At 70.7% G+C, this 47,848-nt stretch carries 47 protein-coding genes, 2 tRNA genes, 1 pseudogene and 1 riboswitch (1 of these 51 only partly in view); of the genes and pseudogenes, 25 read left to right on the top strand and 25 right to left on the bottom strand.

Features of this window, described 5'->3' with window-relative positions:
• Window positions 1-320: 320 nt before the first annotated feature.
• The 6 genes from ACQEUU_RS35175 to ACQEUU_RS35150 all read right to left on the bottom strand — a co-directional run bounded on the left by ACQEUU_RS35175 (window position 321) and on the right by ACQEUU_RS35150 (window position 8,278).
• A complete protein-coding gene (locus tag ACQEUU_RS35175) occupies window positions 321-2,894 on the bottom strand; it encodes a valine--tRNA ligase (RefSeq protein ID WP_433074389.1) in 2,574 nt (857 codons plus the stop codon).
• Window positions 2,895-2,964: 70 nt separating this feature from the next.
• Entirely contained in the window at window positions 2,965-4,248 is a 1,284-nt protein-coding gene (clpX, locus tag ACQEUU_RS35170; RefSeq protein WP_270156608.1) for an ATP-dependent Clp protease ATP-binding subunit ClpX, read from the bottom strand.
• A 176-nt stretch (window positions 4,249-4,424) separates the two neighbouring features.
• A complete protein-coding gene (locus tag ACQEUU_RS35165) occupies window positions 4,425-5,048 on the bottom strand; it encodes an ATP-dependent Clp protease proteolytic subunit (protein WP_270156607.1) in 624 nt (207 codons plus the stop codon).
• Window positions 5,049-5,060: 12 nt separating this feature from the next.
• Complete coding sequence (locus tag ACQEUU_RS35160; RefSeq protein WP_433074384.1) at window positions 5,061-5,693, bottom strand: ClpP family protease; 633 nt, start codon at window positions 5,691-5,693, stop codon at window positions 5,061-5,063.
• Between the two features lie 185 nt (window positions 5,694-5,878).
• On the bottom strand, window positions 5,879-7,261 hold the full coding sequence (tig, locus tag ACQEUU_RS35155; RefSeq protein WP_433074381.1) for a trigger factor: 1,383 nt from the start codon (window positions 7,259-7,261) through the stop codon (window positions 5,879-5,881).
• 150 nt (window positions 7,262-7,411) lie between these two features.
• Window positions 7,412-8,278, bottom strand: coding sequence for a helix-turn-helix domain-containing protein (locus ACQEUU_RS35150; RefSeq protein ID WP_433074378.1), 867 nt, complete (start codon window positions 8,276-8,278; stop codon window positions 7,412-7,414).
• A 234-nt stretch (window positions 8,279-8,512) separates the two neighbouring features.
• Here ACQEUU_RS35150 and ACQEUU_RS35145 point away from each other — a divergent pair, with 234 nt between their 5' ends.
• Window positions 8,513-8,989 (top strand): ATP-binding protein, encoded by a 477-nt coding sequence (locus tag ACQEUU_RS35145; RefSeq protein ID WP_433074375.1) that lies wholly within the window; start codon window positions 8,513-8,515, stop codon window positions 8,987-8,989.
• Between the two features lie 14 nt (window positions 8,990-9,003).
• Here the strand turns inward: ACQEUU_RS35145 and ACQEUU_RS35140 are convergent, their stop codons facing one another.
• The gene (locus ACQEUU_RS35140) at window positions 9,004-9,156 is read right to left on the bottom strand and encodes a hypothetical protein (protein ID WP_270156602.1); all 153 of its coding nucleotides are present in this window, start codon (window positions 9,154-9,156) and stop codon (window positions 9,004-9,006) included.
• Window positions 9,157-9,290: 134 nt separating this feature from the next.
• Here ACQEUU_RS35140 and ACQEUU_RS35135 point away from each other — a divergent pair, with 134 nt between their 5' ends.
• Window positions 9,291-10,079, top strand: coding sequence for a hypothetical protein (locus tag ACQEUU_RS35135; RefSeq protein ID WP_433074372.1), 789 nt, complete (start codon window positions 9,291-9,293; stop codon window positions 10,077-10,079).
• Here ACQEUU_RS35135 and ACQEUU_RS35130 read toward each other — a convergent pair.
• A tRNA-Pro gene (locus ACQEUU_RS35130) sits at window positions 10,061-10,134 on the bottom strand. The two genes, ACQEUU_RS35135 and ACQEUU_RS35130, sit on opposite strands and share 19 nt — an antisense overlap.
• An 89-nt stretch (window positions 10,135-10,223) precedes the next feature.
• Between ACQEUU_RS35130 and ACQEUU_RS35125 the strand changes: the two genes are divergently transcribed.
• From ACQEUU_RS35125 to ACQEUU_RS35080, 10 genes are all read left to right on the top strand, one after another.
• Window positions 10,224-10,297: transfer RNA gene (locus ACQEUU_RS35125), tRNA-Gly, on the top strand.
• Between the two features lie 140 nt (window positions 10,298-10,437).
• Window positions 10,438-11,067, top strand: coding sequence for a uridine kinase (locus tag ACQEUU_RS35120; protein ID WP_433074369.1), 630 nt, complete (start codon window positions 10,438-10,440; stop codon window positions 11,065-11,067).
• A 25-nt stretch (window positions 11,068-11,092) separates the two neighbouring features.
• Window positions 11,093-11,983 (top strand): LLM class flavin-dependent oxidoreductase, encoded by an 891-nt coding sequence (locus ACQEUU_RS35115; protein ID WP_433074366.1) that lies wholly within the window; start codon window positions 11,093-11,095, stop codon window positions 11,981-11,983.
• A gap of 42 nt (window positions 11,984-12,025) precedes the next feature.
• A complete protein-coding gene (locus tag ACQEUU_RS35110; protein WP_433074363.1) occupies window positions 12,026-13,336 on the top strand; it encodes a TrpB-like pyridoxal phosphate-dependent enzyme in 1,311 nt (436 codons plus the stop codon).
• Between the two features lie 112 nt (window positions 13,337-13,448).
• A complete protein-coding gene (locus ACQEUU_RS35105) occupies window positions 13,449-14,228 on the top strand; it encodes a DeoR/GlpR family DNA-binding transcription regulator (RefSeq protein WP_433074360.1) in 780 nt (259 codons plus the stop codon).
• On the top strand, window positions 14,225-15,307 hold the full coding sequence (gene galT, locus ACQEUU_RS35100; protein ID WP_433074358.1) for a galactose-1-phosphate uridylyltransferase: 1,083 nt from the start codon (window positions 14,225-14,227) through the stop codon (window positions 15,305-15,307). Before ACQEUU_RS35105 ends, galT begins: the two co-directional genes overlap by 4 nt.
• 66 nt (window positions 15,308-15,373) lie before the next feature.
• A riboswitch (cyclic di-AMP (ydaO/yuaA leader) is annotated at window positions 15,374-15,513 on the top strand.
• Between the two features lie 5 nt (window positions 15,514-15,518).
• Window positions 15,519-16,508 (top strand): coiled-coil domain-containing protein, encoded by a 990-nt coding sequence (locus ACQEUU_RS35095; protein ID WP_433074355.1) that lies wholly within the window; start codon window positions 15,519-15,521, stop codon window positions 16,506-16,508.
• 171 nt (window positions 16,509-16,679) lie between these two features.
• Window positions 16,680-17,657, top strand: a complete 978-nt coding sequence (locus tag ACQEUU_RS35090) for a hypothetical protein (RefSeq protein ID WP_433074352.1) — start codon at window positions 16,680-16,682, stop codon at window positions 17,655-17,657.
• A 255-nt stretch (window positions 17,658-17,912) separates the two neighbouring features.
• Complete coding sequence (locus tag ACQEUU_RS35085; protein ID WP_433074349.1) at window positions 17,913-18,212, top strand: hypothetical protein; 300 nt, start codon at window positions 17,913-17,915, stop codon at window positions 18,210-18,212.
• Window positions 18,213-18,339: 127 nt separating this feature from the next.
• Complete coding sequence (locus ACQEUU_RS35080; protein ID WP_433074346.1) at window positions 18,340-19,656, top strand: DUF2716 domain-containing protein; 1,317 nt, start codon at window positions 18,340-18,342, stop codon at window positions 19,654-19,656.
• Window positions 19,657-19,758: 102 nt separating this feature from the next.
• On the opposite strand, the pseudogene ACQEUU_RS35075 reads toward ACQEUU_RS35080, so the two are convergent.
• From ACQEUU_RS35075 to ACQEUU_RS35045, 7 genes and pseudogenes are all read right to left on the bottom strand, one after another.
• Window positions 19,759-20,411, bottom strand: a pseudogene (locus ACQEUU_RS35075) (response regulator).
• Window positions 20,408-21,688 (bottom strand): sensor histidine kinase, encoded by a 1,281-nt coding sequence (locus ACQEUU_RS35070; protein WP_433074343.1) that lies wholly within the window; start codon window positions 21,686-21,688, stop codon window positions 20,408-20,410. Before ACQEUU_RS35070 ends, ACQEUU_RS35075 begins: the two are co-directional and overlap by 4 nt.
• 68 nt (window positions 21,689-21,756) lie before the next feature.
• Window positions 21,757-22,527 carry an ABC transporter permease gene (locus tag ACQEUU_RS35065; RefSeq protein ID WP_433074340.1) on the bottom strand — a complete coding sequence of 257 codons (771 nt, stop codon included), beginning with the start codon at window positions 22,525-22,527 and terminating at the stop codon, window positions 21,757-21,759.
• Between the two features lie 28 nt (window positions 22,528-22,555).
• Window positions 22,556-23,476, bottom strand: a complete 921-nt coding sequence (locus ACQEUU_RS35060) for an ABC transporter ATP-binding protein (RefSeq protein ID WP_433074337.1) — start codon at window positions 23,474-23,476, stop codon at window positions 22,556-22,558.
• A 120-nt stretch (window positions 23,477-23,596) separates the two neighbouring features.
• Window positions 23,597-23,950 carry an MmcQ/YjbR family DNA-binding protein gene (locus ACQEUU_RS35055; RefSeq protein ID WP_433074334.1) on the bottom strand — a complete coding sequence of 118 codons (354 nt, stop codon included), beginning with the start codon at window positions 23,948-23,950 and terminating at the stop codon, window positions 23,597-23,599.
• A 13-nt stretch (window positions 23,951-23,963) separates the two neighbouring features.
• Complete coding sequence (locus ACQEUU_RS35050) at window positions 23,964-25,268, bottom strand: M50 family metallopeptidase (protein WP_433074331.1); 1,305 nt, start codon at window positions 25,266-25,268, stop codon at window positions 23,964-23,966.
• A 105-nt stretch (window positions 25,269-25,373) separates the two neighbouring features.
• On the bottom strand, window positions 25,374-26,489 hold the full coding sequence (locus ACQEUU_RS35045) for a PP2C family protein-serine/threonine phosphatase (protein WP_433074327.1): 1,116 nt from the start codon (window positions 26,487-26,489) through the stop codon (window positions 25,374-25,376).
• A gap of 118 nt (window positions 26,490-26,607) precedes the next feature.
• Here ACQEUU_RS35045 and ACQEUU_RS35040 point away from each other — a divergent pair, with 118 nt between their 5' ends.
• Together ACQEUU_RS35040 and ACQEUU_RS35035 are read left to right on the top strand one after the other, a co-directional pair.
• On the top strand, window positions 26,608-27,837 hold the full coding sequence (locus ACQEUU_RS35040; RefSeq protein ID WP_433074324.1) for a GNAT family N-acetyltransferase: 1,230 nt from the start codon (window positions 26,608-26,610) through the stop codon (window positions 27,835-27,837).
• A gap of 15 nt (window positions 27,838-27,852) precedes the next feature.
• Entirely contained in the window at window positions 27,853-27,999 is a 147-nt protein-coding gene (locus ACQEUU_RS35035; RefSeq protein WP_270156586.1) for a hypothetical protein, read from the top strand.
• 6 nt (window positions 28,000-28,005) lie between these two features.
• Here the strand turns inward: ACQEUU_RS35035 and ACQEUU_RS35030 are convergent, their stop codons facing one another.
• Window positions 28,006-28,476 (bottom strand): ribose-5-phosphate isomerase, encoded by a 471-nt coding sequence (locus ACQEUU_RS35030; protein WP_433074320.1) that lies wholly within the window; start codon window positions 28,474-28,476, stop codon window positions 28,006-28,008.
• 104 nt (window positions 28,477-28,580) lie between these two features.
• Between ACQEUU_RS35030 and def the strand changes: the two genes are divergently transcribed.
• Together def and ACQEUU_RS35020 are read left to right on the top strand one after the other, a co-directional pair.
• On the top strand, window positions 28,581-29,066 hold the full coding sequence (gene def / locus ACQEUU_RS35025) for a peptide deformylase (RefSeq protein WP_433074317.1): 486 nt from the start codon (window positions 28,581-28,583) through the stop codon (window positions 29,064-29,066).
• Window positions 29,067-29,076: 10 nt separating this feature from the next.
• The gene (locus tag ACQEUU_RS35020; RefSeq protein WP_433074314.1) at window positions 29,077-29,805 is read left to right on the top strand and encodes an SDR family oxidoreductase; all 729 of its coding nucleotides are present in this window, start codon (window positions 29,077-29,079) and stop codon (window positions 29,803-29,805) included.
• A 3-nt stretch (window positions 29,806-29,808) separates the two neighbouring features.
• On the opposite strand, the gene ACQEUU_RS35015 is transcribed toward ACQEUU_RS35020, so the two are convergent.
• A complete protein-coding gene (locus ACQEUU_RS35015) occupies window positions 29,809-31,212 on the bottom strand; it encodes an aldehyde dehydrogenase family protein (RefSeq protein ID WP_433074311.1) in 1,404 nt (467 codons plus the stop codon).
• Between the two features lie 86 nt (window positions 31,213-31,298).
• Window positions 31,299-31,919: a mycothiol-dependent nitroreductase Rv2466c family protein gene (locus ACQEUU_RS35010; RefSeq protein ID WP_433074309.1), complete on the bottom strand. Its 621-nt coding sequence runs from the start codon at window positions 31,917-31,919 to the stop codon at window positions 31,299-31,301.
• Between the two features lie 80 nt (window positions 31,920-31,999).
• Here ACQEUU_RS35010 and pepN point away from each other — a divergent pair, with 80 nt between their 5' ends.
• The 3 genes from pepN to ACQEUU_RS34995 all read left to right on the top strand — a co-directional run bounded on the left by pepN (window position 32,000) and on the right by ACQEUU_RS34995 (window position 37,185).
• On the top strand, window positions 32,000-34,528 hold the full coding sequence (gene pepN / locus ACQEUU_RS35005; protein ID WP_433074306.1) for an aminopeptidase N: 2,529 nt from the start codon (window positions 32,000-32,002) through the stop codon (window positions 34,526-34,528).
• Between the two features lie 145 nt (window positions 34,529-34,673).
• Window positions 34,674-36,167, top strand: coding sequence for a protein kinase domain-containing protein (locus tag ACQEUU_RS35000; RefSeq protein ID WP_433074303.1), 1,494 nt, complete (start codon window positions 34,674-34,676; stop codon window positions 36,165-36,167).
• Window positions 36,168-36,237: 70 nt separating this feature from the next.
• Complete coding sequence (locus ACQEUU_RS34995; RefSeq protein WP_433074300.1) at window positions 36,238-37,185, top strand: hypothetical protein; 948 nt, start codon at window positions 36,238-36,240, stop codon at window positions 37,183-37,185.
• A gap of 13 nt (window positions 37,186-37,198) precedes the next feature.
• Here ACQEUU_RS34995 and ACQEUU_RS34990 read toward each other — a convergent pair whose 3' ends face one another.
• Both ACQEUU_RS34990 and ACQEUU_RS34985 read right to left on the bottom strand, forming a co-directional pair.
• Window positions 37,199-37,561: a TPM domain-containing protein gene (locus tag ACQEUU_RS34990; RefSeq protein ID WP_433074297.1), complete on the bottom strand. Its 363-nt coding sequence runs from the start codon at window positions 37,559-37,561 to the stop codon at window positions 37,199-37,201.
• A gap of 6 nt (window positions 37,562-37,567) precedes the next feature.
• Window positions 37,568-37,858, bottom strand: coding sequence for a hypothetical protein (locus ACQEUU_RS34985; protein WP_270155396.1), 291 nt, complete (start codon window positions 37,856-37,858; stop codon window positions 37,568-37,570).
• A gap of 260 nt (window positions 37,859-38,118) precedes the next feature.
• Here ACQEUU_RS34985 and ACQEUU_RS34980 point away from each other — a divergent pair, with 260 nt between their 5' ends.
• On the top strand, window positions 38,119-38,940 hold the full coding sequence (locus ACQEUU_RS34980) for a nuclease-related domain-containing protein (protein WP_433074294.1): 822 nt from the start codon (window positions 38,119-38,121) through the stop codon (window positions 38,938-38,940).
• A gap of 164 nt (window positions 38,941-39,104) precedes the next feature.
• Window positions 39,105-40,073: a TIGR03885 family FMN-dependent LLM class oxidoreductase gene (locus ACQEUU_RS34975; RefSeq protein ID WP_433074291.1), complete on the top strand. Its 969-nt coding sequence runs from the start codon at window positions 39,105-39,107 to the stop codon at window positions 40,071-40,073.
• A 28-nt stretch (window positions 40,074-40,101) separates the two neighbouring features.
• On the opposite strand, the gene ACQEUU_RS34970 is transcribed toward ACQEUU_RS34975, so the two are convergent.
• Window positions 40,102-40,362, bottom strand: coding sequence for a TetR-like C-terminal domain-containing protein (locus tag ACQEUU_RS34970; protein WP_433074288.1), 261 nt, complete (start codon window positions 40,360-40,362; stop codon window positions 40,102-40,104).
• 164 nt (window positions 40,363-40,526) lie between these two features.
• Here ACQEUU_RS34970 and ilvD point away from each other — a divergent pair, with 164 nt between their 5' ends.
• Window positions 40,527-42,605 carry a dihydroxy-acid dehydratase gene (ilvD, locus tag ACQEUU_RS34965; RefSeq protein WP_433074285.1) on the top strand — a complete coding sequence of 693 codons (2,079 nt, stop codon included), beginning with the start codon at window positions 40,527-40,529 and terminating at the stop codon, window positions 42,603-42,605.
• Between the two features lie 78 nt (window positions 42,606-42,683).
• On the top strand, window positions 42,684-43,178 hold the full coding sequence (locus tag ACQEUU_RS34960; protein ID WP_270155400.1) for a WYL domain-containing protein: 495 nt from the start codon (window positions 42,684-42,686) through the stop codon (window positions 43,176-43,178).
• A 100-nt stretch (window positions 43,179-43,278) separates the two neighbouring features.
• Here the strand turns inward: ACQEUU_RS34960 and ACQEUU_RS34955 are convergent, their stop codons facing one another.
• Together ACQEUU_RS34955 and ACQEUU_RS34950 are read right to left on the bottom strand one after the other, a co-directional pair.
• Entirely contained in the window at window positions 43,279-43,485 is a 207-nt protein-coding gene (locus ACQEUU_RS34955) for an FmdB family zinc ribbon protein (protein ID WP_433074281.1), read from the bottom strand.
• A 112-nt stretch (window positions 43,486-43,597) separates the two neighbouring features.
• Complete coding sequence (locus ACQEUU_RS34950) at window positions 43,598-44,104, bottom strand: HNH endonuclease (RefSeq protein ID WP_270155434.1); 507 nt, start codon at window positions 44,102-44,104, stop codon at window positions 43,598-43,600.
• A 293-nt stretch (window positions 44,105-44,397) separates the two neighbouring features.
• Between ACQEUU_RS34950 and ACQEUU_RS34945 the strand changes: the two genes are divergently transcribed.
• Both ACQEUU_RS34945 and ACQEUU_RS34940 read left to right on the top strand, forming a co-directional pair.
• Entirely contained in the window at window positions 44,398-46,452 is a 2,055-nt protein-coding gene (locus ACQEUU_RS34945; RefSeq protein WP_433074278.1) for a prolyl oligopeptidase family serine peptidase, read from the top strand.
• Window positions 46,453-46,460: 8 nt separating this feature from the next.
• The gene (locus ACQEUU_RS34940; protein WP_433074275.1) at window positions 46,461-46,700 is read left to right on the top strand and encodes a VOC family protein; all 240 of its coding nucleotides are present in this window, start codon (window positions 46,461-46,463) and stop codon (window positions 46,698-46,700) included.
• Between the two features lie 70 nt (window positions 46,701-46,770).
• On the opposite strand, the gene ACQEUU_RS34935 is transcribed toward ACQEUU_RS34940, so the two are convergent.
• Both ACQEUU_RS34935 and purU read right to left on the bottom strand, forming a co-directional pair.
• Window positions 46,771-47,634, bottom strand: coding sequence for an SDR family oxidoreductase (locus ACQEUU_RS34935; protein WP_433074272.1), 864 nt, complete (start codon window positions 47,632-47,634; stop codon window positions 46,771-46,773).
• Between the two features lie 42 nt (window positions 47,635-47,676).
• Window positions 47,677-47,848: the 3' portion of a formyltetrahydrofolate deformylase gene (gene purU, locus ACQEUU_RS34930; protein ID WP_433074269.1), read on the bottom strand. The gene runs 680 nt beyond the window's last position; 172 of the gene's 852 nt are visible here — the last part of the coding sequence; the start codon falls outside the window, past its right edge; it ends in the stop codon at window positions 47,677-47,679.

Genomic DNA, 47,848 nt, shown 5'->3' with positions numbered 1-47,848 from the left:
TACATCCCGGCAAGATCCACAGCGGGCCCCTGCCGAAGAGGCGTTCATTCGTTTCGTACCCTTATTTTACCAGATCCGGATGATTCTTGTCAAACCACCCGATTCCGGTAGAATCCGGACGCCCCTTCCGGGGCAACCCTGCTAACTTACCCGAACTTTTCGCCTGTGTCCAATGACGCGCATGGACCCAGACCGGAAGCTCGGACTTGTCGCCAGGGGTGTCGGGGCGAGAACCGCCCCGCGCAGGAAACTGTAGCAGCCTGCGAACGGTCGGAAGGCCCGTTCCCGGTAACGAATGAGCCTTCCCTCGTCCGTACGGCTCAAACCTTCAGGGCGGCGAGCTGTGCTTCGAGGCGCGTGATGTCGGCCGCGGCCTGGTCGGCGCGTGCCCGCACCTTGGTCACGACCTCGGCGGGGGCCTTGGCCATGAACTGCTCGTTGCCGAGCTTGCCTGCGGCCTGGGCGGCCTCCTTGCGGGCGGCGGCGAGGTCCTTCTCCAGGCGCTTACGCTCGGCCTCGACGTCGATGGCGCCGGCCGTGTCGATCTCCACGGTCACGCCGCCGACGGTGAGGCGGGCCGTCGCCGAGAAGGTTTCCGCCGGCTCGGTGAGGCGCAGCAGCGCGCGGATGGCCCGCTCCTGACTCTCCACCGGGCTGCCCGCCAGGCCCAGCCTGGCCGCCACCTTCTGGCCCGGCTTGAGCCCCTGGTCGGAGCGGAACCTGCGGACCTCCGTGACGACCTCCTGCAGGGCGGCGATCTCGGCCTCCGCCGCCGCGTCACGGTAGCGGGGGTCGGCCTCGGGCCAGGGGGCGACGACGATGGACTCGGCGCCGGTCAGGGCGCGCCACAACTCCTCACTGACGAACGGCACCAGCGGGTGGAGCAGGCGCAGCAGGGCGTCGAGCACCTGACCCAGCACCAGCCGGGTGTGGTCGAGACCCTCACCCAGCTGGATCTTGGCCAGCTCCAGGTACCAGTCGCAGACCTCGTCCCAGGCGAAGTGGTAGAGCAGCTCGGAGGCCTTGGCGAACTCGTAGCCGTCCAGGGCCGCGTCGGCCGCCGTGATGACGCTCTGCAGCCGGGAGAGGATCCACCGGTCGGCGGCCGTGAGGTCGGCGCCGTCGAGCGAGCCCACGGCGGCGCCGTTCATCAGCGCGAACCGGGTCGCGTTCCAGATCTTGTTGCAGAAGTTGCGCGAGCCGGCCGCCCACTCCTCGCTGATGGCCACGTCGGCGCCGGGGTTGGCGCCGCGCAGCAGCGTGAAGCGGGTGGCGTCGGCGCCGAAGCGCTCGATCCAGTCGAGCGGGTCGACGACGTTGCCGAACGACTTCGACATCTTCTTGCCGTACTGGTCGCGGACCATGCCGTGCAGGGCCACGACGCGGAACGGCGGCTCGCCGTCCATCGCGTACAGACCGAACATCATCATCCGGGCGACCCAGAAGAACAGGATGTCGTAGCCCGTCACCAGGACGGAGGTCGGGTAGAAGCGCTCCAGCTCGGGCGTGCGCTCGGGCCAGCCCAGGGTGGAGAACGGCCACAGCCCGGAGGAGAACCACGTGTCGAGCACGTCGGGGTCCTGGACGTAGCCCTCCGGCGGCGTCTCGTCGGGACCGACGCAGACGACCTCGCCGTTGGGGCCGTACCAGACCGGGATGCGGTGGCCCCACCAGAGCTGGCGGGAAATGCACCAGTCGTGCATGTCGTCCACCCAGTCGAAGTAGCGCTTGGCCATCTCCGGCGGGTGGATGCTGGTGCGGCCGTCGCGGACCGCGTCGCCGGCCTCCTTGGCGAGCGGGCCCACGTTCACGAACCACTGCAGGGACAGCCGCGGCTCGACGACGGTCTTGCAGCGCGAGCAGTGGCCGACCGAGTGGAGGTACGGGCGCTTCTCCTCGACGATGAGACCCTCGGCGCGCAGCGCGGCCACCACGGCCGGGCGCGCCTCGAACCGGTCGAGCCCCTCGAACGGCCCGTGAGCGGTGATGACGCCGCGCTCGTCCATGACCGTCATGGACGGCAGCGAGTGGCGCCGGCCGATCTCGAAGTCGTTGGGGTCGTGGGCCGGGGTCACCTTGACCGCGCCGGTGCCGAACGCCGGGTCGACGTGCTCGTCGGCCACGACCGGGATGCGGCGGCCGGTCAGCGGCAGCTCGACGGTGGTGCCGATGAGGTGCGCGTAGCGCTCGTCGGAGGGGTGGACGGCCACGGCCGTGTCGCCGAGCATGGTCTCGGCCCGGGTGGTGGCCACCACGATCTCGTCGGAGTAGCGGATCGAGACGAGCTCGCCCTCGTCCTCGCTGTGCTCGACCTCGATGTCGGACAGCGCGGTGAGGCAGCGCGGGCACCAGTTGATGATGCGCTCCGCGCGGTAGACGAGCCCGTCGTCGTAGAGCTTCTTGAACATGGTGAGGACGGCCCGCGACAGGCCCTCGTCCATGGTGAAACGCTCGCGCGCCCAGTCGACGCCGTCGCCGAGCTTGCGCATCTGGCCGAGGATCTTGCCGCCGGACTCTTCCTTCCACTCCCAGACTCGCTCGACGAACGCCTCGCGGCCCAGGTCATGACGGGATCTGCCCTGCTTGGCGAGCTCCCGTTCGACCACGTTCTGAGTGGCGATGCCGGCGTGGTCCATGCCTGGCAGCCAGAGCGTCTCGTGGCCGAGCATCCGGGCGCGTCGGGTCAGCGCGTCCTGGATCGAGTGGTCGAGCGCGTGGCCGATGTGGAGCGAGCCGGTCACGTTGGGCGGCGGCAGGACGATGGTGTAAGGCGTGCGCGGGCTGCCCGGGTCGGCGTGGAAATAGCCCTCGGCTACCCACCGCTCGTAGCTGCGGGTCTCGACGTCGGCCGGGGTGTACTGGGTGGGCAGCTCTGGCGTTGTCACGGTGACCAATTCTAGGGAGACGGGAAAGGGAAACGCCCCATGGAGGGTGTCCACGGGGCGCTGGCCTTGCCGGAGAGGCTCAGGCCGACTTCTCTCGTGGAGTCCGCTGCTGCTTGGCGGCGAGCTGGTCTCGGGGTACGAGAGTCGGGATCGCGTGTTCCAGCACCGACTCGCGGGTGATGACGACGCGGGCCACGTCCTGCCGGGAGGGCACCTCGTACATCACGGACAGGAGCACCTCCTCCAGGATCGCGCGCAGGCCGCGGGCGCCGGTGCCGCGCAGGATGGCCTGGTCGGCGATGGCCTCCAGGGCGTCGTCGGTGAACTCCAGCTCCACGCCGTCGAGCTCGAACAGCTTGCGGTACTGCTTGACGAGCGCGTTGCGCGGCTCGGTGAGGATCTGGATGAGGGCCTCACGGTCGAGGTTGTGCACCGAGGTGATGACCGGCAACCGGCCGACGAACTCGGGGATCATGCCGAACTTCAGCAGGTCCTCTGGCATCACGTCGGCGAAGATGTCGGCCGTGTCGACCTCTTCCTTGGACCGGATGATGGCGTTGAAGCCGATGCCCTTCTTGCCGATCCGCGACTCGATGATCTTTTCGAGGCCGGCGAACGCACCACCGCAGATGAACAGCACGTTGGTGGTGTCGATCTGGATGAACTCCTGATGCGGATGCTTGCGGCCGCCCTGCGGCGGCACCGAGGCCGTGGTGCCTTCGAGGATCTTCAGCAGCGCCTGCTGGACGCCCTCGCCGGAGACGTCGCGCGTGATCGACGGGTTCTCGCTCTTGCGGGCGATCTTGTCGACCTCGTCGATGTAGATGATGCCGGTCTCGGCCTTCTTGACGTCGTAGTCGGCGGCCTGGATGAGCTTGAGCAGGATGTTCTCGACATCCTCGCCGACGTAGCCGGCCTCGGTGAGGGCCGTCGCGTCCGCGATGGCGAAGGGCACGTTGAGCATCTTCGCCAGGGTCTGCGCGAGCAACGTCTTGCCCGAGCCCGTCGGGCCGAGCAGCAGGATGTTGCTCTTGGACAGCTCAAGACCGTCGTCTCTGCCCCGGTCACCGGACTGCACCCGCTTGTAGTGGTTGTAGACCGCCACCGAGAGCGCCTTCTTCGCCTTGTCCTGACCGATGACGTAGGCGTCGAGGAACTCGAAGATCTCCCTCGGCTTGGGCAGGTTGTCCCACTTGAGCTCGGAGGACTCGGAGAGCTCCTCCTCGATGATCTCGTTGCAGAGATCGATGCACTCATCGCAGATGTAGACGCCTGGACCGGCGATGAGCTTCTTGACTTGCTTCTGGCTCTTTCCACAGAACGAGCACTTCAGCAGGTCTCCCCCGTCGCCGATGCGTGCCACCCCAGATACTCCTTTGCGTGGGACCGCCCTGCTCTCCGCGATCCGTATCCTCCGGACCCGGTCCGAACCGCTCAGGTTTCGACGTTACCGTCTTCTGGGCCCTCAGTGAGCCCCCTAGCGGCGAGTCGCACCGGAACGTGCCCTCTTGGGCAGCGCTCCGGTGCCTCACGTCTCGTCTAGGAAGCGACGGGCTGAGCTCGCTTCTTCCTGGACGGGATAATGTCATCGATCAGACCATACGCCTTCGCCTCGTCGGCGTTGAGAATTTTGTCGCGTTCGATGTCCTTCCGGACCTCGGCGGCGGACCGTCCGGCATGCCGCGCCACGATCTCCTCGAGGAGCGAGCGCATGCGGAGGATCTCTCTGGCCTGGATCTCGATGTCGCTGCCCTGGCCGCCGCCCTCGGTGGACGGCTGGTGGATCAGCATCCGCGCGTTGGGCAGCGCGAACCGCTTGCCCGGGGTGCCGCCGGCCAGCAGCACGGCCGCGGCCGAGGCGGCCTGGCCGAGGCAGACGGTCTGGATCTCGGGCCGGACGAACTGCATCGTGTCGTAGATCGCCGTCATGGCCGTGAACGACCCGCCGGGCGAGTTGATGTAGATGCTGATGTCACGGTCGGGATCGAGCGACTCCAGCGTCAGCAGCTGGGCCATCACGTCGTTGGCCGAGGCGTCGTCGATCTGCACCCCGAGGAAGATGATGCGGTCCTCGAAGAGCTTGTTGTACGGGTTCATCTCCTTCACGCCGTAGGACGTGCGTTCGACGAAGGAGGGGAGAACGTAGCGGCTTTCGATGTTCAACTTTCAGCTCCCCTAGGAGACCGGGCCCTGCGAGGGCACCTGCCGAGCGCTGCGCACGACGTGGTCGATGAAGCCGTAGTCCTTGGCCTCGTCGGCCGTGAACCAGCGGTCGCGATCGGAGTCGCGCTCGATGACCTCCAGCGGCTGCCCCGTGTGGGCGGCGATACGCTCGGCCAGCGTCTTCTTCACGTAGAGCATCTGCTCGGCCTGGATGGCGATGTCCGCCGCGGTGCCGCCGATGCCGCCGGAGGGCTGGTGCATCATGACGCGGGCGTGCGGCAGCGCGTAGCGCTTGCCTCTGGCGCCCGCCGACAGCAGGAACTGCCCCATCGAGGCGGCCATGCCCATGACGACCGTGGAGACGTCGTTGGGCACGTATTCCATCATGTCGTAGATCGCCATGCCGGCGCTGACGGAGCCGCCCGGCGAGTTGATGTAGAGAGTGATGTCGCGATCCGGGTCGTCGGCGGCCAGGAGCAGCAGCTCGGCGCAGATCCGGTTGGCGATCTCGTCGTTGACCTCCTGGCCGAGCACGATGATCCGCTCACGCAGCAGGCGCTGGTAAAGCTGGTCCTCAAGCCGGAAGGCCGAGCCGTTTTCACGGCCTCGCGACTCAGGCTGGAAGAAGGTCGGCGGGCTGCTCACAGCTTCACCTTCCGATGCGTCGTAATCGATGGGCTTTGCTTGTGACCCTAACGCGCGCCGCACACAGGTCATGCCCGGTCCACGGGCTGTTCGCTGACGGCGCATGCCTTCAGGCATGGTCGAAGCCCCCGGCAGGCCCGCTGCATTCGGGCCGGACGGGGGCTTCGGACGGTGACGGGGCGTGGTTACGCCTCGGCCTTCCGCTCTTCGGCCTCCTCGGCCGGCTCCTCGGTGACCTCTTCACCGTTGATCTCGGTGTAGATGGCCTTGAGGTCGACCTCGGCGCCCTCGGTGTCGACGACCTTGGCGGCGTCGCCCAGAACGGCCTTGGCCTTGTCGCGGACGATCTCGACCATGGCCAGCGTCAGCTGGTCGTTGTCGGCGAGGTGCTGGGCCAGCTGGTTGGGCTGGACGCCCATCTCCATGGCCCGGCGGACCACGAAGTTGGTCAGCTCCTGCTCGCTGACGCCGAGCTCCTCGGCCTTGACGATCTTGTCGAGCACGAAGCCGACCTTGATGGCGCGGGCCGAGGCGGTCTCGAACTCGGCGAAGCGCTCCTCCTCCGTCGTCTGGTAGAGACGGAAGTAGGCGTCGCGGCTCAGGCCGCTCTCGGCGATCTGGTGCTCGAGGTTGTGCTTGCGGGCGTCGATCTCGGCCTTGAGCGCGCTCTCCGGGATCGGGATGTCGATCTTCTCCAGGAGGGCTTCGAGCGCCTTGTCGCGGGCCTGCACGACCTGGTCGATGAGCTTGGTGCGGCGGACCTGCTCGCGGATGCTCTCCTTGAGCTCGTCGAGCGTGTCGAACTCGCTGGCGAGCTGCGCGAACTCGTCGTCGAGCTCCGGCAGCACCTTCTCCTTGACCGACTTGACGGTGATGATGACGTCGGCCTCGTCGCCGGCGTTCTCGCCGCCGACGAGCTCGGTGCGGAAGCTCTTCTCCTCGTCCGCGGACATGCCCACGAGCGCGTCGTCGAGGCCCTGGAGCACGGAGCCGGCGCCGACCTCGTAGGAGACCTCGCTGGCCTGCTGCTCCTCGATGTTCTCGCCGTCGATCTCGGCCCGCAGGTCCATCACGACGTAGTCGCCGGTGGCGGCCGGGCGCTCGACGCCGGTCAGCGTCGCGAACCGCTGGCGCAGCGCGTCGAGCTGGGCCTCGATGTCGGCGTCGGCGACCTCGGCGGAGTCGACGGTGATCTCGGCGCCCTGGTAGTCGGGCACGTCGAAGCTGGGACGGACGTCGACCTCGGCGGTGAACTCGATCTGCTCACCGTCGTCGATCTTCGTGACCTCGATGTCCGGCTGGCTGACCGGGAACACGTCGACCTCGTCGACGGCCTGGCCGTAGAGCTTGGGCACCGCGTCGTTGAGGGTCTCCTCCAGCACGACCGCCCGGCCGAAGCGCTGCTCGATGATGCGCGCAGGGACCTTGCCAGGGCGGAACCCGGGGACCCGCACCTGCTGCGCGACCTTCTTGTACGCCGCATCCATGCTCGGGCGCAGCTCTTCGAACGGCACCTCGACAGTGAGCTTCACCCGGGTCGGGCTGAGCTCCTCGACAGCGGTCTTCACGGGGTGGTCTCCTTGATCAAGCTTCGAGTGATCGCGGGCGCGTCCATTCGGTACGGCTCGCGCGCCGCGCCCACATAATCGGCGTTGGGGCACGCTCCGCAACGGCGGCATCCAAGCGCCACGGTCAGTCTAGGGCAGACCTGGCGACTCTCAGAACTCATCCGCGATGGCGCGCAGCAGCTCCACCGTCTCGTCCGGCGTGGTACTGACGGCGCACAGCCGCTCCATGACCTCGCTGTAGCGGTCGACGTCCTCGCGCTTGTCCAGGTAGAGGGCGCTGGCGAGCTGCTCGACGTAGACGACGTCGGGCAGGTCGTTGTCCGGGAAGCGCAGGATGGCGAACGCGCCGCCCTCGGCGCTGTGACCGCCGAAGCTGAACGGCATGACCTGGATCGTGATGCTCGGCTGCCGCATCAGGTCGATCAGGTGCTCGATCTGCGCGCGCATGACCTCGGCGCCGCCGATGGGCCGGCGCAGGGCGGCCTCGTCGATGACCGCCCAGAAGATCGGGCCGTCGGGCTTGTCGAACAGCCGCTGGCGTTCGAGCCGCAGGTCGACGCGCCGGGAGATCTCGTCGGGGCTGAGCCCCGCCGATCCGGCGGTGACGACCGCGCGCGCGTACTCCTTGGTCTGCAGCAGGCCCGGGACGAACTGGACCTCGTACGTCCTGATCCGGGTGGCGGCCTCCTCGAGGCCCACGTACGCCTGGAACCAGGTGGGCAGGATGTCGTTGAACCGGTGCCACCAGCCGGGTTCGTTGGCGGTGGCCACCAGATCGAGCACGGCGTCGCGCGCCTTGTCGTCGGTCACCCCGTACAGGGTCAGCAGGTCGGCGACGTCACGCTCCTTGAAGCCGACCCGGCCGAGCTCCATCCGGCTGATCTTGGATTCGGAGCCTCTGATGAGGTGCCCCGCCTCCTCGCGGGTGACGCCCTTGCTCTCCCTGAGCTTGCGGAGTTGAGATCCCAGAAGGATGCGCAGCGCCGTAGGGCCGGAACCCGGCTGGTTCTGCGTCACTCTGCCTCCTATCAAGGTCCGCACCACACAGTGACACCACATCGCCGGGTATGACAAGGTCTCAGCCTGGTGTCCGATTCGGATCCGGCATCGAATGACCGCAGCCCCTCGTACCTTGCACATGCACGTGCATTCGGGTCTTGCAGCGACACCCCGTCGTGACCCATGATGGCTTAGTGCATTCTGGGCTAAACATGCACTAACCATGGCGGGAAACCGGGAGGTAGTGGCGGGATGGTGGAGGACCCTCTGGCCACTGCCGGCTGCCTCCAGATCACCCGTGAGGTGGGCTTCGACCAGTTGCTCACCTCGGCCAAGCCCTACACCACGGCGTGCCCCCTGCCCTTCCAGGCCGACTCGGTCAAGACGGCAAGAGACGTCACCCGCTCCACCCTCGCCCGCTGGGGCCTGTCCGAGCTGGGCGACGACGCCGCCCTCGTGGTCTCCGAACTCGTCACGAACGCCGTGCGGTACGGCATGTACGCGCGAGGCCGACGCGAGATCACCCTGCTGCTGATGCGGGTGGCACCGCACGTGCTGCTGGCGGTCGCCGACCCCAGCGACGACGTGCCGCGCCCCAAGGAGCCCGACTTCATCTCCGAGAACGGCCGCGGGCTCTACATCGTGGAGACGTACAGCCAGTGCTGGGGCTGGGACCCGCTGGCGCGCGGCGGCAAGGCCGTCTGGGCGCTCTTCCGCGCCGACTCCTGACCCTCCCGCGCGTCTCAGGACCCGCGGCGGTCCAGGAAGAACCAGGCGCCCAGGCAGAGCAGCGCCATCACGCAGAAGAACGCCACCAGCCCCCGCCCGTCGAAGACGAAGGCGGCCAGCACGAACACCGCGGCTGCGCCGGCGGCCAAGGAGGAAGTGCGTATCACACGGGCATTCTGCCGCACGCGGCGAACCGCACGCGTCCGGCCTGTGACCCGGACGACGGCCGGAGGTGACGCCACCGGCCGGAGGCAGGGCACGCGATGCGAACCTTTCGGGAAGGCCGCACATCTAATGACTCATGATCAAACGGACGATGACCGTGGCGTTGGCGATCGGCTCGGTTCTGGCAGGAGCGAGCGTGGTCGCCCATGCCGCCACCGCCCCCAGGATTCCCAAGAACTTCCTGCTGACCGAGCGCGCGGCCGTCAAGGGACCCGTCGCCGGGGACGAGGAGTGGTGGACGATCAGCGACAGCCTGTCTCAGCAGCTCCACGTCAACCCCTGCCGCTCAAAAGGGAAGCCCCGCGACGGCCGGGTGGCGATGCGCACCATCACCTACCTGAGCAGCGCGCCCTCGAGCGCCGGCGAACAACTGGTCCTGTACAGCAACGCCGGATCCGCCCAGGCCGCCTTCCGTAAGCTCCGTGCCGACCTGGCCACGTGCTCGAAGCCGGCCGTGGTGAAGCGCGACCGGTTCGGCTACGTGAGCAAGCCGTTGCGCGTCGGGGACGAGGCTCTGTCGGTGGAGGGTCACGACTACGACGCGGCCGGCAGGCGTCTGTCCCAGTTCGACGACCTGGCGGTGGTCGGCCGTCGAGGCGCCGCCCTGTTCCTCTACTCCAGCAACGGCAGAGACCCGGAAGCGAAGAAAGAGATCACCGGTCAGGCCGGAAAGATGGCGAAGAAGGTCTGCGGCCTTCCCGGCGTGTGCGACGAGAAGACCGGCCCAGGCTGGCCGGGCGAGAGCGAAGGCCGCGTGCTGATCGGGCCCGCGTCTCCGAGCGGCCCAGACCTCGACCAGAAGGCCACTCCCCATCCGGGTGAGTGGCTTCCTGCTGGTCGACCAAGTCGGGGCGACAGGATTTGAACCTGCGACTTCTTGCTCCCAAAGCAAGCGCGCTGCCAAGCTGCGCCACGCCCCGCCGCGCCGGGTACGCGCGCGCTCCGGGACTCCGGTACGCTTACGCCCTGACGACCGGATGCAGTCTAGACCAGACTTCGACCGGTTCGCGCGGACGTAGCTCAATGGTAGAGCCCTAGTCTTCCAAACTAGCTACGCGGGTTCGATTCCCGTCGTCCGCTCCACCAGCGAAGGCCCAGGCCGGGGAGACTCTCCCGAACCCGGGCCTTCCTCGTACCTGTTCCGCCGCTGCGGCGGACCCCGTCCGGATGGTCAACACCGGTTCGCCGCCGCCCGGTCGCGGTGCGGCTCGTAGGCTCGGGGGATGCGGGTACGACCGATCTCCGTCGAGGCGCTGGCCGAGGAGCTCGCCGACAGGATCGCCGGCCGGCCGCGCGAGGCGTGGGTGCGGGTGGCGGTCGACGGGGCGGCGGCGGCCCTGCCGGGTGAGCTGGCCGATCGGCTGGTGGCGCCGCTGCGGGTGCGCGGCCGGGAGGTGCTGCGGGTGTCCGCCGGCGACTTCCTGCGTCCCGCGTCGCTGCGGCTGGAGTTCGGGCGGACGGATCCGGACGTGTTCTACGACGAGTGGCTCGACACCGGGGCGCTGCTGCGCGAGGTGCTGGAGCCGCTGGGTCCTGGGCGGTCGGGGAAGGTGCTGCCCGCGCTGTGGGACAGCGGGGCCGACCGGGCCTACCGGGTGCCGTACCGGACGCTGCCTGCGGGCGGGGTGCTGCTGCTCGACGGCACGCTGCTGCTGGGCCGGGGACTGCCGGTCGAGCTGGCCGTGCACGTGTGGCTCTCGCCGGGCGCGCTGGAGCGCCGCACGCCCGTGGAGGAGCGCTGGCGGTTGCCGGCGTACGAGCGGTACGAGCGCGAGGCCCGGCCGCAGGAGGTCGCCGACGTGGTGGTGAGGGCGGATCACCCGGCCCGGCTCGCGGTGAAGGTCGCGTACTGAGCGGATCGCGGGTAGATGTCCGGTCATGAGGGATTACGGGCGCCCGCTGGAGTTCGGCTACTTCCTGGTGCCGAACGCCGACGATCCGCTGGTCGAGTACGCGCGACTGGCCGACCGGCTGGGGCTGGAGCTGATCGGCGTGCAGGATCACCCCTATCAGCGGCGTTACGTCGAGACGTGGACGCTGCTGAGTGTGATCGCCACCGCGACCGAGCGGGTGCGGGTGTTCCCCGACGTGGCGAGCCTGCCGATGCGCCGGCCGGCGGTGCTCGCCAAGGCGGCGGCCAGCCTCGACCTGCTCAGCGGCGGCCGGGTGGAGCTGGGGCTGGGCGCCGGGACGTTCTGGGACGCGATCGAGGCGTACGGGGAGACGCGGCGCACGCCGGGGCAGGCGATCGGCGCGCTGGAGGAGGCCGTCTCGGTCGTCAGGGAGATCTGGAGCGGCGAGCGCAACCGGCGCTTCGACGGCGAGCACTACCGGCTGGCGGGCGCGCAGGCCGGGCCCAGGCCGGCGCACCCGATGGAGATCTGGCTCGGCGTCGGCGGGCCGCGGGCGCTGGCGCTCACCGGCAGGGTGGCCGACGGCTGGCTGCCGTCCTCGTCGTGGGCACCGCCAGAGCGGCTGCCGGAGCTGCAGGCGCGGGTCGACGAGGGCGCGGAGAAGGCCGGGCGGCGGCCGCGGGACGTGCGCAGGCTCTACAACGTCAACGGCACCATCACCGACGGCCCGAGCGAGGGCTTCCTCAAGGGGCCGGCCGGGCAGTGGGTGGACGAGCTGACGGACCTGGCGGTGGGGTACGGGATGGACACGTTCATCCTGTGGCCTGAGGGCGATCAGCGGGAGCAGCTGGCCAGGTTCGCCGAGGAGATCGTGCCGGAGGTGCGCCGCCAGGTGGCGGCCGAGCGCGGCGCCTGACGGTGCTGGATTCCTGACCGGCGGCGGGAGCAGACTGGAGCAATGATCCCGAGCAACTGGTACAACATCGTTCCCGATCTGCCCGTCCCGCCGCCTCCGCCGCTGCACCCGGCGACGAGGGAGCCGATCGGTCCCGATGACCTGGCGCCGCTGTTCCCGATGGAGCTCATCCGTCAGGAGGTCAGCCAGGAGCGGTTCGTCCCCATCCCGCAGGAGGTGCTGGACGTCTACCGGCTGTGGCGTCCGACCCCGCTGATGCGCGCCCGCAACCTGGAGAGGTCGCTGGGCACCCCGGCGCGCATCTACTACAAGTACGAGGGCGTCTCCCCGGCCGGCTCCCACAAGCCGAACACCGCCGTCCCGCAGGCGTACTACAACGCCCGGGAGGGCGTGCGCAGGCTCACCACCGAGACGGGCGCCGGGCAGTGGGGCAGCTCGCTGGCCTTCGCCTGCGCCCAGTTCGGCCTGGAGTGCGAGATCTGGATGGTCCGCGCCTCCTACGACCAGAAGCCGTACCGTTCGGCGCTGATGCGCGTCTACGGGGCGAGCGTGCACGCGAGCCCGTCCACCGTTACGCAGTCGGGCAGCAAGGTGCTGGCCGAGCACCCCGACTCCCCCGGCAGCCTGGGCATCGCGATCAGCGAGGCGGTGGAGGCCGCCGCGTCGGCAGGCGACACCCGGTACGCGCTCGGGTCCGTGCTCAACCACGTGCTCATGCACCAGACGGTGATCGGCGAGGAGGCGCTGGCGCAGCTGGAGGAGATGCCGGACGTCATCGTCGGCTGCACCGGCGGCGGCTCGAACTTCGCGGGCCTGGTCTTCCCGTTCCTGCGCCTGAAGCTGGCCGGGGAGATCGACCCGGTCATCAGGGCCGTCGAGCCGGCCGCGTGCCCGTCCTTCACCCGGGGCCGCTACGCCTACGACTTCGGCGACACGGCGGGCCTGACGCCGCTGATGAAGATGCACACCCTGGGCCACGACTTCGTGCCGGACCCGATCCACGCGGGCGGGCTGCGCTATCACGGCATGTCGCCGCTGCTGTCGCACATGTACGAGCTGGGCATGTTCGAGGCGGTCACCCGCTCGCAGACGGAGTGCTTCGAGGCGGGGGTGCGTTTCGCCAGGACCGAGGGCATTCTGCCCGCCCCCGAGCCGACGCACGCGCTGGCCGAGACGATCGCGGAGGCGCTGCGCTGCAAGGAGAGCGGGGAGGAGAAGGTGATCCTGACCGCGCTGTGCGGGCACGGCCACTTCGACCTGGCGGCCTACGAGCGCTACCTGTCGGGTGAGATGGAGGACTTCACGCTGCCGCAGGAGCGCATCGACGAGGCGCTGAGCGGCCTGCCGGCGTGACGGGTGGCCCGCCGCGGCGGGTCGTCAGCGTGCGGCGGGTCATCCACCAATCTCACAATCCCCAACATATTCGTGTCATAATTTGGTGGAATCTGTTGGAAGGAGCGGGGGCGTGCTCGCACAGCAGCGCCAGCAGGCGATCCTCGAACGCGTGCGCAGCAAGGGCGGGGTCCGGGTGGCCGACCTCGTGCGCGAGCTCGGCGTCTCCGACATGACCATCCGCCGGGACCTGGAGGTGCTCGCCGAGCGCGGGCTGCTGGAGAAGGTCCACGGCGGCGCGACCGCCATCGGCCCCGGTTCCACCGAGGAGCCGGGCTTCACCGCCAAGTCGGCCCGCCAGCAGCAGGAGAAGGAGGCCATCGCGCGCCGCGCCGCCCGGCTCGTGCGCCCCGGCACCGCGGTGGCCCTGTCCGCCGGCACCACCACGTGGGCGCTGGCCCATCATCTCATCGGCGTGCCCGAGCTGACCGTGATCACCAATTCGGTCCCCGTCGCCGACGTCTTCCACCGCAACGCCCGCGCCGACCGCACGGTCGTGCTCACCGGCGGCGTGCGGACCCCCTCCGACGCGCTCGTCGGCCCCGTCGCGGTGGCGGCGATCCGGCACCTGCACGTCGACACGCTCTTCCTGGGCGTGCACGGCATGAGCGTGCGCGCCGGGTTCACCACGCCCAACCTGCTGGAGTCCGAGACGGACCGCGAGCTCATCGGCGCCGCGCACCGGCTCGTGGTGCCGGCCGACCACACCAAGTGGAACACCGTCGGCATCAGCACCATCGCCGAGCTGTCGGAGGCCGACGTGGTCATCAGCGACGCGGGGCTGCCGGAGGAGGCGCGCAGGGAACTGGCCGACAGGGCCGGGGAGTTGATCATCGCGGAGGGGGCGGCGTGAAGCGCACCATCACCCATCTGGCCGACGGCCGGGAGCTCATCTACTTCGACCGGGGCGACGGGGCCGACCGCGGCGCCGTCGACCGGCGGCCGCTCGACCCGCGGCCGGTGGCGTCGGAGCTGCGCTACGACCCGCTGACCGAGGAGTGGATCGCGATGGCGGGCCACCGGCAGACCCGGACGTTCCTGCCGCCTGCCCACGAGTGCCCGCTCTGCCCGTCGTCCGAGACGCGGGCGTCGGAGATCCCGGCGTACGACTACGACGTGGTCGTGTTCGAGAACCGCTTCCCCTCCTTCTCCGGAAATTTTGGGACATATCAGGATGCCGGAGGGCTGAGCGAGGTCCGGCCCGGCGTGGGGCGGTGCGAGGTGATGTGTTTCACCTCCCAGCACGACTCCTCGTTCTCCCAGCTCTCCGACGACCGGGTGGAGCTGGTGATGGAGGCCTGGGCCGACCGTACGGCCGAGCTGTCCGCCCTGGAGGGCGTGGAGCAGGTCTTCTGCTTCGAGAACCGGGGCGAGGAGATCGGCATCACGCTGTTCCACCCCCATGGGCAGATCTACGCGTACCCGTACGTGACGCCCCGCACCAGGCTGCAGCTCGGCGCGGCCCGGCGCTACGCGGAGCGGCGGCCCGGACGCAACCTCTTCGCCGACGTGCTGGCGGCCGAGCGGGAGGCCGGGGTCCGGGTGGTCGCGGCCAACGAGCTGTGGACGGCGTTCGTGCCGGCGGCCGCGCGCTGGCCCTTCGAGGTGCACCTCTACCCGCACCGGCAGGCGGCCGACCTGGCCGCGCTCACCGGGGACGAGCGGGCGGCCTTCGCGCCGCTCTACACCTCGGTGCTGCGGGCCCTGGACGGGCTGTTCGGGGTGCCGATGCCGTACATCTCGGCCTGGCACCAGGCGCCGGTCCGGCAGGACCGCGAGCTGGCCTACCTGCATCTGGAGCTGTTCAGCATCCGGCGGGCGCCCGGGAAGCTGAAGTATCTGGCGGGGTCGGAGTCCGCCATGGGCGCGTTCGTCAACGACGTGCTCCCCGAGGAGGCGGCACTCATGCTTCGATCACAAGTAGATCACTAAGAGATTTCCGTTTGGCTCGCATTACTCGTGATCTACCATTAATATGCCTTCGAGCACGGCCGTAACGCCGTGTGAACGCCTAATCCCGGGCGAGCGCCCGGGAGCCGGGGACCCAACGCACCTGGGGTGAATCCACTTCGGTGGTAGGGCAACGCTCCCGTGCCCGAACCCGTCAGCTAACCCGGTAGGCAAGAGGGAGAGGACCCAGTACGTGGCGGCAGCGTCCCCCGCGCACCAAGCCATCGGTTTCGTCACCGCCGCGGCGGTGGCCTTCGCTCCTGTCCTGACCACGGTGACGCTGGCCTCGCTCACGGCCGCGCCCGCGGCGGCGGACCCCAAGCCGACGGAGCAGGAGCTGCGCAAGGAGTTGAAGCAGCTCAACGCGAAGGTCGACGGCCTGATCGAGCGCTACAACCTCAAGCGCGTCGAGCTGGCCGACGCCCGCAAGGCGGCCAAGGCCGCCGAGAAGCGGCTGGCCACGGCCGAGGCGGAGCTGTCGGAGGCCGAGCAGCGGGTCGCCGAGCTGGCTCTGCTGCAGTACCAGAATGGCGGCATGCAGCTGCCCACCCTGCTGACGCTGCCCGACGGCCGCGGCGCGGCCCTGCTGGAGCAGCTCACGGCCGAGCAGCAGGCGCTGGTCGACAAGGTGGCCGGAGCCCGCGACGAGAAGAAGAAGGCGGTCGACGACGCCGCCAAGCTGGCCGCGAAGATCGAGGCCGACGCCGCCGACGTGGTGGACCAGCGCGAGGAGGCCGAGGGCGTCATCGAGGACATCCAGAAGAGACTGGAAGATCTGGTGCCGTTCGCCACCGGCCGCCGTTCCGACGGCAGCTGGGCGCCGCAGCTCCCGTCGGGCTCCGACAACATCACGCCGCGCACCCGCCTGATGAAGACGGAGATCGCGAAGAACTTCGCGCTGCCGTTCAGCGTGGGCTGCTTCCGCGCCGGATCGAGCGGCGAGCATCCGCTGGGGCGGGCCTGCGACTTCATGATGAGCACGGGCGGCTCGATGCCGACGGCCACCCATGCGACGCTGGGCGACCGCATCGCCGAGTGGGCCATCACCAACCGGGCCAAGCTGGGCGTGAAGTACGTCATCTGGAAACAGCGCATCAACCACGGCTCGGGCTGGAGCGGCATGTCCAACCGCGGCAGCATCACCGAGAACCACTTCGACCACGTCCACATCTCGATGCACTGATAGGGGGACGAATAGCATCTGATGAGCTATTCGCCCCCTTGAAGAAGGCGTTTGAGCTGGTCGTCGCCCTGTGAAGGTGGCGTCCGTCGAGGTCGTCCTGTGTTTTGGTGCGTGGCCACCTGCCTGCCACTTTCTCGGTTCGCCGGACGGGATCTCGCATCAGATGCGAGCATGTCGCATCTGATGTATCAGGCACCCGGGGTGTCCTGCGCGATCTGTGGTCGGCGCGACCGTGGTCGGCACACCGGCATCGGTGATGCTCCGGCGTGCTTCGGTTGCATGCTCGCCGATCACGTGGACGCCCTGCTCACGGGGCCTGACGGGAGCATCGCAGGGACACTGATGCCGCTGCGAGAGGCCATTCTCGCGACGAACAACGCCCAGGCTGCCCTCTCCAACTTAGGCCGCAGCCGAGCCCATGACGTCCTAGCGGAGATCGCCGCCGGACGCGCCTCGCTCACCCATGCCACCCTGGACCAGCACGGCTCCAGCCGATCGATCGATCACCTGCGCGCGCTGCTCGTCGCCGCCCATGCCCTCCCCGCCCGCGACGAGCACCTAGTCCGGCTGGAAGCCTTCGCCCGCACTATTGCGGCCTCTGCTCACCCTGACGACAGGACGATCGTTGCTCTGTTCGCGCGCACCCATCTGCTGCGACGCCTCCGCAGACACCTCAGCGGCTCCGCACTCCAGCCTGGAGCGGCCTACCGGGCACGCGCCGAACTCGCCGCCAGCAGTCGCCTCCTCGCCCACTTGCGCCGCCGAGGCCGCACCCTGGCCACCTGTCGACAGATCGACCTGGACGCCTGGCTTGCCAGTCCTCGGCTCGCGAACAGCACTCGCAGTTTCTGGTCTTGGGCCATCAAGACCAGAAACCTGCCGCCCCTGGACATCCCCATCAGGATCAACACCGAGCCGTCCCAGTTCACCCCGGACGACCACCGATGGGCGCAAGCACGACGCCTGCTGACCGAAGACACTCTCCCGACCGCCGACCGGGTCGCCGGCCTCTGGTCCTGCTGCTCGCTCAGCAGGTTAGCCGGATCGCCCGACTCACCCGCAGCCATATCCACCATCGCGACGACGGACGGACCGAGCTCAGCCTCGGTGCCACGAACGTCGTTCTTCCCGGTCCGCTCGCCGACCTGATCAACCAACTTCCCACACCGCGCAGCGATGGCACCGCTCGCCACCTCCACGACGGAACCTGGCTATTCCCCGGCCGTCGCCCCGGCCAGCCCCTCCACCCCACCAACTTGTCCCGCCGCCTAACCCAGCTCGGCCGGCTCCTGTCGTGAACAGCCAGGCCGTCGAGAGCCCAGGATCTGAATTACCCCAGCTCGTGGACATGGGTGCCTTGACTCCTGCAGGATTCAAACCCGATCACTCGAGGAGGTAACCCTCATGCGTGAAGAGATCATCAAGACAGGCGACCTCGATGGCGCCCTGTCGATGCTGGCTGACGAAGCTCCTCACGCCGAGTTCTTGGAGGCGATGACGCAGGTCCTAGGCGATGACTATGAGGTTCAGCTGGATGAGAAGGCCGCCTTGGCCTATATCGCAGGCCCTGCCTGGTGGGAGTCCTACACCCAGCCAGATGAGGGAGAGTGTGACACCTACACAGTCGAGCGCATGCTTCCCAAGCGATCTGCTGGCCACAAAACTCATCGCCGACGCGATCAGTCACGCGTCCATGCGGCTTGATCTGCACGGCGCTCTGCTTCAAGAGGTAGCCCGAGTCCAGACGGCCGCCGCACGAGAAGGGTCATAGGGCCATCATCAGTTGAGGCGTGCCGGCTGCGGCATATGGGCTGATCAGGACTGAGTAGGGGTGGATGACGTGGCCGAAGTGCCTGAGATGCTGCTGTCTGTCTTTGAAAGCCAGTTACGAGGCCTAGTTCCGCAGGACGTGCCATGGGGAGCCGTCGTCGAGCGGGACGGGTCGCTGGTTCGCACTCACTATGGCACCCACGGAACCGTCGACCACACCGATCCGGCCGGCGACGACCTGGCGGAGGTGATCCGTCGGCAGCAGGACCTCTTCGCGGCGCGCCACGAGCCGATCGAGTGGAAGGTTTACGCTCACGATTCCCCGCTGCTCGGCGAGTCGCTGCGGGCCGCGGGTTTCATCCCGGGGCCGGAGCGCTCCCTTCTCGTGGCTGACATCGCGGACGTCCCGTCGCCCGAAGTCCTCCGGCCGGGCATGCGGGTACGGCACCGTCTCTCCGGAGAACGTGAGCGACTGCTCAGTAGGGCCGCGGACGCACCTGAACAACGACGGCCGCTCTCCGAGATGGAGGCCGACGGAATGGCCCGCGGGACGGGATCGGAGATGGAGATCCTGGTGCTGGAGCACGACGGGCGGATCCTGGACGCGCTCTGGATCGAACGCGTGGGCGGCACCGACTTCGCAGCCATCGGAGGCATCACCGGCCCCCGCCGTGAACTGCTCCAAGCCGCGGCCGCCTGGGCCGAATGGCGTGGTCTACGCGTGTTCCGGCCCCGTACGCCGCGATATCTCGTAGCCGAAGCGCCCGACTCGCTGGTGCCCGCTTATGTCGCCACGGGCTTCCATGAGATCGCCCAGGTGAGCACCTACCGCTGGGCGCCCGCAGGCGAGCCGGCCACTGACCGTGCCACGAAGCAACTCCTGTCCGACCCCGAGCACGACGAGATCTGGAAGCGGTTCGAGACCCGGTTCGAGGTGACCTATGAGACCGCCGATCGCGGCATCATCGAACCTCCAGACTCCGCCACCTGGCATCTCGCCACCGTTGAGCGCTCGAACGATCCCTTGCTGACCCAGGTGGAGGAGGTCATCAAGCGTGGCATACGCGCCAGCGCTCAACCTGGGGATCGGCTCTACCGTCTCAAGTGGCACATCAGCGGGTCCCGCACAGATCCGCTCCGTGCCGGTGGGCTAGGTGAGCCGCGCTGGGCAAGTTACGCCTACCTCGTCGATGAACACGTCATTCAGGTCACCGAGGACCTCAGGATGGGCACATTCGGCAACTGGCGCGAAGCCTCCCTGTGCGTGTTCGGCGAGGAACTCCTGGCGCACGTGGACGAAGAACTGACCGCGCTGCTCGGCACTGTCCTGCGACGCGGCGGGCGCCCGATCGGCAACGTCTGGAGCTTCGGTCCCTGACGACATGCCGCCCGGGCGGATTCAACCCGACATGAGCTGATCGGGACAGTTGCCATTCACACACTCTGAAAAGACTCTCCGCCACTAGAACGGGACGCCCGTTCAGGACTGGCCGGGGGTTCGGGGGACGAGCAGCCCTCGGTGGAACGCCTCCGTGACGGCCGCGGCGCGGTCCCCCACGCCGAGCTTGGCGTAGATGTTCAGCAGGTGGCTCTTGACCGTGGCCTCGGTGATGAACAGCCGGGCGGCGGCCTCACGGTTGGTGTTGCCGGCCGCCACGAGTTCGAGGACCTCCAGCTCCCGCGGCTGAGCGGCTGCGGCGCGGGTGTCCTGACCCGGTTCAGCAGCCGCGCCGCCACCGAAGGGGACAGCACACTCTCGCCCTTGGCGGCGGCCCGGGCGCCTCGCAGCAGTTCCTCCCGGGGAGAGTCCTTGAGCAGGTAGCCGGTCGCGCCCGCCTCGATCGCCGGAAGGACGTGGCTGTCGGTGTCGTAGGTCGTCAGAACCAGCACGCGCGCGGTGACGCCGAGCCTGGCCAGCTCGGTGATCGCGGTCAGCCCGTCCATGCCCGGCATGCGCAGGTCCATGAGGATCACATCGGGCCGGAGCTCCTGGGCGAGTCGTACGGCTGTGGCGCCGTCCGCGGCCTCGCCCAGGACCTCGAATCCGGGCGCGGAGGCGAACATGCTGCTCAGCCCGTCTCTGACGACGGGATGGTCGTCCGCGATCACCAATCGGATCGGGTGGTCGGTCATGGGTGGCTCCCGGACGGCAGGGTGGGAAGGCAGGCCGAGATCCCGGTGCCGGCGCCGGGATCGGACTCGATCCGCAGAGATCCGGACAGTGCTTCAACCCGCTGACGCATGATGGTCAGGCCTAATCCGCCGCCGCGGGACGCCGCCTGTGACCCGCCGGTCGTGGCCGGGCCGGCGTCGAGACCGGCGGGATCGAAGCCCACGCCGTCGTCACGTACGTCCAACGCGACCTCGTGCTCCAGGTAGGACAGCGTCACTCCCACCCTGGTCGCGTGCGCGTGCCTGGCCACGTTCGCCAGGGCCTCCTGTGCCGTGCGCAGCAGCGTGAACTCGGCCTCCGGGGTCATCGGCCGCACCGTACCGGTCGTCGTGACCTGAACGGCGAGCCCGTGCAGCTTCGACCACCGGTCGGCGACGTCGGCGAGCGCGTCGCTCAGGCGCGCGGTCCGCAGCGGCTCGGGCCTGAGGGCGTCGACCGAGCGCCGCGCCTCGGCCAGGCTCTCCCCCGCCAGGTTCTTGACGGCGTCGAAGGGCCTGCGCCACGGCGCCGGGACCTCGTGCATCTGCTCGGCCGCCTGGAGCTGCGCGATGATGCCGGTGAGCCCCTGCGCCAGGGTGTCGTGGATCTCGCGGGCCATCCGCTGGCGCTCGTCGAGCACGCCCGCCTCCCTGGCCTGGGCGAGCAGCTGGGCATGCAGGCCGGCGTTCTCGGCGAGCGACGCCTCCAGCAGCCGGTTCGTCAGACTGAGCTCTTCCACGGTCTGCTCGCGCCGCTCCTCCTCCTTCTCGGCGATCCGCAGGACCCAGGCGCACGCGCACATCAGGGCCATGTTGAAGGCGACGATGGTCACGTGCATCGTCAGGCCGAGGACCTCCGTCCTGGGGATGCCGGACGCCTGCGCCAGGCCGGCCGGGACCGCCGCGGCGGCCACGCCCAGCAGCCGCCACGGCCAGCGCAGTACCGCGAAGGAGTAGATGTAGGCGGCAGGGGTGAAGAGCCCGAAAAGAGGGTGACGGGCCACCAGGACCGTGGTGATCACAAGTAGTCCGGCGACGAACACCCCCATGATCCCCGGCCGGTCCCACCAGCCGGGACGCAGGGTGAACATGCCGAGCATCCACGCGGCCGCCAGGGCGCACAGGCCGAGGTCGACGAGCAAGGCGCCGCCCGCCCAGTCCTCCACGATCAGCAGGATCACCACGAGGAGCCCCAGCAGCGCGTAGGGCACCACGGTGACCAGAAGGAACGGCGGCTGTGGCGCAGTCTTCCCGCTCAAGGCTTCCTCTCCCCGCGGCATGCTCTTCCCGGCTTCCATTGTCGACCCCCGGCGTCTGTTCCCGGCGTCTACTCCCAGCGGAACCAGCGGATCGCGGCGAACGCGCACACCACCGCGTAGGCCGCCAGGGTCAGCAGCGGCACGGCCGACGGGAAGTGACCCTGGTACGCGTCCTGGAACGCCCCCATGCCCGCGCCGAGCGGGGTGTAGTGGGCGATCTCCCGCAGCAGCGGCGGCATCTGCGAGATCGGCACCCAGAGTCCGGCGAAGAACATCATCGGGAAGAACAGCACCGTGCCGATCGCCGTGGCCGGGCCGCGCCCCGGCGCGAGCGCGGAGACCAGCAGGCCGAGCGCGAGCAGCGCGGCCGCCGCGAGCAGCCAGGCGAGGGCGAAGCCGGGAAGGTGCTCCGGCAGATCGACGCCGAAGCCTGCCCAGGCCACCGCGAGGAACAGGACCGTCGCGACGACCGCGATGGCGAAGTTGGCCACGAGCTGGCCGGCGAGCACGCGGGCCGGCCCGACCGGCGTGGTCCGCATCCGCCGCAGCACGCCTGACTCGCGGTATCCAGCGAGCGCGACCGGCAGGGAGGCCGTGGCCAGGATGGCCAGATTGAACAGGACCAGAACAGGGACGTAGAGGTCGAAGTACGTCAGGCCGCCGCCGCCCTCCACCTGCTCCCGCAGATCGGGGATGCTGCCGAGGATGATCAACAGGAGCAGCGGGAAGCCGATCCCCCACAGGGGGCCGACCTTGTCCCGGACGCACAACGTGCTCTCGGTCTTGATGAGCCGCCACGTCGCGGAACCGGGGGATGCGGCGGTGCGCAGGGCTGTCATGGGTACGAGGTCCTCTCTCTGGGATCCGTTACCGGGGGCCGGCTTCGAGGCGCTTGCCGGTCAGCTGGACGAACGCGTCCTCCAGGCTCGCCTGCTCGACGCGCAACTGTTCGGCGACGATCCCGTTGCGGGCCAGCACGGTGGTGACGGCGTTGAGCGCGTTGTCGTTGCCGTCGACGATGACCAGCTCGCCCCGGCGGGTGACGCCGGAGACGTCCGGCAGGCTCGTCAGCAAGCGGTCGTCCAGCGGCCCGGACGGGCGGAACCGGATCCGCTGCCCGGCGCGCACCCGCTCGGTCAGCCCGGCCGGGCTGTCCACCATGACGACGCGGCCGGCGTCGATCAGCGCGAGCCGGTCGCACAGCCGCTCGGCCTCCTCCATGAAGTGGGTGACCAGCACGATCGTCACCCCGCGAGAGCGCACGCCCTCGATCAGGTCCCAGGTGTCGCGCCGGGCCTGTGGGTCGAGACCCGTGGTGAGCTCGTCGAGGATCGCCACCCGGGGGCTGCCGACGAGCGCCAGCGCGATCGACAGTCGTTGCTTCTGACCGCCGGACAGCTTGGCGTACCTGGTCTTCGCCTTGTCCGCCAGGCCGAGGCCGTCCAGCAGCGCGCGCCAGTCGGCGGGCTCGGGGTAGAAGGAACTGTAGAGCTCCAGGGCCTCGGCGACCTGGAGCCGCTCGGGGAGGTGGCCGGCCTGCAGCTGGACGCCGAGCCGCCGGGTCAGCTCGGCGCGGTCTCGGAGGGGATCGAGCCCGAGCATCCTGATCTCGCCGCGATCCGGCCTGCGGAGGCCCTCGACGCACTCCACGGTCGTCGTCTTGCCCGCGCCGTTCGGGCCGAGTATCCCGAAGATCTCACCCTCCTGGACGGTGAGCGAGACATCGTCGACCGCGATCTTGTCGTCATAGCGTTTGTGGAGGTTGTGTACTTCGATCACTGGTGGCATGTGCGCGTCCTCTCGGGCTCGGCCCGTCGGCGATTACGCGTTCAGCCTGCTACGACAGCACTTCTTCCACCATCGACCAAGGGACGGGACCGGACTCAGCCGTTCGGTGGACAGCCACCGTCAGGGCAGGCGGGCGACCAGCGACGCGGGGGCGACCCGGCGGTAGGCGTCGGTGACGAGCTCGGCGATCTCGTCCCAGTCGACGCCTTCGACGTCCAGGTAGACGCCGAGCCAGCCGCGGTGTCCGACGTACGGGGGCCGGAAGAAGCGGACCGGGTCGTGGGCCACGAGCTCCTCCTGGGCGCCGGGCGGGGCGGCGCACCAGAAGGCCAGCCGGTCGTCGTGGTGGTGGTCGGCGTACGTGACGAAGGTCTTCTTGCCCCGGACGAACCAGGTGGGCTCGCCGTGGCTGAGGCGCTCGGTCACTTCGGGCAGGGCCAGGCAGGCTGCCCGGAGCCGCTCCAGTGGGTCCATGGGAACTCCCCGGTCAGCCCGTGAGCCGCAGAGGGTTGATCAGGTCGGCGTAGACCAGCAGACCGGCCATGACGATCAGGACGATGGCCAGGGCGTAGGTCAGCGGCAGCACCTTGGCGATGTCGACGTAGGACGGCTCGGGGCGGCGCATGATCCGCGCCCAGGCGCGCTTGAGGCCCTCCCAGAGCCCGCCCGCGATGTGGCCGCCGTCGAGCGGCAGCAGCGGGATCAGGTTGAACATGCCGATCGCCAGGTTGAACCCGGCCAGCAGGTTGACGAAGACGAACAGCTTCTGCACGCCGGTCAGGTCGGAGGCGAGGATCTCGCCGCCCATGCGGCCCGCGCCCACGACGCCCACCGGCCCCTCGGGGTCGCGCTCGGCCCCGGAGAAGGCGGCGTCCCAGACGCCGACCATCTTCTCCGGCAGGTTGACCAGGGAGACGGCGACGCGGCCGGTCAGCTCGGCCATGTAGGGGAAGACCTCGCCGAAGCTCTGCTGCTGCATGACATTGGTCGGCAGCACGCCGAGGAAGCCGACGTTCTTCTCGATCACGCCGGGCTGGCCGGGCTTGGGCCGGTCCTGGGCGATGAGCGTGGTCTGCAGCGTCATGGCGGTGCCGTCGCGGATGATGCCCAGCTCGGCGGGGCCGGCGCCGTGGGAGCGGATGATCCGGGTGGCGTCGTCCCACGTCTCGATCTTCTGCCCGTCGAGCGAGACGATCTTGTCCCCGGCCTTGAGCCCGGCCTGGGAGGCGGGCGTCGGCCGGTCGCCGGGGCGGCACTCGGTGCGCTGCTCGCTGATCGGGATCACGCAGGTGTTGGTGTCGGGCGAGACGACGGGCGCGTAGGTGGGCACGCCGATCCCGACCAGCAGGAGCGTGTAAAGGAAGAAGGCCAGCACGAAGTTCATCGCTGGACCGCCGGACATGACGATGACCTTCTGCCACCACTTCTTGCGGTAGAAGACGCGGTCCTCGTCGCCGGGCCTGACCTCTTCCAGGGCCGCTTCCCTGGCGGTCTCGATGAGGCTCTGGAACGGCCCGGTGGAGCCCCCGCGGACCTTGCCGGGGTCGTCGCCGGGCTTGGGCGGCAGCATGCCGATCATGCGGATGTAGCCGCCGAGTGGCAGCCACTTGATGCCGTACTCGGTCTCGCCCGTGCGCCGGGACCACAGGGTGGGCCCGAACCCGACCATGTACTGGGTCACCCTGACGCCGAAGAGCTTGGCGGGCAGGAGGTGGCCGATCTCGTGCAACCCGATGGACACCATCAGTCCGACGAAGAAGATGGCGATCCCCAGGAGGAAGAGCCAGTCCATATACGCGCGCTCCAGGCCGTGAGGTCTCGACGATCCAAGACTAGTCGACCTCGCCGCCCGCGGACGCTTACCCGCCCTTGACGGTATGCGGGGCAAGCCGTTGACCTACGGGCGCCAGATGAGCACCAGCGCGCAGTCGTCGTTGTGGCCCGAGGCCATGGCGTTGACCAGCGCCCGCGCCCCGTCCCGGAACCCGGAGGGCAGCAGCCGCTCCGCCTCGCCGAGCAGCCGGTCGAGCCCGGCGTCGATGTCGCGGCCGGGCTGCTCGATCAGCCCGTCGGTGTAGAGCAGCAGCGCGTCGCCCTTGTGGAGGATGCCCGTCTCGGGCTCGCAGTGGAGGTCGGGCACGACGCCGAGGACCACGCCCTTCGCGGAGGCGACCTTCCAGTTGCCGGTGCCGGCGTCGAACTTCACCACCGGCGGGTGGCCGGCGGAGGTGATGGTGTAGGCGCCGGTGGCCAGGTCGAGCCGGACGTGCACGGCGGTGACGAACCCCTCGTCGCCGCGCTGGCGGTGCAGGTAGGCGTTGCAGGCGGGCAGGAAGTCGTCGACGGAGCCGAGCAGCCCGCCGAACGTGCCCGACAGCAGCAGCGCTCTGGTGCCGGCGTCGACGCCCTTGCCCGAGACGTCGACCAGCGCGATGTCGACCTGGTCGCCTTCGCGCATGGACACCAGGAAGTCGCCGCCGAAGGAGGAGCCGCCGGCCTGCTTGAGCACGACCTTGCCGCCCCAGTCCTTGGGCAGCGGGGGCAGCTCGCCCTGGCTTCTCAGCCGGTCGCGCAGCTCCAGCAGCATGGCGTCACCGCGCAGGCCCTGGACGCCGAGCTTGCCTCGGGTGCGGGCCATGAGCAGCGCCAGCACGGCGGTGAACCCGATGGTCACGGCGAGGCCGACGCCGACGCTGCCCGGTCCGAGCGTGATGGCGAGGTAGCCGAGCGAGACCGACACCGCCACCAGCAGCACGACCAGGCTGCGCAGCCGGAGCTGGAGGCCGCCGGCCAGGGTGACCAGGATGAGCAGGGAGGGCGAGAACCACTCGGTGGACACCTGGGCGGCGAGCAGCCCGACGACGACCGTCACCAGGGTCAGGGTGATCAGGAGGTTGCGGTCCCTGGCCAGCGGCCCCCGCCGGACGAACCGGACGAGCCGCACCAGAAGCGGCACCCGCACGAGGACCGCACGGAGCCGTGGCGGGATCAGCGGCGCCGGTCGGGTACTCATGATGCGCTCGACTGTATCGGTCCGGCCCCCGTTTGGGCAGCCGACTTGACCAAGACCTTGATCATCATCCCTGGTTAAATCGGTGGTCGCCTCGTGGGTCCGCTCGTACCGTGGACGGATGACGTATCCCATCCGTCCGATTGACGAGAACGAGTGGCCGGCGTTCAGCGGCGTGCTCGCCGAGGGTTTCAACTGGACGCCGCACCCGCGCCAGGCGGCGCGGTGGAAGGCGCAGACGGAGTTCGACCGCACGCTCGCCGCCTTCGACGGTGACACCTTGGTGGCCTCGACGGCGGTGTACAGCTTCACCATGACCGTCCCCGGCGCGCGGCTTCCCGTCGCGGGCGTGACCGCCGTGGCCGTGCTTCCCTCGCACCGCCGCCGCGGCATCCTGTCGGCGCTGATGCGCAGGCAGCTCGCCGACGTGCGTGAGCGCGGCGAGGCGGTGGCGGCCCTGTACGCGTCGGAGGCGCCGATCTACGGCCGGTACGGGTACGGCCGCGCCGCGGGGCTGATGTCGTTCAAGATCCCCCGGCACGGCGGGGCGTTCGTCCGCGAGGCCCCGGCCGACCCGTCGCTGCGGCTGCGCGTGGTCAGGCCCGCCGAGGCGCGGGCGGAGTACGAGCGCCTGTTCGCCTCCGTCGCGGACTCGCGGCCCGGCCTGTACGACCGCTCGCCGGCGTTCTGGGACTCGGTCCTGGGCGACGAGGAGTTCGACCAGAGCGGCCTCGGGCCGCTGCGGTCGCTGCTGGCCGAGGACGGCGACGGGGTGCGCGGTTACGCGCTGTTCCGGGTCAAGAGCGGCTGGGACGACAGCGGGATGCCCGACTGCGAGCTGCGGCTGCAGGAGCTGTTCGCCGCCGACCCGGCCGCTTACGCGCTGCTGTGGCGCGGGGTTCTCGACCGCGACCTGGTGACGAAGGTGATGGCCTACGGCAGGCCGGTGGACGACCCGCTGTTCGCGCTGATCGCCGATCAGCGCCAGCTCCACGCCACCTGGTCGGACGAGCTGTGGGTACGTCTCGTACAGGTCGACAGGGCGCTGGAGGGGCGGGCCTACGCGGCGCCGGTGGACCTGGTGCTGGAGGTCGCCGACGCGACGTGCCCGTGGAACGCGGGCCGCTGGCGGCTGCGCGCCGACACCGCCGGGGCGGAGTGCAAGCAGGTGGACGAGAGCCCGGACGTCACGCTGGACGTGGCCGCGCTGGGCTCGGCCTACCTGGGCGAGGGGGCGCTGGCCACCATGCACGCGGCCGGGCTGGTGGGCGAGCGCACGCCGGGCGCGGTGCGGGCGCTGGCCACCGCGATGGGCTGGCAGCCGAAGCCGTGGGCGGGCCTCCTCTTCTGACGTACAGTCAAGGGCATGGCCCTGCAGAGCTTGCAGATCACCGCGATCACGGCGATGCGCGCGCGTGAGGTGTCGCGTCCGTCGAAGGAGCAGCAGGAGGCCGCCGACCGGCGGCCCCTGCGGGACGAGATGCCCAGGCGCGAGGGCAGGAAACGGTCCTGAGGCCCCTCAGCCGGGGAGCGAGGGCAGCTGCCCGATGGTCTCGTAGGCCTCGACCTGGGCGATGCGGCGGCTGTGGCGCTCGCTGCCGGAGAACGCGGTGGTGAGGAAGACCTCGACGAACCGCGTCGCGTCCTCCGTGGAGTGCATGCGCGCGCCGATCGAGACGACGTTGGCGTTGTTGTGCTCGCGGGCGAGCGAGGCGGTCTCCTCGCTCCAGGCCAGCGCGGCGCGGATGCCGCGCACCTTGTTGGCGGCCATCTGCTCGCCGTTGCCCGAGCCGCCGATGACCACGCCGAGGCTCCCGGGGTCGCCCGCCACGCCCTCCGCGGCGCGCAGGCAGAAGACGGGATAGTCGTCCTCCGCGTCGTACACGAAGGGACCGCAGTCGCTCACCTCGTGACCCTGGCCCTTCAGCCATGACACCAGGTGGTTCTTCAGCTCATAGCCGGCATGGTCGGCACCGATGTAGACACGCACGTGACCAGTCTTCCACAGCCGGACAGGAGGGGCTCCGGCCGCCGCCGGGCTCGCTAGAGTAAGGGACCCGATCCGCTACTGGTCCTTACTGGGAGGAAGCCGCCATGCGCGACATCCGCGCGCTCGCCGATCCGGTCCTGCGCACGCCCGCCGAGCCCGTCGAGAGCTTCGACCGCGACCTGCGGCGGCTGATCGACGAGATGTTCGAGGCGATGTACGCGGCCGACGGGGTGGGCCTGGCGGGCCCGCAGATCGGCGTGGGGCGCCGGCTGTTCGTCTACGACATCAGCGGGCGCAAAGGTCATGTGATCAACCCGGTGCTGACCGTGGACGACCCGGCGGAGGTCGTCGAGGAGGAGGGCTGCCTGTCGGTGCCCGACCGGCGGACCCGCCGGCCGGTCTACGCGCCGGTGGCCCGCGCCGCCGGCGTGACGGTCGCGGGGGTCGACCGGCTGGAGCGGCCCGTGCGGATCAGCGCGCGCGGCTCACTGGCCCGCTGCTTCCAGCACGAGACCGACCATCTGGACGGCCGGCTGTTCGTCGACCGGCTGCCGAGAAACGAGGCGCGCGAGATCATGCTGCGCACCTAGGCTCGCTCTCATGACGACGTTGTCAGGCAAGGGCGCCCTGGTGACCGGAGGCTCCCGCGGCATCGGCAGAGCCGTGGTCGAGCGGCTGACGGGCGACGGGGCCCAGGTGGTCTTCAGCTACCGGCACGACGCGGAGGCCGCCGAGACGGTCGCCGGGCGGACGGGCGCGGTGGCGGTGCGGGCCGACCAGGGCGACGAGGAGGACCTCCGGCGGCTGTTCGCCGAGGCGGAGCGGCGGCTGCCCGGGATCGACATCCTGGTCAACAACGCCGCCGAGACCGGGCGGGCGCTGATCGCCGACGTGACGCCCGAGCTGTACGAGCGGATCTTCGCGGTGAACGCCAGGGCCGTATTCCTGGCCCTCCAGTGGGCGGGCCGGGTGATGCGCGACGGCGGGCGGATCGTCAACGTCTCCACGATCAACACCGAGCTGCCGGCGCCCGCCATCGCGCTCTACGCGGCCACGAAGGCGGCGGTCGAGCAGTTCGCCAAGGTGGCGGCGCGGGAGCTGGGCGGGCGCGGCATCACGGTCAACAACGTGCTGCCGGGCTCGACCGACACCGAGATGCTGCGCGCCGCCAACCCGCCCGAGGCGCTGGAGACGTTGCGGTCGTTCACGGCGCTGGGGCGGCTGGGCAGGCCGCAGGACGTGGCGGCCGTGGTGGCCTTCCTGGCGGGCCCCGACTCGGGCTGGGTCACCGGCCAGAGCGTCCGGGCCACGGGCGGCCTGCTCCTCTGAGCGTCAGAGCTGCAGCGCCTTGACCTCGAAGAACTCCTCCAGGCCGTGCTCGCCCAGCTCGCGGCCGATGCCGGAGCGCTTGTAGCCGCCGAAGGGCGCCATCGGGTTGAAGGCGCCGCCGTTGACGGCGACCTGCCCGGTGCGCAGCCTGCGCGCCACCGCGACCGCGCGCTCCTCGGTGGCCGCCCACACCGCCCCGGCGAGCCCGTACGGGGTACCGTTGGCGATCTCGACGGCCTCCTCCTCGGAGGTGTAGGGGATGACCGACAGCACCGGGCCGAAGATCTCCTCCTGCTCGATCACCATGCCGGGCTCGACCCCGGCGAAGACGGTCGGCTCGACGTAGAAGCCGCGCGGCAGCGGCCGATCGGTGCCGCCCGCCACCAGCCGGGCGCCCTCCTCCTGGCCGCGGTTGATGTAGCGGATCACCCGGTCGCGCTGCGCCGCCGACACCAGCGGGCCGACCCGGGTGGTCTCGTCGAACGGGTCGCCGACGGTGTACTTGGCGGTCGCCGCGACGGCCAGGCGGACCGCCTCGTCGTACAGGTCCCGGTGGACGATCATGCGGGTCAGCGCCGAGCAGGTCTGCCCGGCGTTGATGAAGCAGTTGGCGACGCCCACCTTGACGGCCGCGCCGAGGTCGGCGTCGGGCAGGATGACGTTCGCGGACTTGCCGCCGAGCTCCAGCGCCACCCGCTTGACGCCGTCGGAGGCCAGCGCGGCCACCCGCCGCCCGGCGACGGTGGAGCCGGTGAAGGAGATCATGTCGACCTCGGGGTGGGCGGCCATGGCCTCGCCGACGACCGGGCCGCGCCCGCTGACCAGGTTGAATACGCCTGAGGGCAGGCCCACCTCGTGGAAGATCTCGGCCAGCGCGTACGCGGCCAGCGGCGCCACCTCGCTGGGCTTGAGCACGACCGTGCAGCCGGCGGCCAGCGCCGGGGCGACCTTGGCCACGATCTGGTGCAGCGGATAGTTCCACGGAGTGATCGCGGCCACCACCCCGACCGGCTCCTTGACCACGAGCGAGTTGCCCACGCGGGTCTCGCGCGGGTGGCTCTCGGCCAGCCGGGCGTAGGAGGCCAGCACCCCGGCGGGCATGAGCGTCTGCACCTTCAGCGCGAACCCGAGCGGCGAGCCCATGTCGGTGGCGATCGTCCTGGCCACCTCGTCGGCCCGCCCCTTCAGCAGCTCCGCCGCCGCGGCCAGCAGCTTGCCCCGCTCGGCGGGCGGCAGGGCCGACCAGCCGGGGAAGGCGCCCCGCGCGGCCGTCACCGCGGCGTCGACGTCGGCCGGGTCGCCCGCGGGCACCCGGTCGATGATCTCCTCGGTGGCCGGGTTGACGACGTCGATGGCCTCTTCGGAGGCTGAGGCGGCCCACGCACCGCCGATGTATAGCTGACGCATGTCCCCATCCTGGCCCGCCCGGCGTCACATTGCGAGATGGCGGGTCGCCTCAGCGTGACCTGATCCCCGCCGCGGGGGGCGTCGGGTCAGTCGAACCGGGGCTCGCGCGTACGGGTGCGCTTGAGCTCGAAGAAGTCGTCGAAGCCGGTGACCAGCAGGACGCCGTCCCACAGCCGGCCCGCGTCCTCGCCGCGCGGCACGGAGGAGATGACGGGGCCGAAGAACGCGTTGTCCCCGACGCGGATGACCGGGGTGCCGACCTCCTGCCCGACCAGGGTGATGCCCGTGTCGTGCGAGCGGCGCACGGCCTCGTCGTACTCGGTGGAGTCCATGGCCTCGACCAGGGCGGGGTCGAGCCCCGCGGCGGCGAGCGCCTCGCCCACCGTTTCGCGCAGGTCGCCGAGACGGTGGAGGGCGCGCTGGTTGTGGAAGCGGGTGCCGAGCTCGGTGTACAGAGGGCCGACGACGTCCGCGCCGTACTTGGCGGCCGCCGCGGCCACCACCCGGACGGGGCCGATGGCGCGGGCGATCATTTCGCGGTAGGCGTCGGGGACTTCTTTGCCCTCGTTGAGCACGTTGAGGCTCATGATGTGCCAGCGCGGCTCGATGGGGCGTACCTTCTCCACTTCGAGAAGCCATCGTGACGTCACCCAGGCGAACGGGCAGAAAGGATCGAACCACAGATCCACAGGAGTCTTCTCGCTCATGTGGGCCATAACCTGGGGAGGTTCGAATCCTATTCCAGGATCCGGCGAACCCCGACGATGTGGTTGAAAAGGAGCCCAACTTGGCAGGCAACCTGACCCGGGAAGAGGCGCGCGAGCGGGCCCGCCTGTTGAAGGTCGATTCTTACGCGGTGGCGCTCGACCTCACGACGGGCGACGAGCGTTTCGAGAGCGTGACCACGGTGCGCTTCACCTGCACGAGGCCGGGCGCCGACACGTTCGTCGACCTGCACGGCGCGACCGTGCACAAGGTGACGCTCAACGGCGAGGACCTCGACGTGTCCGCCTACGACGCCGAACAGGGCCGCTTCCCCCTGCCCGCGCTGGCCGGGTCCAACGAGCTGCTCGTCCACGCCGACTGCGTCTACATGCGCACCGGCGAGGGCCTCCACCGCTTCGTCGACCCGGTCGACCAGAGGGTCTACCTGCACAGCCAGTTCGAGACGGCCGACGCCCACCGGATGTACGCCTGCTTCGACCAGCCGGACCTCAAGGCGGCCTTCGAGCTGACCGTGCTCGCCCCCGCCGACTGGGAGGTGATCTCCAACGCGGCGGCCTCGGCCGTGACCGAGGAGGGCGCGGCCAGGCGCTGGACGTTCCCGCCCACCGCGGTGATCTCCACCTACATCACCGCCCTGGTGGCCGGGCCGTACCACAAGGTGACGTCCGAGCACGACGGCATCCCGCTGGGCCTCTACTGCCGGGCCTCGCTGGCCGAGCACCTCGACGCCGACAACATCCTGGAGGTCACCCGCCAGGGGTTCGACTTCTTCCACCGGGTGTTCGGGGTCCGCTACCCGTTCGGCAAGTACGACCAGTTGTTCGTGCCGGAGTTCAACGCGGGCGCGATGGAGAACGCCGGCTGCGTGACGTTCCTGGAGGACTACGTCTTCCGGTCGCGGGTCACCGACGCGGTGGTCGAGCGGCGGGCCGAGACCATCCTGCACGAGATGGCCCACATGTGGTTCGGCGACCTGGTCACCATGCGCTGGTGGGACGACCTGTGGCTGAACGAGTCGTTCGCCACCTACATGTCCGTGCTCGCCCAGGCCGAGGCCACCCGGTGGGGCAAGGGCGCGTGGACCACGTTCGCGAACGTCGAGAAGGCCTGGGCCTACCGGCAGGACCAGCTCCCGTCCACCCACCCGATCGCCGCCGACATCCCGGACATGCAGGCCGTCGAGGTCAACTTCGACGGCATCACCTACGCCAAGGGCGCCTCGGTGCTCAAGCAGCTCGTGGCCTACGTCGGGCTGGACAACTTCCTGGCCGGCGTGCGCGACTACTTCGACGAGCACGCCTGGGGCAACACCGAGCTGAAGGACCTGCTCACCGCGCTGGAGCGGACCTCCGGCCGTGACCTGTCGGCGTGGTCGAAGGAGTGGCTGGAGACCGCCTGGGTCAACACGCTGCGACCGGCGTTCGAGGTGGCCGACGGCCGGTTCACCCGGTTCGAGGTGCTCCAGGAGGCGCCGGCCGACCACCCCACGCTGCGCTCCCACCGGGTGGCCATCGGCCTCTACTCGATGGCCGACGGCAAGCTGACCCGCACCAAGCGGGTCGAGCTGGACGTGGTGGGCGCCCGCACCGCCGTGGCCGAGCTGGTCGGCGAGGAGCAGCCCGACCTGGTGCTGGTCAACGACGACGATCTCACGTACGCGAAGATCCGGCTCGACGAGCGATCGCTGCGCACGCTCGTCGACGGCGGCATCTCCGCGTTCACCGAGTCGCTGCCGAGGGCGCTGTGCTGGTCGGCGGCCTGGGACATGACCCGTGACGGCGAGATGCCCACCCGCGACTACGTCAAGCTGGTGACCTCCGGCGTGGGCACGGTCGCCGACCTGACCGTCCTGCAGAGCGTGCTGCGCCAGGCGCGGCTGGCCGCCCAGCAGTACGCCGACCCGGCGTGGCGGCCCGAGGGGCTGGCGCTGCTGGCCGGTGAGCTGCGCGCGCTGCTGGCCGGGGCCGAGCCGGGCTCCGACCACCAGCTCGCCTTCCTCCAGGCGTTCGCGCCCGTCGCGACCTCCGCCGAGGACCTGGCCCTGCTGCGGGCCATCCTCGACGGGACCGGCGTGCCCGAAGGGCTGACCGTCGACGCCGACCTGCGCTGGACCCTCACCGCCGCGCTGGTCAGCGGCGGCGAGCTGGGCGAGGACGACATCGCGGCCGAGTTGCGCCGCGACCCGACGGCCACCGGCGAGCGCTCCGCGGCGCTGTGCCGGGCCACCGTCCCGACGCCCGAGGCCAAGGCGGCGGCGTGGGAGCGCATCACGGGCGGCGAGCTGCCCAACCACATCGCGCGCACCACGATCAACGGGTTCCAGGACCCGAACCACCCCGAGCTCCTGGCGCCCTACCGGGAGAAGTACTTCGCCGAGGTGGGGCGGATCTACCGGGAGTGGACCTTCGACCAGGCGTCCACGTTCGCGGTCGGGTGCTTCCCCGCGCTGCTGATCGAGGAGGAGACGGTCCAGGCCGCGCACGCCTACCTGGAGGCGGAGCAGCCGCCGCAGGCGCTGCGCCGGCTCATCCTGGAAGGCGCCGACGGCGTGAGCCGCGCCCTGCGCAACCGCGCCCGCGACACGGCGTAGCCAGGCCACCGCGACGGGTCCCCTCCCGCTCCGGGAGGGGACCGTCCGCCGTCCCGTCCATACCGCTCCTGCCTCGGGAAACGATGCGATGACGACGCCGTCGTTTCGAACGCCGCACCTCCGAGCCGGTGTTAGCGTGGATGGCGTGCTGGGTTCCGGGACCACGCTGAACGATCGCTACCTGCTGACCGAGCGGGTCGGCGGTGGCGGCATGGGCGAGGTGTGGCGCGCCACCGACACGGTGCTCGGCCGGACGGTGGCCGTCAAGGTGCTCATCCCGGCCCTGAGCGAGGACGCCGCCTTCCTCAAGCGGTTCCAGAACGAAGCCAGGGCCATGGCCACGCTCCGCCATCCGGGCGTGGTCGACGTGTACGACTTCGGCGCCTGCGACGTCGGCGGCCGGCGCGTGACGTACCTGGTGATGGAGTTCGTCGACGGCGAGTCGCTCGACAAGCGGCTGCGCCGGGCGACGCTCGGGCCCGAGGCCACCATGCGGCTGGTCGCCGAGGTGGCCGACGCGCTGGCCGCGGCCCACGCCCAGGGCATCGTGCACCGCGACGTCAAACCCGCCAACCTCGTCGTGCGGCCCGACGGGTCGGTGGCGCTGACCGACTTCGGCATCGCCCACTCGGCGTCGGCCGGCCAGCTGACCGCCACCGGGTCGATGCTCTGCTCGGCCGGTTACTGCGCGCCCGAGATGGCCACCTCCAGTGAGGTCACGCCGGCGGTCGACCTCTACGCGCTGGGTGTGGTGGCCTACGAGTGCCTGACCGGCCACCTGCCCTTCCAGGGCGAGACTCCGGTGCAGATCATCTACAAGCATCTGCACGCGCCCGTCCCGCCGCTGCCGCCCGAGGTGCCGCCCGGGCCGCGCGAGCTGGTGGCCAGGGCGCTGGAGAAGACGCCGGAGCGCCGCCACGCCTCCGCCGAGGACATGGCACGGGCGGCCAGGACCGCCCTGGCCGACCCCGGCGCCGCGCCGGCCCCCGGCCTCGGAGGCGCGCCCGCTCCGGGGCTCGGAGGCCTGGTCTCCCCCGGCACCGCATCGGCCCCCGGCCTCGGAGGCATGGCCTCCCCCGGCGCCGCGCCGGCCTCCGGCCTCGGGGACACGGTCGCTCCCGGCGACGTGACGGCCCCCCGCGGGGGAGCCCGCTCCACGGGCGGCGCGCCGGCCGCGCGCCGCCGCAGAGGGGCGCTCTCCGCCGCGCTCGCGATGGCGCTCGCCACGCTGATCACCGTGAGTGTCGCGGCCATGGTGCTGCTGCGCCCGTCGGACACCGCCCAGGGCGACCCGGTCCCCCCGCCCGCCACCTCGTCCGAGCCTCGCCCCTCCGCCACCGCGACCACGCCCCCGACCGAGGCGGGCAACCGGGTGCCGGCCGCCACCCGGCCGACGCGGGTCCCGGCGACGACCGCTTCCGGCACGCCCAGCCCGACCGGCACCCCCACGGTGACCCCCACCACCCCGACGGATCCGCCGACCACTCCCGCGCCCGACCCGACCACCGAGCCGGAGCCCGACCCCACCCAGGAGCCGACGCAGGAGCCCACCGAGCCCGACCCGCACGAGCCGACGCAGGAGCCCACGACGTCCAAGCCGACCCAGGAGGTCGAGTGCGTCCGGGCGCCCTGCCCCTAGTCCGGCCCTCAGGCTCGGCCGTCGGTCACGGGGGCGCCTCTCCCCCTGCGGTGCTGAGTAGGGTGATCCGGTGGAGACGACTCGTGATCTGTTCCTGGCGCTGGCCCGGCGCTACGCGTTCGCCGACCTCGGGGCGCTGACGCCCGACCCCCGCATCGCGGAGGCCTGCGAATTCGGTCAGCGGCTGCTGTCGCTCGACGCCGAGGACTTCGCCGTCGACACCAAGGCCGTGCCGCCCGGGCTCAGGCGGCAGGCGCGGGCCTGCCACATGCCGCAGACCCCGCGCGAGCAGCCGCGCGGCGCGCTGGAGTCGCTGCGTCCCGCCTACGGCCTGCTGCTGGAGGCCATCGCCATCCGCTGGCACCGGCGCGAGCTGAGCCCGATGATCGCCGCGGTGCACATCGCGGCCGAGTACCTGCCGTTGCTGGCGTTCGAGCCGCACCTGGGCCACGCGGGCGATCCGGGACGCTGGCCGGAGGGGCTCAGCGCGGTCGGCAGCCGGTTCGGCGTGATCGGCGACCGCGAGTGCGACCACACCAAGGCAGAGCAGTCGGCCACCAACCGGACCCTGCGGGTGGCGGGCGAGCCGGCGGAGGGCTGGCGCGCGTACTTCGACCGGCAGCACAGCCAGGTGGCCGGCGCGCTCGCGGTCTGCGTGGCCACCTGCCGCAATCCCTGCACGGCCATGCGGTGGATCGCTCCGGAGCCGCGGGCCGACCTCGAGCAGCGCGCCCGCACCGCCCTCGCGTTCGCGGAGACCCCTCTCGTACGGCTGCGTCACGCGGCGCCGGTGGGCCACGGCTTCGGCGTGCCGTCTCCGGAGGAGGTGCTCGACGCGTGGGAGCGCAGCCGGAGCGTGCTCGGCAAGAGCGCGGTGGGCGAGGCCGCCGCCCGTGACGACGGTTTCCCGCTGCCGGGCCTGCCGTCGTTCTTCTCCGCCGTCGCCACGGCCCCGATCGAGCCGTCCGCGCTGCTCAAGGGCGTCAGCGAGCACGTCGCCTCACTGATCGGCGACTGACCCGGGCCGGAGGTCAGCGGCGGGCGGTGGCCTGCTCCCCGAGGGCGCCGATCCCGTACAGCAGGCCGCCCACCAGGTCGCCGGCGCTGAACGCGGTCGCCATGGACATGGCCGTCAGCCGGCACGACGCGTCGGAGAGCCTGCGCCTGGCCTGCTCGCCGGTGACGATCTCCAGGGCGCGGCCCCGTACGTCGACCAGGAGCACGACGGCGTCGAGGGCCTCGTCGCCGAGCGCGGCGTGCAGCCGCTCGGCGAAGTGGCGCCTGCCGCCGACGGGCGAGCCCAGGAAGAGCGCGAAGCGCAGGCCGCTGCGCCGCTCGGCAGCCCGCAGCGCGTCCCGGACGTCGTCGGCCTGAGCCGCGGTGAGAGTTCGCATGCCCGATCACCATCCCGCCGAAGCGCCGCCGACCCGCCTGCCCGGTTCGGCCGTTTCCGCCGCGGCGACCCAGTCGACGTCGCCCGGCGGCGCCCACTGCGGCGGCCGGTCGACCAGCACCAGGCCGGAGGTGCTCACGCCGCGGTCGGTGCGGCCGGGCCCGCCGATCCACACCGGCCCGGCCTCCGCCTTGCGCGCGGCGCCGCGCCCCGGTATGAGCACGAGCAGGCTGATCAGCACGAACAGCCCCAGTGACACCCCGATGAGGAAGAGCAGGATCTCCAGCGCGCTGTCCACATCACGAACGTAATCCCGGGCAGCCGGTCCGGCCAGACCCCCGGACGAGAGTCTTGACAGGACATGGCCAAGACCCGGTCAACATGATCGCCAGGCGCTCCGGCGGAGCTAGGATCGCTTGCGGACGCCTCTCGACCTCTCTAGAGAAGAACGTAATAGATACCCGGAAACCGGGCGTAGGACACAGTGAGCTGGGGCCATAAAACTATGGACAAGGCAGCACTAGGAATGCATCAGACCCGCGGGCTACGGTGATCGACGTGGACTCCGACCCTCAGCGTGAAGACGGTCACGACACGTCCCCGATCTGGGTGAGCGACAGACCGGAAAACGAGCAGACCGCCAAGCCATCGGCGCCCACTCCCACGTACGCGCCGGTCGAGCGGGTCCCCTTGCGCGTGCTGCTCCAGCAGCCGCGCCTGCGCCGCCTGCGCAACCGTGCCCTGCTGGCTCTCGCCGTGGGCGCCGTCGTGGGTCTCCTCGTCATGGACTGGCGGGTGGGCGCGACCGCGGGCGTGATCGCCGCCATCGGCGACGCCGTCTACCGCGCCCGCTCCAACTCGACGGTGCCCGCCTGGCGGCGATCCTCCGTGGCCGAGCGGCGCACCGAGGCGCAGCTGCGCCAGCTCGAACGCCGCGGCTACCGCACGCTCCACGCCCGGGCCATCCCCGGCACCGAGGCGCAGATCGACCACCTGGTCGTCGGGCCGACGGGCGTGTACGCGGTCGACTCGGAGAAGTGGGACAAGCGGCTCCCCGTACGGGTCCAGATGGGCAGGAAGCTCTTCCACGGCCCTTTCGACAAGAAGGACCGCCTGAACGAGGCCAGGGGCGAGGCCACCCGGGCCGCCGAGCTGATCAGCAAGGTCTACGGCCACCAGATCTCGGTGGTGCCGTCGCTGGCCATCTACGGCCCGCCGGTGCCCTGGAAGATCATGACGATCAAGGGCGTGGACGTCTACGAGGGCGCCCGGGCCCGCCGGTGGATCACCAAGCGGGAGCGCGCGCTCACCGAGACGGAGATCGACAGGATCTACGAGATCGCCGCCCAGGTGCTGCCGCCGCGCTACGGCGAGGGCTGACCCGGGCGGAGCGGCCTGCCCGGGAGAGCGTCCTTCTCGCTCTTAGCGGGGAGATCCCGGGTAACCCGGCCGCATCGGGGAAGCGGGATGGCGGGGCCGGGCGCGCAGGCGGCGTGCGCGGCCCCGGATGACCACCCGGACGATCCCCCGAAGGAGAGCCGCCCATGGCCCGATTCGGTTTCCACGCCTCACACGAACAGCTCGCGCCGAGCGCCCTGCTGGAGGCGGTACGCCAAGCGGAGGAGGCGGGTTTCGCCGCCGCGATGTGCTCCGACCACTTCGCGCCCTGGAGTCACGCCCAGGGCCACTCCGGTTACGCCTGGTCCTGGCTGGGCGCCGCGCTGGCCCGCACCGGCCTGCCGTTCGGCGTCGTCAGCGCCCCCGGCCAGCGTTACCATCCGGCGGTGGCCGCGCAGAAGGCGGCCACGCTGGCCGAGATGTTCCCCGGCCGGTTCTGGATGGCGCTGGGCAGCGGCCAGGCGCTCAACGAGCACATCACCGGTGACCGGTGGCCGCCCAAGGAGGTGCGCAAGGCGCGGCTGCTGGAGTGCGTCGAGGTCATGCGCGCCCTGTTCGCCGGCGAGTGCGTGACGCACGACGGGCTCGTCACCGTCGACCGTGCCCGCCTCTACACCCTGCCCGAGTCCCCGCCCCCGCTGATCGGCGCGGCGGTCACCGCCGAGACGGCCCGGTGGGCCGGCTCCTGGGCCGACGGGCTCATCACCGTCAACCAGGACGTGTCACGCCTGCGCCAAGTCATCGAGGCGTTCCGCGAGGGAGGCGGCGAGGGCAAGCCGGCCTACCTCCAGGTCCACCTGTCGTGGGCCGAGGACGACGAGACCGCGCTGCGCATCGCCCACGAGCAGTGGCACACGGGGGTGTTCGGCGGCGAGGTGGCCTGGAACCTGGAGACCCCGGACGCGTTCGAGCAGGCGGCGACGTCCGTACGGCCCGAGGACGTACGGGCGAGCGTGCTGGTCTCCGCCGACCTGGAGCGCCAGGCGGGCTGGCTGGCCGAGCTCGCCGGTCTGGGCTTCGACGCGCTCTACCTGCACCACGTGGGCCAGGAGCAGCGCCCGTTCATCGACGCCTTCGGCGAGAAGGTGCTCCCCCAGCTCGCCGAGCCGTCCTGAGGCAGGGCGCCCGGGCTTCGACGGTGAGTCACCGGCCGGCAGGCGTGCCGCGAAGGCGTCCAGCGCGGCGGCCAGGCCCCGGCTGGACGGCGGCGGGCCCGTCAAGCAGCGCCGCGCAGCCGTGCGCCGCCGACCACAGGGCGAGCGCGAGCCGCTCGGGCTCGCCCCGCCGCACGCCCGCCTCGGCGCGGGCGCGCACGGCGCCGAGCATGTAGGCGAAGCACGCCTGCGCGGCGGGCGGCACCCCTTCCCCCGTCGAGGGGGTCATCATCAGCACGGGATGCTGCACGTGGGCGGTCGAGCGCGAAGCGGCCGGTGGAACGGGGCGGGGTCCCGGCACTCGGCGACGAGCCTGCCCAGCTCGTCCCACCCGCGCAGGCACACCGCCTCCGCAGCGCCTCCTCGTCGGCGAGGTGGAGGGCGACCGAGGGCGTGGAGACCCGAGGGGAGCACATGACGCGGCTCGACGAGGCGACGGCGGTCAAGGTGCGTCTGTCCGTCACCGAGGTCGGCGGTGGGAGGATGGACGAGACCGCCGTGGTGTGGGACTCCCGGGGCAGGATGGTGGCGCAGGCGACCCAGCCCGCCGGGATCGCGTCCCCGCCTGACCCCGTATCGGGTCGTGGACACCCGTCTCAACTACCGGGCGGCTGGTCGTACCATGGTTGGACGCACGACGATGGGAGAAGCTCGATGCCCGCCCTCAGGTCACGTACGGTCACCCACGGCAGGAACATGGTCGGCGCCCGGGCCCTCCTCCGGGCGACCGGCGTAGCCGGGAGCGACTTCGGCAAGCCCATCGTCGCGGTGGCCAACAGCTTCACCCAGTTCGTGCCGGGTCACGTGCATCTCCGTGAGGTCGGCGAGGTGGTGTCCGGGGCGATCCGCGAGGCGGGCGCGATCCCCCGCGAGTTCAACACGATCGCGGTCGACGACGGCATCGCCATGGGCCACGGCGGCATGCTCTACTCGCTGCCGTCGCGCGAGCTCATCGCCGACGCCGTCGAGTACATGGTCAACGCCCACTGCGCCGACGCGATGATCTGCGTCTCCAACTGCGACAAGATCACCCCTGGCATGCTGCTGGCCGCGTTCCGGCTCAACATCCCGACGGTCTTCGTCTCCGGTGGGCCGATGGAGGCGGGCAAGACGCCCGGCCGCAAGCTCGACCTGATCGACCCGATGATCGCCTCGGCCGACGAGTCGGTCACCGACGCCGAGCTGCTGGAGATGGAGGAGAGCGCCTGCCCGACCTGCGGCTCCTGCTCCGGCATGTTCACCGCCAACTCGATGAACTGCCTGGCCGAGGCCATCGGCCTCGCGCTGCCGGGCAACGGCACGATCCTGGCCACCCACAAGGCGCGCAAGGACCTCTTCGAGGAGGCGGGCCGCACGCTCGTCGAGATCACCCGGCGCTACTACGAGGAGGGCGACGAGTCGGTGCTGCCTCGCTCGATCGCCACCCGCGAGGCGTTCGAGAACGCGATGGCGCTCGACGTGGCCATGGGCGGCTCCACCAACACGATCCTCCACATCCTGGCCGCGGCCCGCGAGGCGGAGGTCGACTTCGGGCTCAAGGAGATCAACGAGATCTCGCTGCGGGTGCCGTGCCTGTGCAAGGTCGCCCCGGCCACGAACAAGTACCACGTCGAGGACGTCCACCGCGCCGGCGGCATCCCGGCCATCCTGGGTGAGCTCGACCGGGCCGGGCTGCTCCACCGCGACGTTCCGACGGTCAACGGCGGCACCCTCGCCGACCTGCTGGCCGCCTGGGACCCGATGTCGCCCACGGTCAAGCCCGAGGCGATCGAGCTGTGGCACGCCGCCCCCGGCAACGTCCGCACGGTCAAGCCCTACTCGCAGGACAACCGGTGGGACAGCCTCGACCTCGACCGCGCCGACGGGTGCGTGCGCGACCGCGAGCACGCCTACACCGCCGACGGCGGCCTGGCCGTGCTCTACGGCAACGTCGCCCGCGACGGCGCCGTGGTGAAGACCGCCGGGGTCGACGAGTCGATCTGGAGGTTCACCGGGCCGGCCGTCGTGTTCGAGTCGCAGGAGCAGGCAGTCGAGGGCATCCTGAACGACCGGGTCAAGGCGGGCGACGTGGTGGTCGTCCGCTACGAAGGCCCCAAGGGCGGCCCCGGGATGCAGGAGATGCTCTACCCGACCTCGTTCCTCAAGGGCAAGGGCCTGGGCAAGGCGTGCGCGCTGATCACCGACGGCCGCTTCTCCGGCGGCACCTCCGGCCTGTCGATCGGCCACGCCTCTCCGGAGGCGGCCGAGGGCGGCACGATCGCGCTGGTCGAGGACGGCGACCTCATCGAGATCGACATCCCCGGCCGCAAGCTGGAGCTGCGCGTCCCCGAGGCCGAGCTGGCGGCCCGCCGTGAGCGCCTGCTGGCCGAGCTGGGCGGCTTCCGCCCGCGCGACCGCGAGCGGCCGGTCAGCGCCGCGCTGCAGGCGTACGCGGCCATGACGACCTCGGCCTCCACCGGCGCCTCGCGCGACCTGTCTCAGCTGTCCAGGTGACCCGAACGGCAGGCGACATCCCTGTCGCCTGCCGTACACACTTTCGAAAATGTCAGTGGCTTTACCTATTCTTGGGGTATGGCTGAAGTCGTGACGTCCCAGACGCAACCGCTGACGACCGCCGAGATCGCCGCCCTCGCCCTGTCCCTGGCCCACCTCGGGTCGGGCCCGCAAGCCGTGACCGCCCGGCGCGGCCTGCAGCACGCCCTCGACCATCTCGACCTCGACGACGACGTCATCGCCGCCACCCTCGACACCCTCATCGAGCCGCTGCCCGCCGACGTGGCCGCCCGGGCCCGGCTCATCGCCGACGCCATCACCAGCCGGATGATGGTCCGCCTCCACTACCGCGACGCCTCGGGCGCCGTCACGAGCCGCGAGGTCGAGCCGGTGACCTGCCTCGTCCACCGCGACTACTGGTATCTCGTGGGGGTGTGCCGGATGCGACGCGCGATCCGGGCCTTCCGGTTCGACCGCATCATCGCGGTGGAGCCCACCCTGACGCCGTCCCGCCCCCACCTGGCCGACCGTTTCCTGCCGTTCCAGCGTCGCAAGCGCGGCAAGGCGGCCTGACCTCCCCCGGGGCGGCGTGCCCATCCCACCAGGCACGCCGCCCACCCTTCGTGGAGCCCGCGTGCCCGCCGGCGGGCGCGCGGGAGCCGCCCGAGCGGGCCTAGCCGCAGCAGCCGCCGCCGCAGCATCCGCCGCCCGAGGCGGGGCGGGGTGCGGCGGCGGAGCCGGTCATGCCGACGGTGGTCAGCAGCTTGACCGTGTCGTCGTGGCCTTCCGGGCAGGGCGCGGGGTCGCCCGACGCCGACATCGGCCGGGACACCTCGAACGTGGAGCCGCAGGCGCGGCAGCGGTAGTCGTAACGCGGCATGCGACCAGCGTACCGGGGGCCGCGACCGGCGTCAGGGGGCGGAAGGACACCCGGGTGCCGGTGAACGGCACGGCGGAGGATCACGGGCCCGGCACGGGGTGCCGGGCCCGGGTCAGGCGGCCGCCTCGAGGTAGGGCGCCCATTGGGGGTCGCCGACGAGCGAGGCGCCGATCAACCGCCAGTGGGCGCCGCGTGGGACGGACGGGGCGACGCGCAGGCTCCACCCCAGCTCCTCCAGGAACTTGTCGGCCTTCCTGTGGTTGCACGGCGAACAGGAGGCGACGCAGTTCTCCCACGTGTGGGTGCCGCCCTTGGAACGGGGGACGACGTGGTCGATGGTCTCGGCCCGCTGCCCGCAGTAGGCGCACCGGTAATCGTCGCGCCGCATGAGGGCGGCCCTGGTCAGAGGGATGCGGGACCTGTACGGGATGCGGACGTATCTCCTGAGCCGGATGACCGACGGCACGTCCAGGGTGCGGCTGGCGGAGCGCAGCACGGCCCCGCGGCCGTCGTGGTGGACGATGTCGGCCTTCTCCCGTAGCACCAGCACGACGGCGCGGTGCAGGGAAAGCGTGGTCAGGGGCTCGTAGGTGGCGTTGAGCAGCAGGACTTGGCGCATCATCGGGCCTCTCCCTGCTGCACCCGTATCAAAGGGGACATGCCGCGGCATGTCCCGGCTATTCGCCCCTCCTGGGGCATCGACACAACCGTCACGTGGACCTCCGCCGGACGGCCCAGCGGATGGACACCACGGCACCGTCCTGTCAGCAAGTCTGGCGTTTACCGCAGCGTCCCCGCCACCCCTTAACCTCCGGCACGGATGACCAGAGGGACGCACGTTACGGTTTATTCCCGCATCACCTGGGCTTTACGCCCGCCTCCGGGCCTCGTGCTTTGCCGTAGGGTTCCAGCATGACGCGAGAGTCCTACCCGGCGGCGCCACGCGAGGAGACCGCCGACGTCCTGCACGGCATCACCGTCCACGACCCGTACCGCTGGCTGGAGGACCCCGACAGCCCCGAGACGGAGCGATGGCTGGTCGCGCAGGCGGAGCTGTTCAAGCGCGAGAGCGAACCCCAGCGGTTCAAGTCGCGGATCGCCGAGCTGCTGAAGTCGGGATCGGTGGGCTCGCCCACGTGGCGCGGCGAGCGCTACTTCTTCAGCCGCCGCACGCCGGAGCAGGAGCACGCGGTCTACTACGTGGTCGAGCCGGACGGCACCGAGCGGGCGCTGATCGACCCGATGGCGCTGGACCCGTCCGGGCTCACGACGCTGGACGCGGTGCAGCCCGACAAGGAGGGCCGGCTGCTGGCCTACCAGATCTCGGTGGGCGGCGACGAGGAGTCGGTGCTCTACCTGATCGACGTGGCGACGGGCACGCGGATCGAGGGGCCGATCGACCGCTGCCGCTACTCGCCGATCGCGTGGCTGCCGGGCGGCGAGGCGTTCTACTACGTGCGCCGGCTGCCGGGCACCGAGGTGCCGGAGAACGAGCGGCAGTTCCACCGCCGCGTCTACCTGCACCGGGTCGGCACGTCCACCGAGGACGACGTGATGATCTTCGGTCACGGCATGAAGATGACCAACTACTACGGCGTGGCGGTGTCGCGCGACGGCCGCTGGCTGCAGATCTCCGCCAGCGAGGGCACGGCGCCGCGCAACGACCTGTGGATCGCCGACCTGACCGTCTCCCCCGCCGACCGTCCGGAGCTGCGCGCGGTGCAGGAGGGCGTGGACGCGCAGACCGGGCTGGTCTTCGGCCGCGACGGCAGGCTGTACGTCCACACCGACCGCGACGCGCCCCGGTCCCGGGTCTGCGTCACCGACCCTGAGCGGCCGGAGTTCGAGGCGTGGCACGACCTGATCCCGCAGGACCCGGAGGCGGTGCTGTCCGACTTCGCCATCCTCGACGGCCTCGACCGCCCGGTGATGCTGGTGGGCTGGACCCGCCACGCGATCAGCGAGATCACCGTGCACGACCTGGCGACGGGCGAGCGCCTCGGCCAGGTGCCGACGCCGGGCCTGGGCAGCATCGGCGGCATCGTGGAGCGGCCCGAAGGCGGCCACGAGGCGTGGTTCGGCTACACCGACAACACCAACCCGCCGAGTGTCCAGCGCTACGACGCGCTGACGGGCGAGACCACGCTCTGGGCGGCCTCGCCGGGCGCGGTCGACGTCCCCCAGGTGCGCACCGAGCAGATGGTCTACCGGTCCAGCGACGGCACCGACGTGCGCATGCTCGTCATCTCGCCGGTCGACGGCCAGGGCCCGCGGCCGACGATCCTGTACGGGTACGGCGGGTTCGGCGTGTCGATGACCCCCGGTTACTCGGCGTCGATCCTGAGCTGGGTCGAGGCGGGCGGCGTGTACGCGATCGCCAACCTGCGCGGCGGCGGCGAGGAGGGCGAGGACTGGCACCGCTCGGGCATGCTCGGCCACAAGCAGAACGTGTTCGACGACTTCCACGCGGCGGCCGAGCACCTCATCGAGGCCGGGGTGACCACGCCGGCCATGCTCGGCATCTCCGGCGGCTCCAACGGCGGCCTGCTGGTCGGGGCCGCGCTCACCCAGCGTCCCGAGCTCTACAGGGCCGTGGTGTGCTCGGCGCCGCTGCTCGACATGATCCGCTACGAGCTGTTCGGCCTGGGCGCGACCTGGAACGTCGAGTACGGTTCCGCCGCCGACCCCGAGCAGTTCGGCTGGCTGCACTCCTACTCGCCGTACCACCACGTCAAGGAGGGGGTGCGCTACCCCGCGACGCTGTTCACGGTGTTCCAGTCCGACACGCGGGTGCATCCGCTGCACGCGTGGAAGATGTGCGCCGCGCTCCAGCACGCCACCGCCGGCGACGGGCCGATCCTGCTGCGCAACGAGACCGAGGTGGGCCACGGGGCGCGTTCGATCAGCCGGTCCGTGGACCTGTCGGCCGACACGCTGACCTTCATGGCCAGGCAGCTGGGGCTGTAGCCGGGACCGTGAGCGAGCAGGGGCTCGTCCTGTCGGGTTCGGCGCCCGGCCGCCCTGCGGCCCGGGCGGTCCCGGGGGCCCGGGCGTCTACGTCGCCGTCGACGACGTGGACGCCCACCACGACCGGGGCCAGGGCCGCCGACGCCAAGATCATCATGGAGCTGGTGGAGCAGCCGTACGGCTTCCGGGAGTACGCCGCCGAGGACCCGCAGGGCAACACCTGGCACTTCGGCACCTGCCGCCCCTGACCTCGGGCCGAGCGGTCCAGCGCCGGTGGCCGGGCTGAAGCGGCGGCGCGGCGCCCGGCGCCTGAGACGGTCAGCCGGGCAGCGTCTCCCCGCCGATGGGCGCCAGCACCTCGCCGGTGTAGTACGACGACATCAGCTCCGAGGCGAAGAACACGTACGAGGGCGCGATCTCGTCGGGGTCGGCCGCCCGCTTCATCGGCACCTGCTTGCCGAACTGCTCGACCTTCTCCTCGGGGAAGGTGGCGGGGATGAGCGGGGTCCACACGGGCCCGGGGGCCACGGCGTTGACCCGGATGCCCCGGTCGACGAGGTTCTGCGCCATCGCGTAGGTGAAGGCGTTGATCGCGCCCTTGGTCGCGGAGTAGTCCAGGAGCGTCTTGTTGCCGCGCAGGCCGTTGATCGACGAGGTGTTGATGATCGCCGAGCCCTCGCCCAGGTGCGGCAGCGCGGCCTTGGTGACGCGGTAGTAGCTGTGGATGTTGACCGCGAACGTGCGTTCCCACTGCTCGTCGGTCAGCTCCTCCAGGGAGTCGACCGGCTCCTGGTAGGCGACGTTGTTCACGACGACGTCCAGGCCGCCCAGCTCGGAGACGGTGCGTTCGACGACCTGCACGCAGTGTTCGCGCTCGCCCAGGTCGCCGGGGAGCAGCACGCAGCGCCGCCCTTCGGCCTCGACCAGCTTCCTGGTGTGCTCGGCGTCCTCGTGCTCGCTGAGGTAGGCGATCGCGACGTCGGCGCCCTCCTTGGCGAAGGCGACCGAGACGGCCCGCCCGATGCCGGAGTCGCCGCCGGTGACGAGCGCCCGCTTGCCGGACAGCAGGCCCCGGCCCTGGTAGCGGCGCATCTCGTCGCGCGGTTCCGGGGTCATCTCACTGGAGTCGCCGGGGTAGGGCTGGGTCTGCGGCGGTGGTGTGGAGTTCGGTTGTTCAGGCATGTCAGGCGCGTGCCCCCGCTGGGGCACGGCTAACACCGGGGCTCAGCGCGGGAACACGATGGTCTTGTGGCCGTCGAGCAGCACCCGCTGCTCGGTGTGCCATTTGACGGCCCTGGCCAGGGTCAGGCTCTCGACGTCGCGGCCGATGGCGGCGAGGTCCTCGGGCGAGTGGCTGTGGTTGACCCGGGCGACCTCCTGCTCGATGATCGGCCCC

The sequence above is a fragment of the Nonomuraea sp. CA-218870 genome (assembly GCF_050936535.1).
Lineage (GTDB): Bacteria > Actinomycetota > Actinomycetes > Streptosporangiales > Streptosporangiaceae > Nonomuraea > Nonomuraea corallina.
Note: the sequence above shows the minus strand (reverse complement) of the source record. Positions and strands in the feature narration are given on the sequence as shown.

Excerpts from the sequence above, each read along its gene's own strand:
- ACQEUU_RS35120 (WP_433074369.1), top strand. The coding sequence starts at position 10,438 with ATGCGGGTACGACCGATCTCCGTCGAGGCGCTGGCCGAGGAGCTCGCC.
- ACQEUU_RS35055 (WP_433074334.1), bottom strand. The coding sequence starts at position 23,950 with ATGGACCCACTGGAGCGGCTCCGGGCAGCCTGCCTGGCCCTGCCCGAA.
- ACQEUU_RS35010 (WP_433074309.1), bottom strand. The coding sequence starts at position 31,919 with ATGAGCGAGAAGACTCCTGTGGATCTGTGGTTCGATCCTTTCTGCCCG.
- ACQEUU_RS34990 (WP_433074297.1), bottom strand. The coding sequence starts at position 37,561 with ATGCGAACTCTCACCGCGGCTCAGGCCGACGACGTCCGGGACGCGCTG.
- ACQEUU_RS35110 (WP_433074363.1), top strand. The coding sequence starts at position 12,026 with ATGATCCCGAGCAACTGGTACAACATCGTTCCCGATCTGCCCGTCCCG.
- ACQEUU_RS35020 (WP_433074314.1), top strand. The coding sequence starts at position 29,077 with ATGACGACGTTGTCAGGCAAGGGCGCCCTGGTGACCGGAGGCTCCCGC.
- ACQEUU_RS35065 (WP_433074340.1), bottom strand. The coding sequence starts at position 22,527 with ATGACAGCCCTGCGCACCGCCGCATCCCCCGGTTCCGCGACGTGGCGG.
- ACQEUU_RS35060 (WP_433074337.1), bottom strand. The coding sequence starts at position 23,476 with ATGCCACCAGTGATCGAAGTACACAACCTCCACAAACGCTATGACGAC.
- ACQEUU_RS35085 (WP_433074349.1), top strand. The coding sequence starts at position 17,913 with ATGCGTGAAGAGATCATCAAGACAGGCGACCTCGATGGCGCCCTGTCG.
- ACQEUU_RS35050 (WP_433074331.1), bottom strand. The coding sequence starts at position 25,268 with ATGGACTGGCTCTTCCTCCTGGGGATCGCCATCTTCTTCGTCGGACTG.
- def (WP_433074317.1), top strand. The coding sequence starts at position 28,581 with ATGCGCGACATCCGCGCGCTCGCCGATCCGGTCCTGCGCACGCCCGCC.
- ilvD (WP_433074285.1), top strand. The coding sequence starts at position 40,527 with ATGACGCGGCTCGACGAGGCGACGGCGGTCAAGGTGCGTCTGTCCGTC.
- ACQEUU_RS35040 (WP_433074324.1), top strand. The coding sequence starts at position 26,608 with ATGACGTATCCCATCCGTCCGATTGACGAGAACGAGTGGCCGGCGTTC.
- ACQEUU_RS35015 (WP_433074311.1), bottom strand. The coding sequence starts at position 31,212 with ATGCGTCAGCTATACATCGGCGGTGCGTGGGCCGCCTCAGCCTCCGAA.
- ACQEUU_RS35045 (WP_433074327.1), bottom strand. The coding sequence starts at position 26,489 with ATGAGTACCCGACCGGCGCCGCTGATCCCGCCACGGCTCCGTGCGGTC.
- ACQEUU_RS34945 (WP_433074278.1), top strand. The coding sequence starts at position 44,398 with ATGACGCGAGAGTCCTACCCGGCGGCGCCACGCGAGGAGACCGCCGAC.
- ACQEUU_RS35135 (WP_433074372.1), top strand. The coding sequence starts at position 9,291 with ATGATCAAACGGACGATGACCGTGGCGTTGGCGATCGGCTCGGTTCTG.
- ACQEUU_RS35145 (WP_433074375.1), top strand. The coding sequence starts at position 8,513 with ATGGTGGAGGACCCTCTGGCCACTGCCGGCTGCCTCCAGATCACCCGT.
- ACQEUU_RS35115 (WP_433074366.1), top strand. The coding sequence starts at position 11,093 with ATGAGGGATTACGGGCGCCCGCTGGAGTTCGGCTACTTCCTGGTGCCG.
- ACQEUU_RS35090 (WP_433074352.1), top strand. The coding sequence starts at position 16,680 with ATGTCGCATCTGATGTATCAGGCACCCGGGGTGTCCTGCGCGATCTGT.
- ACQEUU_RS34975 (WP_433074291.1), top strand. The coding sequence starts at position 39,105 with ATGGCCCGATTCGGTTTCCACGCCTCACACGAACAGCTCGCGCCGAGC.
- ACQEUU_RS34960 (WP_270155400.1), top strand. The coding sequence starts at position 42,684 with ATGGCTGAAGTCGTGACGTCCCAGACGCAACCGCTGACGACCGCCGAG.
- ACQEUU_RS34935 (WP_433074272.1), bottom strand. The coding sequence starts at position 47,634 with ATGCCTGAACAACCGAACTCCACACCACCGCCGCAGACCCAGCCCTAC.
- ACQEUU_RS34955 (WP_433074281.1), bottom strand. The coding sequence starts at position 43,485 with ATGCCGCGTTACGACTACCGCTGCCGCGCCTGCGGCTCCACGTTCGAG.
- ACQEUU_RS34950 (WP_270155434.1), bottom strand. The coding sequence starts at position 44,104 with ATGCGCCAAGTCCTGCTGCTCAACGCCACCTACGAGCCCCTGACCACG.
- ACQEUU_RS35035 (WP_270156586.1), top strand. The coding sequence starts at position 27,853 with ATGGCCCTGCAGAGCTTGCAGATCACCGCGATCACGGCGATGCGCGCG.